Source organism: Streptomyces sp. NPDC002889 (assembly GCF_042888425.1).
GTDB lineage: Bacteria > Actinomycetota > Actinomycetes > Streptomycetales > Streptomycetaceae > Streptomyces.
On record NZ_JBIAPT010000024.1, the window covers coordinates 1 to 57,671 of the forward strand.

Below are 57,671 nucleotides of genomic sequence, written 5' to 3' on the forward strand. Positions count from 1 at the left end.
CAGCGAGCTCATAGACGGCTGCCTCGCCGAGACCGGCCTGACCATCAGGCCCACCTGAGCAACCCACCGACATCACGAGTTCAACCTCAGTAACACATCTCTCAATCGGAGGCCTGCCCTGAGGCCAATTTTTCGAAATACACCTGGGGAGAGAATCCCGTTTTACATGTTTCGCCTTCCGTCAATCCACGTTGGACTATTTTTAAAGGCGAACCCGACCCTGGCAAGACTTCACTCAAGCGCTCTTTGAGATGATTGAAGAATAAGTACTCATCCAGGCACAGCACCGACTTCTTCCGCGGGATACGATCGTCACGATCGGCCCTGCCTGCGAGAAGCCCTCCTCCGCACAGGATTTCGTGTGCGCAGCCCTTGCATTCTTTCGGCATATGTTTGTGGAGATTCAGGAGGAAGTCGAAACCTGGGTCATCGGCAAGGCCCGTTAGATCGTTCCTGTGCACATTAAATTTAGTCCTGGTTCCGCCGTCGGAGTAGGACCTGAGGTAGTCGTGGTATTCAATACCTCCATCAGTATTCACCACGACAATTGGGATTCGATCATTCACAATACTTTCTATGTGTCGCCCCGACCCCATCAGGGAGTAGAGGCACTCATAAAAGTACCGGATGTGCAAATCTGGATCGTCATAGTTCCACCAGAGATCGAATAGCTCAGAAAACCATGCCCCATACCGAGGTCTCTCTGAATAGGCAGTAAGGCCTTCCATTTTCCACGGGTAGTTTCCGTAATGAAATTCAAGTGGCCACAAGACGTCAAGACGGCGGAGCGGTAGGCCGTTTGCCCACTCAAAGTATTCGATCGGCGGTAATTTAGGTTGAGCAACGCTTAGAAATCCGTGCAGCAGGTGGGAATGCTCAGAATCAAGAATGGTTTCGACGGTTCGCATCACACGCTGGTACGACCCTCGACCGTTCTTCGTCGTTCGCGCGGCGTCGTTGAGACTCTGCGGGCCGTCCAGGCTCACCCCGAGCGTTGTTCGCGACGCCGAAAGAAGACGAAGAAGCTTAGGCGACATTTTGAGACCATTGGTCTGCATGCTGACGGAGATCTTGTAGCCCTTGCTTCTGATGTGGTCCACTTTCTTGAAGAAGCCGACGAAATTTTCATAAGGCCAAAGACTCGGTTCTCCGCCGTGCAGCGTTATGTGGAAAACTTTCTTCTCGTGCTCTTGACAGTGGCGCTCTATGCGGTCCAGGGATGCGAGGGCCGTGTCGAGTGACATGTTGTTAATGACCTTCTCGAAGGTCTTGTCCATCTGATTGAACATGTAACAGTATGTGCAATCAAGATTGCAGAACGACGTTACCTTGAGAATTGCAAGATTAAACATGTCGACCCGGCCCCCCTTTCGATTCCCAGGAATCTGCCCCCTCTGCCTAGCCGCGCCTACTGACTACCTCATCCACTTCGTCTGCATGAATATGCAGCGTGAAGTCCATGTCCCAGGAAATGGATGCGAGGTCACCTTCTGACGTAGTCGCTTGGATGTGATTCATCGCCGCTTCGAGGATTCGTGAGCGCGCGACCTCTGCCTGCAAGTCGCGAAAAGTTCCTGTGGAACGTCGCTGCGGTACGTCCGGCATCTGACCCTCCTCTCGAAACCGTCAAGTGGCCAAGAGGGTAGTGCCGGGTCCACACCTCGGTCAATACTCACATCCGTGGATCAGTAAGCGGAATTTAGACTTCTGAGATCTTCTCTAGGGCCGCAGCTTGATCAGTATATTGAAGGCAGTGACAGTCGCATTCTCGTGTGACTCTGGCGTTCAAGTGAGCAATATGTGTTGGCCAGCGGTTGACCATCCGTGACTATGTGGGGGAATCATTATTCAGTCGTCGTCGGTGAAACTGCGAGAGTCGTTGGGCCACGCGGCCGCGATCCTTGAAGCAGGTGAGGTGGACAGCCGGCGGCAGCGGTGGGTGTTGCCCGGACCAGCAGTTCCAGCAACAGGTCACCAGTGGGCTGGGACGCGGTCTCATGCGTTTACGGATCCGAGAATGTGCACGGTAATGGTGGACTGGCTCTCCTTCGATCGCACGACCAATAGGGGCGCAGCGAGGCTGCCCGCGTCACTCGATTGCGCACGCAGGCTGCCAACCACCGGCAGCTCGGCGATCCTGGCGACATGAGGAGTCGGTCTCAGGTCGTAGTCCGCGCCCCGGACAGCCGTGGTCTGCGAGCAGTCAGCCTCGAAGGCGAAACCATCGGTAAAGCATGGTCGCTCAAGGAGTTGCGCAGGATTTTGCGGCAGGCCGGATTGGCGGACATCGACCTCGACAATCCAGGCCAGGTCCGTTGGACAGGGGGCAGGACATGGCCGGATCGCCCATGGAGAAGGCGCGCCACGGCCGTCTTGATGGCGCTCGGAATCATTATGTAGGCTTCGGTGCTTTTCTGGGTGGGATTGGCGCATGCTTTCCGAGCACTGACGTTCGGCGGGCGGATCATGGGGGTCGCATTCCTAGGTGCTGCGCTGACAGAAGTGATCGCGGCAATAGCCGTCGTCGATTACTGGGGAAGAGGACGGTCCGGTATTCGGGAGAGGGGGCTCTGCTTGGCGCCATCACCATGACCGCCACAAGCCTGGTGTTTCTGGTTCTTCAATGGGTGGGCGGCGACCACGGACTGCGCCTTTGGCGCTGGATCGGCCTTGTGGCGTGGTCTGCCTGGGTCCTCTGGGAACTGAGCCGACGGAAGGTCTGGCGGGGGATCCCGCACCCCAAGAGCTTCGCACTCGGCGTTGCCCTCTCTGCGATCATCGGGGCGGCGAGCCTGGCGTACTCCGCGATGTACACCCCGTACGCCGCACCCGTCAAGGTTCCTTTCAACGTCTCCTTCGGAAAACCAACAGTAAACTCTGAGCGCACCATTCTCAACGTGCCGACTCACATCACATTTCGCAATTCAGGATCTGTGAGCATCTATGTCGTCGGCACCCTGTGGAAGGTCAAAGTATGGCCAAGCAAATTCACGGAGCAGGGAAGCGGAATGCACAAGTGGAAGGGTGAACTGCCGGGAGGCTACTGGATCTACGGCAACGAGACCTTCACCGAACCTTCCCGCATGCTGGCGACCGACTCGACCCGGGGGACGACTTTTCCCGCAGACCGGTTGTTCAGGTACCGTTGACCGCCACCCCGGGCAGGGTCGAGCTCTACGCGATAGTTTCCTACATCAGAGCCGACAGATGCAAACTCGCAAATAGCTACCGCGATTCTGTCGAATATTCTTGGAACGTGAATTCCGAAGCGCGGGAGCACCTTAAGGGTGCCCCAGGCTGGCTCTCGGATCCGGGCGATGAGTACTTTCGCTACGATTCAAGGATCTACCGCAGCAGCAAGATTATGGACATGACTTCAGCACGCGACTATGCATCTATGTGGTGGGTACTGCCAAAATGGCGAAAGGGCAGAAACTTCGAAAAGGGGTATACAGATCCAGTCATGGAAGTCCACATTTCCCGTGATCCGAACGGCGAGGAAAGTCTCAATGATTCGGAACAAGAGCCTTACGGCATGAAGACGATGGAAGCGTCGACTGATCAGCCGATCGCCCAACTCCTCCAAGTGGCCGATAACTGACGCCTCCGCACCTACAGCTCGCAGGCTGCAAAGGCCGTCTGTAAGTCCCGTCCTGACGGGCGACACCGAATCCAGCGCCGCCCCGGGCCTGGCTTCCGCGGCTCACCTCGTGGAGCTCGTCATGGGTCACATGGCAGTGCACCCTCGTAGGGCCAGGTCCGTGCTGCCCCTTCGAGCATCGTCCCCATGCCCGGCGTGGTGATCGTGCCCGCCTGCGACGGGTGGCGCGCGCGAGGTGTTCACATGACAGGTTCTCCGACGCCGAGCATGTTCCCCTCACTGTCACGGAACCAGGCGGCGCGCTCACCCCGTGCGCCCTTGCTCGGGTAGTTGCCGTCGATCTCGGCGATCCCGTCCCTGGTACGCAGTCCGGGCAGGTCAACCTCCTCGAACACCACACCACGCCCCTTGAGTTCCGACACGACCGCCTCGATGTCGTCGACCTCCCAACCCATCTGCGTGAAGGTGCCGGGCGATGCTCCTGCGGACCGGAACAGGGCGAAGTCCACGCCCGCGCAGCGGTACAGCAGCCCCCCGGGCCGTTCATCGACCGGCTCGAGACCGAGCTGTTCACGGTAGAACCGCCGTGCCCGTTCCAGGTCCTGGGCGGGGAGCCTGGTGGCCGGGCGTGCGTCGGCCAGGATGTTCCTGTCGTGTGCGTTCATGCCTCCACTGTGCGGCTGATCGCTTTGTCCGGCACGTGCGACACCCGGACCGACGGGAGGGTCCCCGATTCGCCTCAAGGTCAGGCCCGGCGGTCAGGCCACCGGGCAGCCCATGTTGCGGGCCTCAGCGGCACGGCCCCGATGGAGGCGAGCTCGCAACCTTGCGGGCGCGTGCTCCTTCCCGCTGCGTCGGATCGCCCAACTCCGTTGTACATCCAAGGTTTTCATTGGCACGGCCTGCCGGACCGATGGGACTTGCTATGGTGCTACTCGTCGGTAGCAAACCGGACGGGGGGACGAGGAGTCGGCGGACGCATCGCCGCAGCTCCTCTGGCGGGCGGCCGAGACGCACGGCCTGGCAAGGGGGCCAGGTCGGCCACGGCTTCTGCGCGTACGTACGACGCGACCCTCGAACTCCGGTTTCCTCGCCCATTTATCCGGACAGGTGAAACTCGTCATATGACTCGTTCCCTCGTCGACTTGCTGACCACGCACGCCTCGCAACAGCCCGATAGGACCGCCTACCGCTATCTCGTCACGGGGGACTGCGGCGGAGAGATCCAGGACATCTCGTACGGGCGTCTGGCCGTCCGGTCCCGAGCCATCGCGGCCTGGCTGCAGGAACGCGGCCTGGCAGGTTCCCGCGCCATGCTGCTGTACCCGCCCGGCCTCGAGTTCATCTGCGGCTACCTGGGCTGTCTCTCGGCCGAGGTCGTCGCCGTGCCGGGCGTGCCCCCGCAGGGGCGGTCGCAGAACCACCGCGCCCTGACCCGGATGATGCGCCTGATCGCCGACGCGGACGCCAAGGTGATCCTCGGCAGCCGTGAGGTGATCGCCGCCCTGGGCACCATGGCGGAACACCTGCCCGAACTGGCCGAGATCACCTGCGTCGCCACCGAGGACATTCCCGACGACGCGGCCGACTCCTGGCGCGAACCCGACCTCGCCGCCGACTCGGTCGCCTTCCTCCAGTACACATCCGGCTCCACCTCCGCCCCTCGCGGTGTGGTGGTGACCCACGCGAACCTTCTGGACAACCAGCGGGTCATCACGGAGCGGATGGGCCACACCCCGGGCACCATCGCGGAGTACGACCACGAACTGTTCGTCAGCTGGCTGCCCGTTTACCACGACATGGGCCTCATCGGCCCGGTCCTGAACACGGCCTACCTCGGCGTGACCGCCACGCTCTTCTCCCCGCTGCACTTCCTCCAGCAGCCCGGGCGCTGGCTGACCGCCCTCAGCCACTACCGCCCGCACACCAGCGGCGGCCCCAACTTCGCGTACGAGTTGGCCTTGAAGCACGCCACGTCCGACCTTCTCGACGGACTCGACCTGAGCCGGTGGAAGGTCGCCTTCAACGGCGCCGAACCGGTGCGGGCGGCAACTCTGCGTCGGTTCACCGAGACCTTCGGCGCGGCCGGTTTCCGCCGCGAGGCTCTTTACCCGTGCTACGGCTTGGCCGAGGCCACGCTGATGGTCACCGGCAGCTCGGTTCAGGCCCCGCCCACCCTGATCGAGGTCGCCGAGACCGGACCGCACGTCGGCGCGGCGGACGCGGCGGCGGTCGGCTCCGGCCGGCCCGGCCCCGGGACGACCGTGGTGATCGCCGACCCCGAGCGGCAGGAGGAGCTGCCCGACGGCGAGGTCGGCGAGATCTGGGTCGGCGGCGCGAGCGTCGCCAAGGGCTACTGGCGCAATGCCCTGGCCACCCGCGAGACCTTCCGGGCCACTCTGAAGGACCGTGAGGGCCGTTTCCTGCGGACCGGCGACCTCGGATTCCGGTGGGAGGGTGAACTGTTCGTCACCGGCCGCCTCAAGGACCTGATGGTCATCGACGGGCGCAACCACTACCCGCAGGACCTGGAGCTGTCCGCCGAGATGTCCCACTGGGCGCTGCGGCCCGGCTGTACGGCCGCGTTCTCCGTGGACGACGCAGCGGAGGGCGAGCGGCCCGTCATCGTGGCCGAGACGGATCCGGACGCGGCGGGCGAGTTCGAGAAGATCATCGACGTTGTCCGTGGCGTGATCGGCGAGACCCACGGCTTGTCGGTGCGCGACGTCGTGCTGGTCCACCCCGGCACCATCCCCAAGACGTCCAGCGGGAAAATCCAGCGCCACGCCTCCCGGACGGCGTACCTCGAGGGCACCCTCTCCGTAGTCGGACCGCCCGTCATGGGTTGACGTCCGCCCGCCGCCGACGCGCCCGTCCGCGCCGGCGGCGGCACATCGGTCGTCACTGGTCGCATGCCTGGCGCCGTCGGTCGTGCGTCGCCCGAATCCGCCGTACGCCGGCCGCATCAGCCGTATACCGGGCGTGTCAGCCGTATCGGCCGTACGGAACCGCCTGAGCCCGAGTTCACGAGGACACCTGTCTAGATGCCTGCGAACGAGTCCCCGAAGCCGTCCCTCGAGACGTCCGTCACGACCTTGGAGGGCGTGCGGGCCTGGCTGGCCTCGGCCGTCGCCGAGGCGGCCGGGCTCGACCCACTGGCCGTCGACCCGGAGCGGCCGATCGCCGAATTCGGTCTGGGGTCACTTCAGTTGGTGCGGCTGGCCGCCGAGCTCTCCGAGCAGATCGGTCGGCCCCTGGAGCCGTCCCTCGTCTTCAACCACCCGACGATCACGGCAATCGCGGAGGTGGTCTTCGACGCAAGGCCCGCCGGCGCGGTGGCGGCGGGCCCGCCGCCGACGGTAGCGCCCGTACGGGCGGAGGACGACATCGCGATCATCTCCATGGCCTGCCGCTTCCCCGGCGGCGCCGACGACCCTGAGGCGCTGTGGCGGCTGCTGGTCGCGGGCGAGGACGCCATCGCCGAGGTACCCGCGGGCCGTTGGGACACTCAGGGGCTCCACGACCCCGACCCGGAGGCCACCGGCAAGACATACACCCTGCGCGGCGGCTTCCTCTCCGGTATCGACCGTTTCGACGCGTCCTTCTTCGGGATCTCGCCGCGCGAGGCCGCGGCCATGGACCCGCAGCAGCGGCTGCTGCTGCAGACGGCCTGGGAGGCGACCGAGCGCGCCGGGATCGTCCCCCGGACCCTGAACGGCAGTTCCACGGGCGTCTACATCGGTCTGTACGACAGCGGATACCTGGCCTCGGCCGGACTGGGGCAGCTCGACGGGCACGTCGGCACGGGCTCGGCGTCCAGTGTGGCCTCCGGGCGTATCGCCTACACCCTCGGTCTCCAGGGCCCGGCGGTGACCGTCGACACCGCCTGCTCCTCCTCCCTCGTGGCTCTGCACCTGGCGGCGCGGGCGCTGGCGAGCGGCGAGTGCGACCTCGCGCTCGCGGGCGGCGCGACGCTGCTCGTGACCCCGCGCGGGCACGTCGAGTTCAGCAGGCTGCGCGGCCTGTCGCCGTCCGGGCAGTGCAGCCCGTTCTCGAACGACGCGGACGGCGTGGTGTGGGCCGAGGGCTGCGGTCTGGTGCTGCTCAAGCGCCTCGCGGACGCCCGCCGGGACGGCGACCGGGTCCTCGCGGTCGTCAAGGGGTCGGCGATCAACCAGGACGGTCGTAGCCAGGGCCTGAGTGCCCCGAACGGTCCGGCTCAGGAGCGGGTGCTGCGCGCTGCCCTGGACGCCGCCGGGTTCCGGCCGGACGACCTGGACTACGTGGAGGCGCACGGCACGGGCACGCGGCTCGGCGACCCCATCGAGGGGCGGGCGCTGGCCGCCGTCTTCGGGCCGGGCCGCCCGGCCGGCCGGCCGCTCGGCGTCGGCTCCCTGAAGTCCAACGTCGGTCACACACAGGCTGCGGCGGGCATCGGCGGCGTCATCAAGACGGTGCTGGCCCTCGGCCACGAACTGCTCCCGGCGTCGCTGCACGCCGAGACTCCGACCGAGCACGTCGACTGGACGGGCGGCGGCCTGCGTGTGCAGGGCAGCGCCCAGGCGTGGCCGCGGAGCGGCGGACGGGTGCGTCGTGCCGGGGTGAGCGCGTTCGGGATCAGCGGCACGAACGCGCATGTGGTGCTGGAGGAGGCGCCGGAGCACCTGACGCGCCCGGCCGGCGCTCCGACGCCCGCCCGGCAGCCGACCTCTGAGCAGTCGGCTGCCGAGCCGAACCCGGCCCAGCAGCCGCCCGCCGAAGAGCCCACCGCGGAACTGTCCGGGAAGGCCCTCTTCCCACTCTCCGCCCGCACACTCCCCGCCCTCCGCGGACAGGCCGCCCGCCTGCTCGAAACGCTTTCGGCGGAGCCGCAGTTGCCTCTGCATGTCGTGGCCGGAACGCTTGCCCATCACCGGACGCACTTCGAGCACCGAGCCGTGGTCCAGGCGAGCAGCCGCGACGAACTGCTGACCGCCTTGCGCGGGCTTGCCGAGGGACAGCCGGACGCCGGCCTGGTCGTCGGCCCCCAACAGACCCTCGCTGCGGGCAAGGTGGCCTACGTTTTCCCCGGCCAGGGCTCCCAGTGGACCGGCATGGCCCGCGATCTGCTGGACCACTCCCCGGTGTTCGCGGACGAACTCGACCGCTGCGACGCCGCCCTGCGCCCGTTCACCACGTGGTCCGTGGCGGCCGTCCTGCGCGGCGACGCGGGCGCCCCCTCCCTGGACCGCGTGGACGTCGTCCAGCCGGTCCTCTTCGCCGTGATGGTGTCCCTGGCCGCCGTATGGCGTGCCCGTGGCGTTCGGCCGGACGCCGTGATCGGGCACAGCCAGGGAGAGGTCGCCGCGGCCTGCGTCGCCGGGGCGCTCAGCCTCAACGACGCGGCGGCGGTGGTCGCGCTGCGCAGCCAGGCCCTGACCGATCTGTCCGGCACCGGCACCATGGCCGTCGTCGCCCTGCCGCACACCGAGGTCGAGGCCCGCCTCGCCGACCTCGGCGACCGGGTGTGCGTCGCCGCTGTGAACAGCGGCCGCTCGACAGTGATCGCCGGTGACGTGGAGCCCTTGGAAGCCCTGCTCGCCGACCTCGACCGGCAGCAGGTGTTCGTCCGCCGACTCGATGTCGACTACGCCTCCCACAGCGCCCAGGTCGAGCCGTTGCGCGCGACGATCCTCGACGAACTCGACGGCGTCACCACCTGCCCGACGTCCGTGGCCTGGTACTCCACGGTCCTGGGCGAGCCGGTCATCGAGGAACTGGAAGCCGACTACTGGTACACCAACCTGCGCGAACCCGTCCGCTTCGCGCCCACCGTGGAGCGCATGGCGGCCGACGGCTACCGGTACTTCGTCGAACTCAGCCCTCATCCGTCCCTGCTCACCGCCCTGCGCACCGTCGCAGAGGGTGCCGGGGCCGCCGAAGACACAGCCCCCGACCTGGTCGCCGTCGGATCGCTGCGCCGCGACGAGGACGGGCCCGCCTGCCTGGACCAGGCTGCCGCCGAACTCCACGTCCACGGACGGCCGGTCGACTGGCGCCGCCTGGTCACAGACGCCGAAACCGTCGACCTTCCTACGTATGCCTGGGATCCGCAGCGCTACTGGATCGAGCCCGAGTCCGCCGCCGGCGCCCCCGCTCTGTTCGACCGCGCCGCGCACCCGCTGCTCGGCATCCAGTTGCAGTCGGCGGACGAAACACGCTGGACGTTCCGCAACGAGTGGTCCCCGGCCACCGCCGACTGGCTTCCCGACCACGCCGTGTTCGGGCGGACCGTGGTGTCGGGCACGACCCTCATCGAGCTGTGCCGCGCCGCCCTCGCCGTGGCCCGCCCGGACGATCCGGGTGATGTCGCCGATCTGCTCCTCCTTGCGCCCCTCACGCTGCCCGGGTCCGGCACGGTCGAGGTGTCCGTCGAGGTGGTCACCGCCGGTTCCGTACCGGAGATCTCCGTGCACAGCCGTCCGCGCGGCCAGGAGGCCACGGGCTGGACGCTGCACGCCGCCGCGTCGGCAGCCGAGGCCGCCCCAGTGACGGCGGGGCAGCCGCCGGTGTGGCCGGAGGAGGCCGAGCCGGCCTGGAGTCCGCAGACGTACGAGCGGCTGACCGGGCTCGGCCTCGGTTACGGCCCGGCCTTCCAGGGCGTACGGTCGGCGGTCGCGGCCTCCGACGGCGAGCTGCTGGCCCGGCTGTCGCTGCCTTCCGTGGCCCGTGATGTGGCCGACCCGTACCCCGTCCATCCGGCGCTGCTGGACGCCGCGTTGCACGTGGCGGCTGTGTTCGACGACGCGTCCGACGGCCGGGTGCTGCTGCCGGTCGCGGTGGGCCGCTGCGTCCTGCCGCCCGGCGGCGCGAGCGACCTCACGGCGCTCGTACGGCGGACGGGTGGCTCCGGTACGGACCTCACGCTGGACGTGACGCTGTGGGACGCCGACGGTCTTCCGGCGGGTCGCCTGGAGGGTGTACGGCTGCGGGCCGCGGACTCGTCGGATCTGAACGGCGGCTCGGAGAACGGCCGGTGCCTGTACGAGGTCGCGTGGACGGCCGCGCCCGAAGAGCCGGTCGGGTCGCCGGTCACCGAGTGGGCCGTCCTCGGTGACCGGTCGGACCCCGAGGTTGCTGCGGCCCTGCGAGACCTTGAGGCGGCGGGGATCCAGGTGGGTGAGACCGGCGCCGACGTCCTCGTACGGTTCTGGCCGCGTGCGGCGGCTGACAAGGAACCGGCCGCTGCAGCACAGGAGTTGGCTGCCACGGCGTTGGCCGAACTGCGGGCGCTGATTGCCCTCCCGCAGGACGAGGCGCCCTCCCGGACCGTCTGGGTGACGCGCGGCGCCGTCGCGGCCGGCGACGGGGACACGGTGCCCGCCTTGGCCCAGTCGGTGCTGTGGGGCCTGGCCCGCAGCGCCCGCACCGAACATCCGGATCTCGGGCTGACACTGCTCGACCTCGAGGGCTCCGATCCCGCCGGTGCTCTGCCGGCCGCCGTGACCTACGCCGACGAGCCCGAACTCGCTCTTCGAGCAGGCAGGTTGCTCGTCCCGCGGCTGGTGCGCGCCCGTGCCGGAGACGAGTTGCGGATCCCGGCCGAGGACCGCTACGAGCTGACCGGCCTTCCGGCCGACCCGGCGCTGCGCGCGGTGGCGCCCCGGGCCCTGGCCGCCGGCCAGGTGAGGATCCAGGTGCACGCGGCCGGTCTGCATCCAACGGAGGCCCTGGTCCCCGGTGACGACGCGCTGCGCGCCGAGTGCGCCGGTGTGCTCACCGAGGTCGGAGCCGACGTCGACGGACTCGCCCCCGGTCTGCGGGTCGTCGCCCTCGCCGATACCGCGCCCGGTTCCGAAGCGGTCGCCGACGCGCGGCTGGTCGCGGTTCTCCCCGACGACCTGCCGTTCACCACCGCAGCCTCCCTGCCCCTCGCACACGCTGTCGCAGCCGCCTCCGGCCCCGCCGCGCCCGGCCGCGAACAGCTCGGTGCGGCCCTGCGCGCGGCCGTCGCGGCGGCCTCCGCCGGACAGGTCCGTCCCGCTCGCCCCCGTGTCCTGCCCGTCACCGCCGTGCGCGAGGGGATACGGCAGCGGATCGCGTCCGGCAACCCCGTTGTCCTGGACCTGGTCGGCCGCCCCACTCCGGTGCCCACCGATGGCACGGTACTGATCACCGGCGGTCTGGGTGCGGTCGGCCGGCACATTGCCCGGCTCCTGGCAGAACACGGCGTCCCGCGACTGCTGCTGACGTCGCGTCGGGGTACCGACGACCCGCGCACCGCCGAGGTGACCGCGGAACTGACCGCGCTCGGCGCCGAGATCGAGGTGGCGGCGTGCGACATCGCGGACGCGGCGGCCGTGGCCGACGTACTCGGCCGTATCGGCGACGCGTTGCCGCTGCGTGGCGTCGTGCACTGCGCCGGCATCCTGGCCGACGGGCTGGTCACCGAGCTGACGCCCGAACGCCTCGCGCAGGTGCTGCGCCCCAAGGTCGACGGCGCCGCCCACCTGCACCGGCTCACCGCCGACACGCCACTCGACCTCTTCCTGCTGGTCTCCTCGGCCGCCGGCGTCGTCGGCAACGCGGGCCAGAGCAACTACGCGGCGGCCAACGTCTTCCTCGACCAACTGGCCCACCACCGGCAGGCCCTGGGCCTGCCCGGCGTCTCGGTCTCCTTCGGCGCCTGGGCGGGCGAGGGCTTGGCCGCCGAACACGCCGACCTGGAGCGGATGGCTCGCCTCGGCCACCGCGCCCTGACCCCCGACCAGGGCCGCGAACTCGTCGAACTCTCCCTGCGGCGGGGTGCCCCGCACCTGGTCGCCTGGGCGCTGGACCTGCCCCGCCTGCGCGACAACGCGGCGTCCGCAGGCAGCGAGACGGCGGCGCTGTGGCGCTCGCTGCTGCCCGCGCCCCGCACCGGCCGGGACGGCGACGACGGCCTGACGGACCGCCTGGCCCGCCTGCCGGAGACCGAACGCGCCGAACGCGTACTGGCCCTCGTCCGCGACGAGGCCTGCCGCGCCCTCGGCCTGCGCTCGGCGGAGTCCGTCCGCCCCGACCAGCCGCTGCGCGAACTCGGCATGGACTCGATGACGGCGGTCCAACTGCGCAACCGCATCGGCACCCGTATCGGCGCCAAGCTCCCCGCCACCATGCTGTTCGACCACCCCACTCCCGCCCGGCTCGCCGAGTACCTGCTGAGCACCGCACTCGCGACGGGCGACCGTACGACCCGTGGGACCGCGCTCGGCCCGCAGCGAACCCGCACGGCGATGTCGGCGTCCGACGAGCCGGTGGCCGTGGTGGCCATGGCCTGCCGCCTGCCGGGCGGAGTGAGCGATCCGGACGGCCTGTGGCGCCTGGTCGCCGAAGGCCGTGACGCGGTGGGTGCGTTCCCGGGGGGACGCTGGGATGTGGAGTCGTTGTACGACCCCGACCCGGAGGCCATGGGCAAGTCGTATGCCCGGGAAGGCGGCTTCCTGGACGACATCGAGTCCTTCGACGCGGACTTCTTCGGGATCACTCCGAAGGAGGCGGCAGCCATGGATCCGCAGCAGCGGTTGCTGCTGGAGACGGCGTGGGAGGCGCTGGAGCGCGCCGGGATCGTGCCCGCCGGGCTGGCGGGGAGCACCACCGGTGTGTACGTCGGCATGTTCGGCAGCGACTACCTGGCAGGCTCGCGTCTCGACCAGCTGGACGGGTACGTCGGTACGGGATCGGCGCTGAGTGTGGCGTCGGGCCGGCTCGCGTACGCGCTGGGGCTGCACGGCCCGGCGTTGACGGTGGACACGGCGTGCTCGTCGTCCCTGGTCGCGACGCACTTGGCGGCGCAGGCGCTGCGGTCGGGCGAGTGCGACCTGGCGCTCGCCGGTGGCGTGACGCTGATGGTGACGCCGGGGACCTTCGTGGAGTTCAGCCGCCTGCGGGGCCTGTCCCCGACCGGCCGCTGCCGCTCCTTCTCCGACGACGCCGACGGCGCCATCTGGGCCGAGGGCGTGGGCCTGGTCGTACTGAAGCGGCTGAGTGATGCGCGGCGTGACGGTGACGAGGTGCTGGCCGTGCTGCGCGGTACGGCCGTCAATCAGGACGGCCGCAGCCAGGGGTTGTCCGCCCCGAACGGTCCGGCTCAGGAGCAGGTGATCCGGCGGGCGCTGGAGCTGTCCGGACTCGAGCCGGGCGACATCGACTATGTGGAGGCGCACGGGACGGGGACGACGCTGGGCGACCCGATCGAGGCGAACGCCCTGTCGGAGGTCTTCGGCGACTCGCGTCCGCAGGACCGCCCGCTGCACCTGGGCTCGCTCAAGTCCAACATCGGTCATGCGCAGGCGGCTTCGGGCGTGGCCGGACTGATCAAGGTGGTGCAGTCGCTGCGCCATCGGACCCTGCCGCGCACCCTGCACGCCGGCACGCCCAGTCGGCATGTCGACTGGGACGACAGCGGACTGCGGCTGCTGCACGAGGCGGTGTCCTGGCCGTCCAACGGGGAGCGGATCAGGCGCGCCGGCGTGAGCGCCTTCGGGATCAGCGGAACCAACGCGCATGTGATCGTGGAGGAGGCCCCGCCGGTCGAGGTGGAGCCGAAGGGTGACATCACGCAGGGGAAGCGGCTGTTCGTGGTGTCCGGGCGCAGTGAGGCCGCCGTGCGCGGGCAGGCTGCGCGACTGGCCCGGTACGTGACCGAGGACACGGCACTGGCGGACGTCGCCCACACTCTGGCGCAGCACCGCAGCCACTTCGAACGGCGTGCGGCGATCGTGGCGGGTGACCGGGACGAACTGCTGTCCCAACTGGCTGCGTTGGCGTCCGGACGGGCGCCCCTGGCGCCTCCCCGCGAGGAGCAGGCAGGCAAGGTGGCCTTCGTCTTCGCCGGGCACGGCGGCCAATGGCCGGGCATGGGCGTGGAGTTGATGACACACTCGGAGGCGTTCCGCGAGGAGCTGGCCCGCATCGACGAGGCGGTTCGCCGTCACGTCGGCTGGTCGGTGCTCAACGTGCTGCGGGCGCCGGAGGAAATCGCCCCTCTGGGCAGGACCGAGTTCCTGCAGCCGGTGCTGTTCGCCGTCAACGCGGCGTTGGCCGCCGCCTGGCGTGCGCTCGGTATCGCCCCGGACGCCGTGGTCGGGCACAGCCTGGGCGAGATCGCCGCCGCGTACAGCGCGGGCGCCCTCACCCTGGACGACGCCGTGTCCGTGGTGACCGGGCGTGCCCGGGCGGTCGTGCCGCTGGTCGGACAAGGCGGAATGCTGGCCGTGGAGCTGCCGCGCACGGAGGTCGAGAAGCTGCTCGCCCCTTACGCGGACCGGCTGTTCGTCGCGGCGGTCAACAGCGCGCACTCCACGGCCGTGTCCGGCGACGCCGACGCGCTCGCCGAGCTGCGCCGACACCTCGACAAGAAGGAGATCCCCGCCCGGCCGCTGTCGACGCCGTTCGCCTCGCACACTCCCTTGATGGACCCGCTCCGCGAGGAACTGCTGGGCCGGTTCTCCGCCATCCGGAGCACCCGGACGCCGACCTCGCTGTACTCGGCGGTGCTGGCGGAACCCGTGCCCGGTGACCGGCTCGATGCCGAGTACTGGTACGCCAACCTCCGGCAACCCGTCCGTTTCGCCGAAACGATCCGCCGGATGCTGGACGACGGCTACCGCTACTTCGTGGAGCTGAGCCCGCACCCGTCGCTCACCGCGTCGATCGAGGCGGTGGCGGCCGAGGCCGGGATCGACGCGGTCACCGTCGGCTCGCTGCGCCGGCACCAGGACGGGCGCGACGTTCTCCTTCGCAGACTGGGGGAGTTGTACGCGGCCGGGCACACGCCCGACTGGCCGGTGCTGTTCCCGGAGGGCCGCCGGGTCGAGCTGCCCACGTACGCCTTCGCCCGCGAACGCCACTGGCTCACACCCGCACCCGCCGCCGCAACAAACAGTTCGCCGCTCCTCGGTACACACCTCGAAGCCAGTGACGAACCCGACCGGCACATCTTCCAGAGCGACATCGCCCTGAACGACAGCCGATTCGCCTATCTGACCGACCACCGGGTCACCGGGGAGGTCTGGCTGCCCGGCGCCGCCTTCCTCGACATGGCCCTGGGGGCCGCAGCCGCGGTGCAGGACGGCGGCGATGTGCGGCTGGCCGACGTCAGGTTCGTCCAGCCACTGCGCCTGGACGCCGAGAAGCCCGTACGGCTGCAACTGGTCCTGCGGCCCGCCGAGTACGGCTTCCGGGACTTCACCATCGCCTCGGCGGCCGCCGGTGAGCGGCTTGCGCGCTGGGAGCAGCACGTCAGCGGACGCGTCGTCCTCACTCCGGCCGAACCCGGCGCCGGTGCGGGCGAGCCGCCCGCCGCGCTGCGCGAGCGGTGCGCGGAGGAGGTGGACCTGCCGGCTGTCTACGCCGGACTCAACGCCCTGGGCATCGACTACGGTCCCGCCTTCCGGGGCCTGGAGGCGGGCCACCGCACGGATTCCGCGGCGCTCGGCCGGCTGGCCGACAGGCCCGCCGCCGGTCATCTGCTGCACCCCGCGGTCATCGACGCCGCCTTCCACACCGCCGCCCTGCCGGGTGACGCGCCCGAAGGCCGGGCGTTCGTGCCCGCCGGGTTCGGACGGCTGCGGTTCACCGGGCTGCGCACCACGCCGGTGTGGGTGACCTGCGAGCTGCGTTCCGTGGCCGGCGACACCGCGATCCTGGACCTGCGGCTCTGGGACAAGGATGAGCAACTCATCCTGGAAGCCCAGGAGTTCGAGCTGGCCGCCCTCTCCCCGCTGGACGGCGCGCTCTTCGAGACCCGCTGGCAGCCGCGCCCGGTCGCGCAGGAGCCGCCCTCCCCGGGCAGTTGGCTGATCCTGGCGGACGAGACGGGTGTGGCCGCCGAACTCGCCGAGCGGCTGGGCTCCTCTGTGCCGCATGTGATCGCCCGCAGGGGTGACGCGTTCGGCGTCGAGGGTCCCGGTCGGTACGTCCTCGATCCGGCCGATCCGCGGCATCTGGCCCGTCTGCTCGACGAGGCCTTCGCGGACGGGTTGCCGGAGCGGGTGGTCCAGCTGTCCGCTCTCGATGCTCCGGAGATCGGGGATGCCCGTACGGCCGAGGCTGCGGCGCGGCTGTGCTGTCTGAGCACCCTGCACCTGGTGCGGACGATCGCCGACCGCCCGCAGGGCGGCCGGGCTCCCCGCCTGTTCGTGGTCGTACGCGGCACCCAGGCCGCCGGTGGCAGCACGCAGGTGACGCACCCTCAGCAGGCGCTCGCCTGGGGCTTCTCCCTCACGGTTGCGCAGGAGCACCCGGAGCTGTCGACCACGTTGATCGACCTGCCCTCCACCGATGGCGTCGACGCCCTGTGGACGCAGCTGCGGCACGCGGACGACGAACGGCTTGTCGCGCTGAGGGAGTCGGGCCGTCTGGTGCCCCGCCTGGCCCGCACCCGCCCGGACGACGGCGGTCACGGCGAGATCCTCCCCGACGGTGTGTACCTGATCACCGGTGGTCTGGGCGGCCTCGGCCGCGTCGTCGCCGAGCGACTGGTCGGCCGCGGCGCCCGCCGACTGGCCTTGATGAGCCGAGGCGAGCCCGACACGGACGCGGCGAGCTGGATCAAGGCTCTCGAGGAGCGGGGCGTCACCGTGCACCTCGCCCGCGCCGACGTCGCCGACCGCGACGGCCTGACGGCCGCTCTGGACGTCGTACGACGTGAAGCCGGCCCGATCGCCGGGGCCGTCCACGCGGCCGGTGTGCTCGACGACGCCACGGTGGCGAACCTGACGGACGAACGTGTCCTGCGCGTCCTCGCCCCCAAGGTGCTGGGCACCACCCTGCTCACCGAACTGATCCCGGAAGCCGGGAACCTGGTCCTGTTCGCCTCGGCGGCCGGTCTCCTCGGCTCGGCAGGGCAGAGTCCGTACGCGGCGGCGAACGCCTTCCTCGACGCCTGGGCGCACCACCTCTCCCGTGCCGACCGGCAGGCGCTGAGCCTCGACTGGGGCGCCTGGACCGGTGTCGGCATGGTCGCCGAGTCCAGTACCCGGGCCGCCGAGACCGGCCGGTCGGGTCTGCTCGCCTTCTCCCCGCAGGAGGGCGGCGAGCTGTTCGAGCGGGTGCTGGCCACGGCTCGCCGCCAGCTCGCGCCCATGGCCCTGGACTGGGAGATGCTGGCGCTCGACCCGGATGCGGCGCGGACCCGCCCGATCCTGGGCGACCTGGCCACCGTCCCGACGGGCACGACGGCCACGGACGACCTCGTCAAGAAGGTGTTCGCGGCCACGACCGACCACGACCGCGCCGCATGGCTCGAAACGTACGTACGGGCCAGGGTCGGCGAGGTCTCCGGAGGTGCCGTGGACGCGTCCGCGACCACGGCCCTGAAGGAGCTGGGTCTGGACTCCCTCATGCTGGTACGGCTGCGCAATGCCTTCGCCCGCGAGCTGGGAGTCGAACTCCCGGCTGCCGATGTGTTCTCGGCGTCCGACATCCGCGGCCTCGCAAAGGCACTGGACGCGGCTCTGCCCGAGCGGGACACCGTGGCGCAGGGTGAGGCGCAGCCGGCCGACGTCACCTCCGAGGTGCCCGAGACCGAAGTGCGGCCCGCGACCCGCGACGTCGTACGGCTGCTGCGCAGCGCCCAGCCGGGCATGCCGGACGCGGCACACGCCGTCGGACTGGCCGTACAGCTCAACAAGCCCACCACCCGCGAGACGCTCACCGACATCCTCACCCGCCTCGCAGGACGGCACGCCGCCCTGCGCACGGCGATCGTCACCAGCACCGAAGGCGGGCGGCAGCTGCGCGTGGACCGGGAGCCGGCGCAGCCGGTGCTGCGCTGGACGGCCGTGGCCGCGGATGCCGCACTCGAGCCCGCCGACCGGCTGCGGGAGCTGCTGGAGCCGCCGTTCGACCTGGCGAGCGCACCGCTGTGGCGGTTCGAGCTGCTGGACGGCAGTGCGCGGGGCCAGATCCTGGTGTTCGGAGCGCACCACGCGGTGAGTGATCTGCAGTCACTGCTGCTGCTGGTGGGGGAGATCGACGCCGAGCTGTCCGGCACCCGGCTCGGCGACGCCGTCACCAACCGCGACGTCGACCTGCTGATCGAGGCCCAGCAGACGGACCACGCCCCCGGCGCGGGCGCGGCCGAGTGGCGCGAGGCCTTCCGCGGCAGCGCCCGTCTCGACCTGACGCTCGCCCGGCCGCGCCCAGCGACGCGGTCGTACAGGGCCGGCAGTGTGACCGTGGAGATTCCCGACGGGCTCATGGAGCGGGTGTCGGCAGCCGCGAGCAGGCTCGCCATCACGCCCGCCGCCTTCTGTCTCGGCACCCTGACCGTGCTGCTGGCTCGGACGCGGGAGCGCGAGCGCTTCGTGCTCGCCGTGCCCGTGGACACGCGCATCCACGTCGACGCGTACGACGCGCTGGGCTTCTTCGGGGTGCCGGTGCCGTTCCCGGCCGAGGCCGGGGCGGGCGAGCGGATCGTTGAGGTGCTGCACCGCACCGACGGCCGCCTCGACCGGGTCCTCGCGAAGGGCGCCATGTTCTCGGACGTCCTGTCGACGCTGGCCCAGCAGGGGCTGTACCGGGCGAACGCCCCGCTCGTCGAGGTGTACTTCAACTACGTGCGCTCCTCGGCGGGCCGCCTCGCCAACCTGGAGGTGCTGCCGGCCGGGACGGGTTACTCCGACCTCGACCTGATGATCACCATGACCCCGGACGCGGGACGGGTCCGGCTCGACCACAACCTCGACATCCTGGACGCGGCGACCTCCACCGAGCTGGGGGAGGAGTTCCTGCGGCTGCTCGCGGAGGTGGTCGAGGATCCGACGGCGCCGGTTCGTACCACGCGCACGACCATCGATGCCGCCCCGTCCACGACCGAAGTGCTGTCCACGACCGAGGCCCCGTCTACGACCGAAGCCTCGTCCACGACCGAAGTCCCGGCCTCCGACGAGCCCAGTGCCGCCCCGCGCCGCTCGCTCGCCCTCGCCGCCACCTTCGCCCTCGGCAACCTGCCGCTGATGTGCCAGGCGGCGGTCGACGAGGGGGCGCCGGACGGCGGCGTGACGGTCGCGGAAGCCCCGTACCACCAGGTGCTCGCGAGCCTGCGGGACCCCTCCGGTGTCTTCGCCGACCCCTCCGCTGCGGCGGGTGTGGTGCTGCTGCGGGCGGCGGACCTGGAACGGTTCGGCCCCGTGGACGACGCGCTGCTCGCCCAGCTGCGCACCGAGTACCCGGCCGCGCTGCGGGCCCTGTCGGAGCGGACCCGCACGCCGCTGATCGTCGGCTTCCTGCCGTCCTCGCGCGACGACGACCGCTTCGAGCGGTGGGAGCGCGAGATCGCCGCCGACCTGGCCGAGCTGCCGGGCGTCGCGGTGCTCCGCCCCGGCGACTGGGCCCGGCATCACGCCGTCGAGGAACGCTTCGACGAGCGGACCGACCAGCTGGCCCACCTCCCCTTCACCCCGCACTTCCAGGCGGCGGTGGCCCTGCGACTGGCCGAGGTCGTACGGGCGGTGCGGCGCCCCGCACCCAAGGTGATCGCGGTGGACGGTGACGAAACCCTGTGGGGCGGAGTGGCCGGGGAGATCGGCCCGGAGTCGGTGGACCTGACCGGACCGCGTGCCCTGCTGGCGCGCAGGCTGTTGCAGTGGCGTTCCGCGGGCGCGCTGCTGGCGCTGGTCAGCAACAACGACGAGGACACGGTGCGGGCCGTCCTGGATCGCCCGGACAGCCTGCTGAAGGCGGAGCACTTCAGCGTGCTCTCCGCCACCTGGGGCCCGAAGTCGGGCCGTCTGGTGCAGGCGGCGGGCACGCTCAACCTCGGTCTCGACAGCTTCCTGTTCCTGGACGACAATCCGGTCGAGATCGCCGGCGTGCGGTCGGCGTTGCCGCAGGTGCTGTCGGTGACCTGTCCACCCACGACTGAACTGGAGGGGTTCCTGGGCCGGTTGTGGCCGCTGGTCCCGGCCGCGGCGACGGCCGAGGACTCCATGCGGGCGCGGTTCTACGAGCGGGAGCGGGAACGCGACGCCATCCGCGAACAGACCGGATTCGAGGAGTTCCTCGACCAGTTGGAACTGGAGGTCGACATCCGGGCCTTGTCCGAGGCCGACGTCCAGCGCGCCGAGCAACTCGTCCGCCGTACGAACCAGTTCACCCTCCGTACCCGGTCGGCCGACGGCGGCGATCTTGCGCGGTGGCGGGAGCACGGCGAGGTGTGGACGGCCGCGGCCCGGGACCGTTTCGGCGACTACGGACAGATCGGCCTGCTCGCCATCCGGCCGGACGGCGACCAACTCGAGGTACTGGCCTGGATGATGAGCTGCCGAGCGCTCGGCCGAGGTGCCGAGGAGCGCCTGTTGCAGTGGCTGGCCGGCCGCGCCGAGGAGCTGGGCTGCGGGAAGGTCCGGTTGACGGCGGAGCGCACCCCGCGCAACGCACCGGTCCGTCGACTCCTCGCCGCGCTCGGCGGTGGCGACCAGGACGACGAGCGCCTGGAGGCCGTGGTCAAGCCGGAACACCTTCGGGCATTCCGCTCCTGGCAGCAGCAGTGACCGGGCCGGCTCCGGCCTGCGGCAGGCAGCAGTGATGGAAGGGACAGCGCACACCGTGAAGGGCTCTCATGCATGACGTGAACGAGGACGCGCCGGTGTTTGCCGGACAGCGGCCGACCGCCGAGTCGATCGAGCGGGGCGGGGTCGGGCTCAGCGTGACCGATCTGCTGGCCAAGGTCATGACGACCGCCGCGCCCCAGCCCACCGGCACCGGTACGGATTCCGGTGCCGGCACCACCCCGACCCAGGATGTGGATGGACTGGCCGCTGCCATCGCGGCAGCAGCGGGCCGCCATCTGCCCGAGGGGCATCTGTCGCCCGACACCGACTTCTTCGACGCCGGGGGCACCTCCGTGCGCGCCGTGGAACTCGTCGCGGCGCTGGAGCGCGAGCTGGGCATGGAGATCGGCCTCGATGACGTGTTCGCCGACGCCCGGCCGCGCAGCCTCGCCCAGCGCTGGCTCCAGGCCACCGGGGCCACGGCCGTCCCGTTGGCCACGGCCACTTCCGGGACCCAGGCGGTCCCGGTGACCCCGGCCCCGGCGGCCACCGCGACCGGCACTTCGACGCCCCCGAGCGCCCTCCCGCTCTCTGCCGCAGGCGCACCCCCGGCCCCGGTGCCGGGCACCCTCCCCGCCCCGACCCCCCGCACCCCACCGGCGGTGGTGACCCCCTCCCTGCGCGACAGCAGCGACGCCCCCCATTCCGTGGCCCGCCGCGAGGACCTCGACCAGATCCTGGCCGACCTCTCCCTCGCCGACCGCCTGCCCTGGACCGGCTCGCCCGAGCCGCTGCCGCCCCGCCGGATCCTGCTGACCGGCGCCACCGGCTTCCTCGGCAGCCACATGCTGCTCGACCTGCTGCGGCACAGCGACGCCCACGTCCACTGCCTCGTTCGCGCGGCCGACGAGGAGGCGGCCGTCGCCCGGCTGGGCCAGGCGCTGCAGAGCTACGAGCTGCCCTGGTCGTCGGAGATCCGCCGCCGGGTGACCGTGCTCCCCGGCGACATCCGGCGCCCTCACCTCGGTCTGTCCGACGACCTGTGGAACACGCTCGCCCACGAGCTCGACAGCGTCGTCGGCGTGGCGGCGGCGGTGGACTTCCTGCGCGGGTACCAGTCGCTGCGGCAGAGCAACGTCATCGGAACGCTGACCCTGGCCGAACTGGCGACGACCGGCCGGCCCAAGCCGCTGCACCACATCTCCTCGATCGCCGTCTTCAACGAGGTCGGTATCACCTCCATGGGTGAGGACGACCCGCTCGCCCACGTCGACCGCCTCGTCGCGGGCTACGACCAGACGAAGTGGGCCGCCGAAGTCGCGCTGCGGCGGGCCCGTGACCACGGCCTGGTGGTCACGGCGATGCGCCCCGGCGGCATCGGCGGCCACACCAAGACCGGCGCCTACAACCCGCAGGACCTCAGCAGCGGCCTCATCTCGGCCTTCGGCCGCTTCCGCACCGTACCCGCCTTCCGCTGCCTGAACGCGGCCCCGGTGGACTGGGTGAGCCGGGTCGCGGTCGGCGTCATCTGCGAACCCGACGCCTGGGGCTACGACTACAACCTGACCGGCGTGCCCAACACCCTCGACGACGTCGTACGGGACATGGCGCTCGGCGGCATGCACGTGCGCGTACAGGACTGGGACGAGTGGCGCACCGACGCCCTGGCCCGCCTGGAGACCGACCCGGTGCCCGAACTGGCCTTCTTGACCAGGGTGTTGCAGAGCCCCACCGCCCTCAAACTGTGCGAAGCGACGCTGAAGGGCCCGGCGGCCACCGACGAGCGCACCGCCGCACTCGTCGAGGCGCTCGGACTGCCGCCCGCGGCCCGCTACGACACCCAGGCGCAGCTCAAGACCTTCGAGCGGCTCGCCCACGACGGCCTCGCCCGGCTTCCGCACAAGGACGACCAGCCCTACCTATGGTTCTCCGAGACGACCGAGGGCAGCGTGGGCCCGGTCGGCGCCCCCGCCGACACCCCCTGCTCGATGGCGCTCACCCTCTCCATCGCCAGCATGTACCAGTTGGTGAAGGAACGCCGGGTGGACGTCAGCGGCGAGCTGGTGTGCGCGGCGGTCCACCCCGAGCCGCTGGTCGTGGAACGCGGCGACGTGTGGATCCGCCCCGAGGAGGGCATTCCTGAGCAGCACGGTCTGCGGCACCAGCTGCTGTGCTACCGCCTGCGGTTGCGCGATGCCGACGGCGGGCGCTGGTGGCTGGAGGGCCGCAAGTACGCCCGGGCCCGCCGCGACGTGTGGCGGCAGACCCGCGCGTTGACCGTCGAGCTCGGCCGCGAGGGCGAACCGGCCGCCCTGGCGGGCGAAGTCGTCGTGCCCGCGGACAGCTACGTACGCGACCAGATCGACGGCATCAAGGTCGACCCGCGTCTGACCAGCCGGGAGAAACGGGCCGCCAAACTGACCTGGCTCGCCTGGTTCGGCCTGGAGATGGGCCGCGGCCTGCTCGGCCCCTTCGCCCGGGCCGCCGCGGATCTCCTCGACCTGCGCCGCACCCAGACCCCCTCGGAGCGCAACCGGTGATCCTCAGAACGACCAACTCCAGGACCAGGCCGATGATCCGCAAGGTGAGGACCACCACGGCCCTGCGCCCGCTCCACCACCGTCTTGACCCGGCGGCGGTCGAGGAGATCCCCTTCCGGGCGGGGGACGGCGTCCGGCTCGGCCTGACCCGGATCGACAGCGGCGAAGCGGACCGGCCCGCCGTGCTGCTCCTGCACGGACACACCGCGTCCGCCGACATGTTCCTGCTGCCCGAGACCCGCAACCTGGTCGACGTCCTGCTCGACGGCGGCTACGAGCCGTGGCTGCTCGACTGGAGGGGAAGCTGCCGGCTGCCGTACAACGAGACCGGCCAGAAGTACACGTACGACGACGTCGCCCTGTACGACATCCCCGAGGCCGTCTCCCACATCCGGCAGCGCATCGGCAACCGGCCGCTGTTCGTGGTCGCGCACTGCATCGGCTCGCTCACTCTGTCGCTGAGCATGTCGGCGGGGCTGGTGCCGGGGCTCGCGGGCGTGGTGTCGCAGGGCGTGTTCCTGACACCGAAGCTCGCGGGCCGTACCTCGCTGCGGATGTCGGTGGCCGGCGAGCTGCTGAAGTCCCGGATCGATCATGTGCCGGTCGACTTCCGCAAGGTGGGCTTCTGGTCGAAGTACACGCCGCTGTTCGCGCTGGCCTCCCGGAAGGCGAGCTGCCCGGATCCGACCTGTCAGATCCTGCACAACTCGGCGTGGGGCACGGGCGCTTCGCTGTTCGTGCACGAGCACCTGTCCGAGGCCACCCACAACCGGCTCGCGGACCTGCTCGGCCCCGCGCCGCTGTGGATCCTGCCGCATCTGCGCCGGATCGAGCTGGCCCGGAGCGTGGTGCGCTGGCACGACGGCGACCACCGCTACCGGGTGCTTCCGCAGAACGCGCTGGATGCGGCAGGCCGCATCGACACTCCCGTCCTGCTGCTGGCGGGCAGCGAGAACGGGTTGTGGCTGGATTCCCAGAAGCTCTGCCACGAGGTGCTCACCCATCGGCAGCCGCAACTGGACGTGGCGTACACCGAGATTCCCGGCTACGGTCACCTCGACACGTTCCTCGGCCGGGGCGCCGCCCTCGACGTGTTCGGGCACATCCTCGACTTCCTCGGCAAGCGGCGGTGACGGCTTCCGAGGTTGCTCGGCAGCAGTACCCGGCCGTACCCGAACCGCACTCCAGGAGGCAACGACCCATGCCGCAGCTCGCTGTCGACGGCGCAGGACTGACGTACGACGACGAGGGCCCCCGTGACGGTGACGGCGTGCCCCTGGTGTTCATTCACGGCTGGACCGCCAACCGGCACCGCTGGGACCACCAGATGGCGCACTTCGCCCCGAAGCGGCGGGTGATCCGGCTCGACCTGCGCGGGCACGGCGAGAGCGACGGGTCGGGGCGGACGATCGATGAGCTGGCCGGCGACGTCCTCGCCCTCCTCGACCACCTGGAGGTCGACCGGTTCACAGCCATCGGCCACTCCATGGGCGGGATGATCGCGCAGACCCTCGCCCTCGGCCATCCCGAGCGGATCGAGCGCCTGGTACTGGTGAACTCGATCAGCCGGATGACCTACAGCCGGGGGCGGGGCCTGTTGATGGCGGCCTCCACGTTGGTGCCGTTCAAGCTGTTCGTGGCCACCAACATCCAGCGGGCCTTTGCCCCTGGCTACCCGCGCGAGGAAGTCCGCGCGTACATCCGGGCCTCCTCGGCCACGCCGCGGGAGGTGGTCATGACGTGCTACGCCGCCATGCGGTCCTTCGACATCCTCGACCGGGTCGGCGAGATCCGCACGCCCACCCTGTTGGTGCACGGCTATCACGACATCCAGCTGCCCGTCGCGCAGATGTTGCGGATGGCGAAGGCCTACCCGGACGCGGTGGTCCGGATCGTGGACGCGGGCCACGAACTGCCGTTGGAGAAGCCGGCGGAACTGACTGCGGCGCTCGACCGGTTCGTGACCGACCGAGCATGAGCGGCAGGCGGCCGAGTGGATCCCCTGCGGGTCTTCGTCAGCCTCGCGCTTTCTGAGGGCCGCGGTCCGATGCGTGATCAAAAGCGAGGGAAGTGCTCCTGACCTGCAACGACTGTGTCTGTCGAGGGTCCTGTCGTTTGCGAGGAAAGAAGCACGTCTTCGGCAACCCCACGCGGATGCCCCGGCACGCACCCACCCCGTCCTGGGGTGATCACGCGAGGCATGTGGTGGACGGTGCCACCGTCGGTGCGGTCATGGGCTGAGGGCAGGACCGGGCGTTCGCGCGGCGCGAGGCGGTGTCCCCGCTGTGAGTTTGCCGGACACAGCGGGCCACGCGGCCGGTTCGGCGCTTCCTCCGGTCCGTCAGGAAGTCGTATCCGCGGGGCAGGGCGGATCCCTGGTGGGACCGTGCGGGTGATGTCTGCCATGCCGTGACACGGCGCTCCGAAAGGCTGCTGGGCTCGACCGGTCGAATGGGTTCACATGACATCACCCTGGTCTTTTGCACCGGACATCTTGTGGCGCGGCGAGGCGACCGGTCGGGGCTGAGCCACGCAAGTCTCGGTCGCGCACCAGCACCAGCGGCAGAACATCGGTAGCCCAGTAGAGGTGGTGTCCGGCAGTGGACCAGCGGGTGACGGTGCTCAGCGAGAGCCGGGATGATCCGTTCGCTCTGCACCTGGCCGCCTCGGCGGTGCTCGACGACCGGGGAACGGTTGTCGGATGGAGCCGGCGGGCCCAGGAGCTGCTCGGCCACCCGAAGACAGCAGTGATCGGCCGTCCGGCGTTCGAAGTCCTGATCGATCCCCGCGACCTGTCGGCCGCCAAGGATGCCGCGGTGGCGTGCAGGAGAGCAGGAGGCTGGTTCGGCGTACTGGCGGTGCGGCATCGCAGCGGGCGGCTCGTGGAGATGGGGCTCAGGGCACGTGCGCTCCTGCGGGACGGAGATGTCCGCGAGTGGTTTCTTGTCGGGGCGCCGGCGGCGGAGATCCTCGAGTGGCAAAGGGACCGCGCTGTTCTCGACGGGCTGTTCCGCCGGTGCCCGATCGGCCTTGTCGTCCACAGTCCCGATATGACGATTGCCCGGGTCAACCGGGCGGTCGAACGGTTCACCGGCATTCCGGCCGCCTCATTCCGGGGAATGCCTACCGGCGCGTTGCTGGTGGCCGAGGACGCGCACAAGGCCGTGGACCGGGTGCGCCAGGTGCTGCAGACCGGCAGATCACTGATCTCCACCGAGCAGTACACCCGCCTGGAGCGGGATCCGGCACGAGAGCGGGCCGCGTCCGTCTCGGCCTTCCGGTTGGAGGATCCCTCGGGCCGGGTCCTGGGAGTGGCCGAGACCGTCGAGGACGTCACCGAACGCCATCGGGCCCGGCTTCGGCTGGCGCTCTTTGCCCAGGCCGGTGCCCGCATCGGAACCACGCTCGATGTGGGAGAGACGGCCTGGGAGCTCGCTGATGTGATGGTCCCTCACCTGGCCGACCACGTTTCAGTGGACGTGTCGCAGCCGGTGACGCTCGGTGAGGAACCGGCGCAGGGCTCGACGGAGCCCGTCGTTCGGGTGGCGGTGAGCAGCGTCCTGGCCCAGCAGCCCGAACTGCTGGAGCCGGGAGGGGAACCCGTCGAGTTCGCGCCGGACACCCCACAGGCCAGATGCCTGGCCGACGGGCGGGCCGTCCTCGAATCAGTTCTTCCGCCTGACTGGTTCTCCGTGGAACCGCGCCAAGGCGAGCACGTTCCCGATCTGGGTGTCCATTCCCTGATCGTGGTGCCCCTGGCCGCGCGGGGCCTGGTGCTGGGCGTGATGAGCCTGTGGCGCTCGCGGCGGCCCGACCCGTTCGAAGCGGACGACCTCACACTGGCCCAGGAAATCGCCTCGCGCGCCGCCGTGTGCATCGACAATGCCCGGCGCTACACCCAGCAGCAACAGACCGCGCTCACCCTGCAACGCACACTGTTGCCGAGGGCGGTTCCGCACCAGTCGGCGGTCGAGGTGGCCCCTCGCTACGTCCCTGCCAGAGCGGCCTCGGGGCCCGGCGGCGACTGGTTCGACGTCATCCCCCTGTCCGGAGCCAGGGTCGCGCTCGTTGTCGGCGACGTGGTCGGCCACGGCCTCCACGCCGCAGCCACCATGGGCCGGCTACGTACCGCCGTGCACACCCTGGCCAGCCTGGACCTGGAACCGGACGAGGTTCTCTCCCGCCTGGACGACCTGGTCAACCTGCTGACCGCCGAACAAGAAGCAGCCGGTGAACGGCCCGTGGGCGAGCAAGTCATCGGCGCCACCTGCCTGTACGCCGTCTACGACCCGGTCTCCCGCCAGTGCTCCGCCGCCCGCGCCGGCCACCCACCACCAGCGGTGACCACCCCGGACGGACAGGTGAGCCTGCTCGAACTGCCCGCCGGCCCACCGCTCGGCCTGGGCGGCCTGCCGTTCGAGGCACGGGACATCGAACTGGCCGAGGGAAGCCTGCTCACCCTCTATACCAACGGACTCATCAGTGAACGCCACATCGACCTCGAGACGGCACTGGCACGGCTGTGCGCGGCGCTCGCCCGCCCCGCCGACCCTCTGGAGCGGACCTGTCAGACGGTGGTCGACTCACTCGTACCCCCTCACCCCGCCGACGACATCGCCCTCCTCGTCGCCCGCACCCGCGTGCTCCCTCCACAGAACGTCGCCACCTGGCGACTCCCGCTGGACCCGACCTCCGCCGCCCGGGCCAGGACGCTGGCGACCGCCCAGTTGACCGAATGGGGCCTGGAGCATCTGACTTTCACCACTGAGCTGATCGCCAGCGAGCTGGTCACCAATGCCTACCGGTACGCCAGTGGCCCTGTGACCCTGCGACTCATCCGTGAGCGATCTCTGATCTGTGAGGTCACCGACACCAGCCACACCTCACCGCACCTGCGCCGGGCGCGCACCACCGACGAGGGCGGGCGTGGCCTGTTCCTGGTGGCCCAGCTGACCGAGCGCTGGGGCACGCGCTACACCCGCGAGGGGAAGACCGTCTGGACCGAGCAGCAACTGATCGAGCTGTAGATCGTCCGACACGATGCTGACGCACCGACGACCGCGACAACGTGACCGGGTGTCATGCCACCACCAGGCATCAGGCGCCTGCGCCCGAAACCCCCTCGCCAGGTCTCTTGGTATGATCGCGTGGTGCATGCGAGTGGAGTCCAGGCCCGACTGAAGTCCATCGTCCTGGAGGGTGAGCACGTTCGTCTCGAACCGCTCTCGCCGCAACACCACGAGGGTCTGTGCGCCGCGGTCCGAGACGGCCGACTCTGGGATCTCCAGGTGACGTTGGTCCCGCATCCGCGTGACATCGGCCGGTTCATCGATGAGGCACTGGACGCCTACGAGGCCGGGGATCAGCTGGCCTTCGCAACCATAGACATCGCCTCGGGACAGGTCGTCGGATCCACCCGCTTCCTGGCCGTGAACCTGCCCTACCGGCGGGTCGAGATCGGGTTCACATTCCTGGGCAGGTCCTGGCAGCGCACCGCGATCAACACCGAAGCCAAACTCCTGATGCTCACCCACGCCTTCGAGGAACACGCCATGAACCGCGTCGAGTTCCTCACCGACGTCCGCAACACCACCTCACAAGCCGCGATCACCCGGCTGGGAGCCACCCAGGAAGGCGTACTGCGCAGCCACATGGTGATGCGCGACGGCTGGATCCGGGACTCCGTCCTCTTCAGCATCACCCGCCCCGAATGGCCCGACATCCGAGACAGACTCAGCACCCGACTGGCTGCCTCTCACCACCAGACCTGATCACAACGTCATCCGTGACAGCCCTCAACGCTCGTCCATCGGACATCATGTGACGTTGCCGAGGTCCTGGGTTGCGGGGTCCGCGATTCGGTGAGCACAGTTTGCCGCGGAATCATCGAGATCCGGCTCATGAGCACGGGGCATGGCTGATACAGGGCACGTTGGCTGATCACGAGCAATCTGTGCCATCGCGGCATCGTCGGTGGTCACGGCCAGTGAAAGCAGTGGGAACCGTGTCAGAGCCGACCGCTTTCCGGGCTCGTGGGCGTGCGGGTGATCGGGGGCGGTGGCGCGCTTTGTCCCGGCTCCGCCTGGTGTACGGCGGATCGGGTCAGTTCGGTGATGAGGTGTTCCAGGGCAGCAGCGGCGGTAGTGCCGGTGGCGGCGACTTCGGGCACGATGTCGCAGGCGGAGCGGCGCAGTTCGAGCCATCCAAGGAAGGCGGCGTACGCCGCTACCGCCTGATGCCGGGCCGCGGCGGTGTCCAGGCCCAGGTCGGTGTAGAGATCGGTGAGATAGGCGATCCGCCGCTCGGTGACCCGGCGTAGGACCGGGGCGACGGCGGGGTGATCGGCGTGGGCGACGATCACGGGCTCCAGGCCGTTGATGTCCTCCTGCCCCAGCGCGATGGTGAACAGGGCGGTCAGCCGCTGCCGGGGGTCGGCGACATCGCCCAACTCTGCGATCAGCGCCGTGGTGTCGTCCCGCTCCCACACCTCCAGCGCGGCCGTCAGCAGCGCATCGCGATCCTTGAAGTGCCAGTAGAAGCTGCCCCGTGTTGCCTCCAGTTCGCCCGCGAGCGCGTTGACCGACACTGCGGCGACTCCGCCGCGTGCCATCGCGCGCAGCGCCGCGGTCGACCAGTCCTGGGGGGTGAGGTGTCTTCTAGCCATATCCGTACAGTACTGTATGGTCAGTCCATGCAGGGGTGTACGGAATGGCTGGGGGAGCAGTATGACGCTGACGAAGCTCGCTGGTGGGACGGCCGCAGTCGGCCTCGGCGCGGTCGGGGCACTGCACGGGATCTGGACCTTCTCTCCCTGGCCACTGGCCAGCCGTGCCGAATTCGCCCGTACGGTCGTTGGGGTCGCTGAAGCCGACCTGCCCACACCGGAGTTGACGGCCGCAGTCGCGGCGGCGCTCGGGGCGGCGTCCTATGTGATCGCGGCCCGGGCCGACTTGGTCCCCCAGGTACGACCACGTCGTTTGGTGCGCCAGGGGGTATGGGGCGTCGCGGGCGTGCTGCTGCTGCGAGGTTCGATCGGTCTGGTTTCCTCCGCTCTGACCAGCCGGCCGACCGATTTCACCCGCTGGGACCTGGCGCTGTACTCCCCGCTGTGTCTGGCACTTGGGGGGCTCACGGCATACGTCGCTGCCTCCACTCGCGCCCCTCGTCGCCGAGACCGGCGCCATGTCATCAGGAGACTCAAGGACCGTACGAATCGAAGAAGCTGACGATGACCCGGTTGATTCCCCGACTGGTGATCGGGCTGACCGCAGTTCACTTCGCGGTCGCCCTGATCTCCTCCAGCACTTCGGCGATGTGGCCCGCGACGGATTCTGGAACGCCGTCCCCGGACAGCCGCAGCGCGAGTACGAGATGTGGTTCTTCCTCGCCGGGTTCGGCCTCCTCGCCCTGGGTACACTCAGCCAACGCATCGCCCGTGACACCGGCAGGCTCCCCGCACAACGGGGCTGGTATCTGCTCGCCATCGGTGTGCCGCTACCGGGGCTAATCGCATCTGCTCGGCCTGCGGCGTCAAGGACGGCCCCAAGCCCCTGCACATCCGACAGTGAACGTGCGGTGCGTGCGGGGCCGTCCTCGACCGGGACATCAACGCGGCGGTCAACGTCGCCAAGGCCGCCGGGCTGGCGGTGTCGGCCTGTGGACGCAGGTAAGACCGGTACTCGTACCGGCGCAGCGCGGTGAAGCAGGAACCCACCGAGACGGTCAGCCGACCGTGGTAGGAATCCCCGCCCCTTAGGGCGCGGAGCGGAAGTCAAAGATTCTCTATCCCGTATCCGGCGCACCCGGACTGATCGTGCTCGGGGTGCTGGCCCTGATCGCGGCCCGGCGGGACAGCGCGGCAAAGAGCCCTCGGACACCCGCACGAGGCTCAACGGCCGACATGGGCGAACCCTCTAGCGGTGGGTGACGCGGAGTTTCGACTGGCCGTGCGGCAGGCGTTCCCAGTCGTCCATGAAGCGGGCGGCGAGACCGTGCTTCTCGGCCAGCCGGACAAGCGTCTCCGTGCGGTAGTAGAAGTCCTCACGCAGCACCTGGTGCTCGGCTCCCTCGGTGCGATCGTAGGTGAAGTCGAAGAATCCGCCGGGAGCCAGCACCCGTCCGAGGTTGGAGAGGCATTCGTCGATCACCTCCAGGGGCGAGTGCGAGAACACACTGTGCGCGTGCACGACCGTGAACCAGGCGTCGGGAAGGAAGTCGAGCGTCAGGTCCTCGACGGGGGTCAGATACGGCATCTTCTCCTGGAGGCCGTATCTGACCAGGGTCTTCTTGGCCTCGATGAGGATGTCGGGTGAGATGTCGATTCCGTAGTAGTGGCCGGGCTCGAGGTGCTGGATGAACCGCCACCCGGCGCGCAGATTGCCGCAGCCGATCTCCAGCATCCGGTCCCGCGGCTGCAGCCCGTGCTCGACGAGGTAGTCGAACTGCATCTGTCCGAGGGCCAGCCAGCGGGTGTACGAGGGCGTGCCGACTGCGGCGTCCGGACTCCTCGCGGTGTCCGACGCCATCACCGCGCGGTAGTAGCCCACATGGTTTCCACGGTGTCTGGCCCTCAGCAGCGCGTCCCGGCCGGCACGTCGGAGATACGGCAGCACTCGCCCAGGGTGGCGCAGCGCGTAGCGCGCCTTGTGCACGAGCTTCGAACGGTTCGTCGACAGACGCGAGGCGGGTGTCTGCGGCATGACGGCCTCCCTGCCATCCGCGGGCCGATCTTTGGACTGACCTTCGCGGATGCTAACCATGCGGGGAATGGCACAGCCGGGGAACTGCCGCCGTCACTCACTCGGGCAAGCCGTTCGGCCGAGTGCTCCTCACGCCCAGTGCTGTGACCGGGAATGCTCGCTGGGTTGGTGCGGGCGCCGCGCGATCTGTTCTATGGACTCGGCCGCCATGGAAGCGCCGAGGTCGTTCATCCCTGGCCTTCACGATTGAGTGGCGGGGACTTCCTCTCGGCTGCCCACGCCTGTCCTTGCTGGTTGGCGTGGATATGGAGGAAGCAGTGACGGCCGCTGGGAGAGGTCCGCGTAATCGGTGGATGCGGGCACCGGTTGCCCGGGGCTCTCGGCTGCTGCGTGCATCGAGACGAGCCGGCCCGGCGGTGGGCCTGGAGGGGTCTGGCAGCTCGGAACCGGCAGCAGCAGTTCGGAGGCCCCTTGGCGATGCCGGACGCAGGTCCAGCCCAGGGGAGTGGGGGACACCTCAGGGCAGGGAGGCGAGCCAGTGTGTCAGGAGCCGGTTGACCTCGGCGTGGCGCTCTTGCTGGATCCAGTGGCCGCAGCCGTCGAGAATGTGCGAGGCGGCCAGACCGGGAAGGGTGGTGGGGTATGCCTTGATCGCGTCGGCCAGCCAGGTGGTGGAGGCGTCCAGGCCGCCGCCGATGAACAGGGAGGGCTGGGTAATGGGGGCACCGTCGAAGTCGGTGAGGTCCTCCCAGTCCCGGTCCATGTTGCGGTAGCGGCCCAGCGCCCCGCTCATGCCGGTCCGCTCGAACTCGGCGGCGTAGACGTCGAGGTCGTCCTCGCTGAGCCAGGCGGGCAGCCGGCCGACGGGGAACCGGTCACGCAGCGTCCCGCCTCGGCTGACGAAGTGGGGATCGCGTGCGCCTGGTGGGGGCATGGTGTCGGCGGACATGGCGGCGTAGAAGCCTGCGAGCCAGCCGCGCACGTCGGGCTCAATCTCGGCCTCGGCCCGGCCCGGCTCCTGGAAGTAGGAGACGTAGAACTCGTCTTCCCCGCGCATCTGCGAGAAGAATTCGCTGGGCCTCGGTCCCCCACGGGGAGCGTAGGGAACACTGAGCAGCCCCACCGCGCGGAAGATCTCAGGCCTGACCAGGGCGGAGGTTGCGGCGATGGTCGAGCCCCAGTCGTGGCCGACGATCACAGCGGACTGTTCGCCCAGGGCGTGCACTACCGCAGCGTTGTCCTCCACCAGTTCGAGCATCCGGTAAGCGTCCGTGTCACCGGGCTTGGCGGAACGGCCGTAGCCGCGGACATCGATGGCGACGGTGCGGTACCCGGCTGCGGCCAGCACCGGCAGCTGATGGCGCCAGGAGTACCAGGTCTCCGGGAAGCCGTGCACCAGCAGCACCAGTGGCCCGGTGCCCTGCTCCACCAGGTGGATCCGGCCGGCGGGGGAGGGGACCACATGATGGGTGGCGGTCGTGGCCTCTTGCGGCATGAATCCTCCAGGGCGTTCGATCGGCCATGCCGGGGACGGTGCCGGACCGGCCCAGATTTCGGTGTTCGGACAGCGATCATGCGGCCGGCGACGAGGACGCAGCGAATCCTGTTGCCACTTCAGCAAACCGGATCCGTCCGTGAGATCACGCCTCGCGGTCTGCCCGGACTCCTCTGCGCGGCTGAGGGCGCAATGTGCAGGGTGACTCGCCTTTCTGCCTGGAGGGAGCCCGCTTTCGTCGGGCTGGTGAGCGGTGTCCACAAGCCTTGTGGCCGTGCAGGCTGCCCACGGCCGTCAGCAGCGGCACCATGGTTTTGGGCCACCGCGAGAGAACCGTGGGAGATCGCGCTCCATGCCGGTACCGTCTTGAATGGGGTTTCGGGTGCCGCTGGAACAGAGAGCGATGTGGACACGCCGCCAATGAGCGTCCATCCCCGGCGGCAGGTTCGGCTGTTTCCATGGAGGGCCGAGCCTCGGTCAGGGTCATCGATGCATCTCGCCGGCATCCTCGAACGGGTGCTCACGATCCGAAAGCCGGGCCCCGAGGCGTGGGCCCGAGATCCGTATTCGAGGAGGGATCATGACCCCACCGGACGAGAATGCGAGAGAAGTGCCGGTCGTCCGCCGCCGGCCCGATCCGGCCGACAGTGTGACCTGGGAACCCAGCGAGCGCTGGGTACGCGGGACGAAAGGCGATGTCACGGTCGTCGACAGCCGACGGCCGGTCCTGGTGTGGGAGCCCGGCCGCCCGGTACCGCTGTACGCGTTCCCGAAGGAGGACGTCCGGATGGACCTGCTGCGCAGGACCGAGAAGCCGGCGACCGTGCGTCATGGCGGAGCGACCGTCTTCTACGACCTGGAGGTCCACGGCGAAACCGTCGCGAGGGCGGCATGGACGTATCCCGCCGAAGAACTGACAGGTCACGTTTGCTTCGAGTGGTTCGGACGGGACGTACTCGACCACTGGTACGAAGAGGAGGAGGAGATCTTCGTGCACCCGCGCGACCCGTACAAGCGGGTCGACGCCCTGGCCAGCACCCGGCATGTCCAGGTCGAGATCCAGGGCACGGTCGTTGCCGACACACGCGCCCCGGTGCTCCTGTTCGAAACCCATCTGCCGATCCGGTACTACTTCCCGCGCGAGGATGTCCGGCTCGACCTCTTCACCCCGACCGAGCACAGGACCCGCTGTCCGTACAAGGGCGTGGCGACCGACTACTGGTCGTGGGCGGGCCACGGGGACGTGCCGCGCGATATCGCCTGGAGTTATCCCGACCCCTTGCCGGCCGTGGGCGCTATTACGGGGCGGGTGGCGTTCTACAACGAGGCGGTCGACATCGTCGTCGACGGCGAGCGGCTGGAACGGCCGGTCACCCCCTTCAGCGGCATACTGGGGCACTAGTGACTCGGAACGTTGGACGGTCATACGTAGCCTGAGGAACGAGTGAGGCCGGAGACTGCTCAGTCCGGGAGCTTCGCTGCGTAAATCCAGTCGAAGCCGTCGCATCCGGTCCCGTCGAGGTGTTCCGCCCGGGTCTGGCCGGCACGTACGGCCACGCGCTGGGAGGCGGCGTTGGCCGGCCGGACTCCGGCGATCAGGCAGCCGACCCTCCCGGGACCCGCCGCGAGGGGCGGCAGCATTGGTGGCGACGACGTACGAACTGGTCGAGGGCAGTAGGCCGGGCGGGGCGGTCACGGTCGTCGCAACCGGCCCGGGCGGGAAGGTTCAGGACCCGGACGGCACGCTTCTCGGGCGGATCAGGCTACGCCGCGGCCTGTGCTTCCGCCTGGGCCGGACCCGGTGGACGGTCGAGCAGGGGCCCAGCGGTACGGGAACGGGCCGAGTGTCAGCGCGGGGCGTGGCCGGCCGACTGGGCTCGTGGGCGCTGTGGTGGACCGTGTGCCGGCCCTACAACATCGTGATGCTCCTCGCCCTGTTCGCCGGCATGGGGGAGGACCCTGTGGCCACGCCGCGCAGGGCCCTTGGTCGGACTCCGGCGCGACCGAGCCCTCGGTGGAGTCCGGACGAGCGACGGCGGTGCCGCCCTTCGTCGCCTCGATTTGACCGAACCGCCCATGGAAGGACTCGAGTTGTCGTCATTGTTTGCAGATCACAGTCTGCCGCGCCCACGGTGGAGGGGCGGGAGGGCGGTCGCCGACCGGCTCCGCGCCTCCTTAGGCTGTGCGTTGATCCTGACGGAAGGGGTGACGCATGGCGACATGGGGTCTGATCGTCGAGATGACCGTGGGCATGGGGGAGCGCAAGCACTCCGAGGCATACGTGATGGCGCATGTAGAAGGTGCGCGTGAAGAGGCCCTGGCGGAGCTGGAGAGGCGTGCCCGGCGCTTCACGCCGGAGCATCCCAGGAGTCCGAAGCGTCTCCGGCTCTTCCGGGACGGCGACGGCTTCCTGCTGGTCATCGATGGCGCCTGGCAGTCCTATGGTGTCCGGTTCACGGTCGCGGAGCTCCTGGAGGACACCGCCGCACCGGTGCCGTCGGCCCCGAGCGGGGCCGAGCCGGAGCCTGTGGACGCGGTGCCGTCGCCATCGGAAGAGCTGTATGAGGACGGGGTGCCGGTGAAGCCGGCGTGGCTGGGCCGCACCGATCTGTCGTGACGGACGGCATGCCGCCTCGGGCCGCGGCTTGCAGGGCCGGGCAGCCTGGGTAACTCGCGGGCCGCGGACTGCTGGACGGCCGGCCGGGAAGAACGGCGGCAACCCCTGCAAGGGCATCCGTTCCCGCACCGTCCGGCGCCCGCCGGGGCGACGACACGGTGCTCGTCCCCGCCCGGGTCCGCCGCACTCCGTAGCCCGTGGTTCGCCGAAGAGCGACGTCCGAAGCCCAGTTCCCTTGCCGCGCGGCGGCCAAGTGGCCGTCACTTGTCGGGACGCACGACTCCGAGGATATGCATCGAGCCGGCATCAGCGACGGTGACGTTCCGCCCGGGCCGGGGTGCGTGCACGATCGAGCCGTCGCCGATGTACATGCCCACGTGGCTGGCGTCCCTGTGGTAGATGATCAGGTCGCCGGGGCGCATGTCCTTGATGCCGATGCGTGCAAGTTGGCGCCACTGTTCCTGCGACGTACGGGGGATGGGGAGCTTTGCGGCTGCCCAGGCTTCTGACGTGAGTCCGGAACAGTCGAACGAATTCGGTCCCTCGGCGCCCCACTCGTAGGGTTTGCCGATCTGCAGGCTCGCGTAGGCGATGGCCTTCTCGCCCTGCGCGCTGGCCTCTCCCTTGATGTCCTTGATGATGCCGGAGCTCAACCACGTCGATTGAGCTTCGGCCCCGGTTTTCCGTTCCATCGCGAGGAGCCGCTCCAACTCCTCCTTCTTCAGCTTCGATTCGAGTTTCTCCGCAGCGGAGATACGTTCTTCGATCTTCGTCTGAGCATTCGCCTCGGCCTTGCGACTTGCCTCCAGCTTCCGCAACTGGTCCGAGGCGTCCCTGGCTTTCTCTCGGAGGTCCTTCTGTATCGTCGTCAGCGCGACCAGCACCCCCATGGTGCCCTGCTGGACCTGACGTGCCAGGCTGACGTCGTTCAGCACCTGCTGGGGATCGTCGCTCAGGAACAGATGGGCCTCGGGTGGCAGGCCGCCGCTGCGGTACTGGGCGCGAGCCGCCGCGCCTGCACGCGACTTCAGGTCCTCCAGGCTCTTCTCGCCCTTGGCTACCTCCTCGGCGAGCGCGGTCACGCGAGTGGACTGTTCCTCCGCTTTCTCCGCCGCGGCGTTGTACGCATCCGTGGCGACCTCCGCGTCGTGGTAGAGGTGGTCCAACTCCTTGCGTATCTCGCCGAGAGACGTGGGCCGGTCCGGCTGCGGCTCCGGGGTGGGAACCGCGAACGCGGCGCCCTGTGCGGTCACGGTGATTGCACAGACCAGGGCCATGACTGCTGTCGTCCGGCATCGGTGGCCGGTCACGCTCCGCCTCATCGTGGATGATGCTCCGTCATGCATTGAGGGCCATGTCTGTTGTGCCGCCCACGGAACAACAGACAGAGGCAGGGAGCTCATATGTCCCGCCCGCCCCTACAACGGGCTCATTGCTACGGGTGGTTCAAGAGAAGCGGGCACAATCACGGACGCCGACGGTCAAGAGTCAGGCTGAGCGGGCCGGCACCGCGAGAAGTCTGCTCCGGAGCTCGCCGGCCTCCTCGGTCATGCCCACTCGCACACAGATGTCGTACGCCTGTTCCCAGCAGGCACGCGCCCAGGACTGCTGTCCCATCCGGATCAGCGCGTCGCCGAGAACCCGCGCGCCCACTGCCTCGAGCCGGTCGAAACCCAGCTCTCGGCTCAGCACGATCCCTCGCTCGGCAAAACGAGCGGCGGACTCGGGCCGGCCCAGGTCCAAGTAGGCTTCGGCGCCCCTGATCAAGTTCCCGGCCTGCATGAAGCGCTGACCGTCGGCGCCGAGGATCTCAAGACTTTCCTGGTGTCTGCGCAGGGCCTCTGCCGGCCGCCCGAGCCTGCGCAGTACCTGCCCGACCCGGTACAGAGCCTGTACGCTGCCGTGCTGATCGTCGAGACTCTCGTACAGGCTCAACTGCCGATGGGCCGCGACGAGCAGCGACGGGTCGGATTGTCCGAGCCCCAGCCGTGTCTGGATGATGTTGCCCAGGGCGAGCGCCTCGACCGATCGGTCTCCTATGGCGCGGGCGATGGCCACGGCGCGACCGCCCAGCTCCGCGGCTTCGCGGTCGCGGCCGGCATAGGACTGCAGGATCGCGTGGACGTTCAGCGCCATGGCGTGAACCGTGTCGTCGCTGGTGCCGACCGACAGGTCGACGGCGCGGCTTGTCAGCTCGCGTGCGCCTTCGTGGTCGTTCACCTGCATCAGCGCGCCCCCGAGCATGTAGCAGACGCGTCTCTCGGCGCGACGGTCACCGGTACGGTGTGCCTCGGCCGCCACTTTTCGCGCGACGGGGATGACATCGCGCCAACGGTGCTCGGCCATCAGCAGTGGATCGAGGGCCAGCAGCAGATCGGCGGCACCCGCGGTGGCCGTGTGGACGACCTGCTCCACGAGTTCCAGCGCCGCAGTCAGTTCCCGGGCACCCCACGCGCACGCCTCTTCCGCATCGGCGAAGGTCACCCCCCGGTGCTCGGTGGGGATGAGCGACGCGGGAGTGGTGTGTCCCGGGCGGATCAGGCGGTACGCGTTGCGGGCGGTTGCCACCAGCAGGTCCAGCAGACGTGTGAGCGCCGCGGCGCGGGTGGTCGTCGACTCCTCCTCCTGGACGCGTTGTCGGGCAAACAGCCGGAGCAGGTCGTGGTACCGGTAGCGTCTGCGGGCCGGTGATTCCAGCATTCCGACATCGACCAGCGATTCCAGCAGGGGCTCGGCCTGCTGCGGGGGCAGATCGAGAACGGCCGCCGCGTCGACCAGACCCAAGGTGTTCGATGCCGGCAGGGCCAGCAGGCGGAACGCCCGCGCCTGCTGCTGGTCGAGCTGACCGTAGCCGAGACGGAAGCAGGACTCGACAGCCAGGTCCTCGACCTGCAGCTCGCCCAGGCGCTGCCGCTCGTCCTTGAGCTGGTCGACCGTGTCCGTGATGCTCCAGTCCGGCCTGACCGCGAGTCGAGAGGCGACGATGCGTACGGCCAGCGGAAGCCCGCCGCACAGGTCGACGACGCGCAGGATCGCAAGGCGCTCGGCCGCGGTCCTGGGTCCGCCGACGATACGGGCGAACAGTTCGGCTGCCACCTGCGGCTGGAAGACCTCCACGGCTACCCGTCCGGTGGCCGGAAGGGCGGCGAGCCTGGACCGGCTCGTCACAACGACGGCGCAGCTGCCCGATCCGGGAAGGAGCGGGCGGACCTGCTCCGTGTCGTGGGCGTTGTCCAGTACCACCAGGACCCGCCGCCGTGCCAGGATCGATCGGTACATCGCGGCCCGTTCCACAAGGCTGTCGGGCATGCCCTGGTCCTTCTCTCCCAGGGCCCGCAGGAATCCCGCCAGCACGGCTGCCGGGTCGGCAGGTGTGCCGTCCACGCCACGCAGGTCCGCGTGCAGTTGCCCGTCGGGGAAGTCGCCGCTCAGCTTGTGGGCCACGTGCACGGCCAGTGTGGTCTTGCCCGCTCCGCCCATGCCCGTGAGTACGGCGACCGGCACGGCCGTCCCGGAATCATCCGACAGGACCGCACTCAGCCCGTCGGTCTCCGTTTCGCGGCCGGTGAAGTCGGCGAGGTCGCAGGGTAGTTGGGCCGGTCTCACTGTCGATGCCCGGGGCACGGTCTCGGCCGGTGGCGCCACGAGAGACGGGTCTGCAGCCAGCAGCTGCCCGTGTAACTCCCGTAGTGCGGGACCCGGTTCGATACCGAGTTCCTCGATCAGCGTGTGTCTCGTGTCGTGGTAGACCGCCAGTGCTTCCGCCTGCCTGTCGCAGCGGTACAGCGCAAGCATCAGCAGCAGACGCAACCGCTCTTTGAGCGGATGGGCAGCGGTGAGTGTGATCAGCTCGGGTACGACGTCCCGGTGACCCCCGAGTTCCAGGTCCAGGGCCACTCGGGTCTCCGTCGCGCTCAAGCGCATTTCGGCGAGCCGGGATCGTTCCATGTCGGCGAAGGGCCCGGGGACCCCCGCCAGCGGGACGCCTTTCCAGCGGTCCAGCGCCGTGCGCAACAAGTCCCTGGCCGCACGGGTGGCACCTTGGGCGTTGAGCTCTCGGGCTTCGTGGAGCTGGTGCTCGAAGAGGGTGAGATCCACTGCTCCGTCGTGCACGTGGACTGCGTATCCGTTGGCGACCGAGACCAGAACAACGGGAGCCTGGTTCCTTTCCCGGTCCGGTTCGAGTGCGCCGCGCAGCCGGGAGATGTATGTCCGCAGCACCGGGACGGCTCCGGTCGGCGGGTCCTCGCCCCAGACGGCGTCGACGAGTTCCTCGACAGCGGCCGGCCCTCCCTTGAGCAGCAGCGCCGTCAGTACGGCCCGCTGCTGCGGTGAACCCAGCGGCACTTCGTTGTCGCCGCGCCATGCCTGTAGAGGCCCCAGAACCCTGAATCGCAGGTCAGCAACGCCGGTTGTTCTCATGGGTGTTCGCGCCCTCACAGAAGCGTTCTCTGTGATCGACCGTATCCGTCTGCGAACAGCGTGTGGGGTGGCGCGTTCAGAGCGTGAGACTGTCCCGCCGGTACGAAGCACCCTTTCGGCCGCATCTATCGCTATATTTTCAGGCGGTCATGAGGGGGACATGAGGTGATCCTCACAGGGGACATGGCGCCTCCACGCCGGGGGACCGGCCTGTACTCGTCCGCCCTGCCGAACAGGAGGGCTCTCAGAGGTGGGCCTGTTCGTTCTGCCATTGATGCATGGAACGCGGGGGAACAGGGTCCGCCTCCTGTGCCGGTGCGGTGCCCAACGTCACGAGGCGTCGCCGTACCTGCCGCATTGCTTCGGCGCGCGGGGGCGTCATCAGACCCTTGCCCTCGAGATGTGCCCACAGGTTCAGGAGTTCGCGGCCGTGTGCCGCGGTGGCCCGGTCGTCGTGCAGCCACTGCCACGCGGCCGTGGCCCGCATCACATCGTCCCCGGCGCGTGTGTCGCCCAGTCCGCAGCGGATTCGTGCGACTCCCAGCGACAGCACGGTGGCCAGCCGGTGGTCGCCGTCGACGTGCGCGACGTAGGCCTCCATGGCCCGGGCCTCCAGGGAGTGGGGATGATCGGCACCGTGATCGCTGGTGAGGCGCTCGTGCAGCGCGGCGGCGAGGACGGAGGCGTGTTCCGTGTCTCCCTGCGAGACGGCTTCCCTGATGCGATGCACTCGGTCGACGAGCGAGGCGGGGACCGGGGTTTCCTCGGTGTTCTCACCTACAGCACGTGAGGCGACGATGGTACGGCGCCGACCCGTTGGGCTGTCGGCGTCGGTGGGCGCGGCGGTCTCCTCCTCGGCCGGATCGGGGATACGGCTGGAGCCGTCGGGCGCCACCTCGATACGGAAGGTGCGGGCATCCGGTCGGTCGAAGACCGTTGCCTGCACCGGCTCCTGGCGGGCGTGCGCATGACGCTGGAGCAGATCGAGGATCGCTTCGTGGATGGATTGCCCCACGGCAGCGGCGACTCGTTCGCCGTTGAGGACGGCCGAGTTCTCATCGGAGACGTAGACGTCGAAGAGCGTGGGTGCGAGGGCGGGTTCGGAAAGTTTCATGGCTGTTGTTCTCCGTTGTCGGGCGGATCAGGGTTCGCGGCTTGTGACCTCGGGCACGCGCGCAGATCGGTTCGCCAGGCGTGAACGGGGGGTGTGTTCATGCCTCTCGACGGATTCGGGGAGGGCGCCGGTTCAACGCGGCAGGTCTCGTCGCGGGAGCAGGTACGAGGCACGGGTGAGGTAGAGGTACGAAGTGGCTTCCTGCGTGTGCCGGGTGCTGCTTCGTGTCGGCGACATGAACGCCGTTCGCTGTCGGCGCCGGGAAGGCGATGCGCGCGGGGTGGGATTGGTCACCCTCCCGTGTGTGCGACCGGTCGCCTTCCGGCCGTTGTCGGTCGTTCGGCGGCCGTCCCCGTCCTCGCGGCTTCCGGCAATCCGTTCGGCCCGTCCCCGGCCGCTGCGCTGATCGCTGCGCCGGGAATCGCGCAACCGCCGGGCCTGGGACCATGTTTCGGCCAGGTCAAAGGGCGCGCCGGACCGCGAGACGAGAGCCTGTGGTTCCGGACGACCCGCTAGGGTCCGGCAAGTGGATGCAAGTGGTGCAGACAATGTGAAGTTTTCTGTTCTGGGACCCGTGCGGGCGTGGCACGGCAGGACGGAGGTGGGCCTCGGCTCGCCCCAGCAGAAGGCGGTGCTTGTCGCACTGTTGCTGCGACGGGGGCACCCCGCCGCGGCCGGAGAACTGGTCGACGCGCTGTGGGGTGAGCACTCGCCGCCGGGCGCAGTGTCGGTCCTGCGTACGTATGTCTCACGCCTACGCAAGATTCTGGAACCGAACCGGGCGGCGGGCCAGAGGGCGGGGCTGGTGGTCTCGGTCGCTGACGGCTACGCGCTGCGCATTGCCCAAACCGCCCTGGACCTGGGCGTCTTCGAACAGCGCATGACGCGGGCCAAGCAGCTGAGGGCCGCGGGCGATCTGCCGGAGGCCGGGGAACTGCTGCACATCGCTCTCGACGCCTGGTCGGGCACACCGCTGGCCGGGATACCAGGGCCGCTCGCCGAGGCCGAGCGGTCCCGCCTGGCCGAGCGGCGGTTGAACGCGCTGGAGACCCGGATCGAGGTGGATCTCCAGATGGGCCAGCACGCCGAGCTGGTACCCGAACTGACGGTGCTCTGCGGCAATCATCCGCTGCGGGAGCGGCTGTGCGAGCTGCTGATGCTGGCGCTGTACCGCTGCGGACGGCAGGCGGAGGCACTGGAGGCGTACTGGGCCACCCGCCGGAAACTGGTGGCGGAGCTCGGCATCGAACCGGGTCCCGCGCTGCGCGAGACACAGAGGAGGCTGTTGGCCGTGGACCCGGCGCTGGCCGCGCCCGGCCCGGCCACCGATCTGGTCACGGCGGTCGGGCCGGCTCCCGTCGCAGGCGGGGGCGCCGCTTTTCCCGTGAGGCCCCGGGCTGCGGACCAGGCGCCCGCCGATGCCGATCCTGATTCCGGTGCTGATTCGGGTGCCGGTCCGGGCACGGCGGCCGGGGCGGACCGAGGGCGGACGGGAAGTCTTGAAGGGGCCCGATCCGGGTCCCCGGTCCCGGGTGCCGCTGTGGCCGAACCCTACGGAGCCGACGGGGACCTTGCGAGAGCCGGACCGGGCGGGTTGGCAGCGGTTGCCGATGAGTCCGCCGCGGCGGTGGTGGCTGATCCGGCAGGGAACCCGGCACCGGCTGGTGACAACTGGGGGACTGGCGAGAAGGAGCACCGAGGCGGGGCGGGACACGTGGAACGGGCCGCGTCCGCTGCGGCGCCGGCCGCTGCGCTGCCCGCCGCCTTCGAGCCCTTGCCCTCCCAACTGCCGGCCGATCTGCCGGCGTTCGCCGGACGCCTGGCCGAACTGACCAGGACCCGTGCCTTGCTCCCGGAGGGCGCAACCCCATCCACTGTGGTCATCAGCGCCATTGGCGGGATGGCGGGCGTCGGCAAGACGACACTGGCCGTGCACTGGGCCCACGAGATCGCGCCCCGTTTCCCCGACGGCCAGCTCTACATCAACCTCCGCGGCTTCGATCCCAGCGGCGCGGCCATGGACCCCGCCGAAGCCATTCGTGCCTTCCTCGGGGCCCTTGGCGTTCCTCCGCAGCGATTTCCGGCGGGACTGGACGCGCAAGCAGCGCTCTACCGCAGTCTGCTGGCCCGCCGTCGTGTGCTGATCGTGCTCGACAACGCCCGCGACACCGAGCAGGTTCGGCCGCTGCTGCCCGGCACGGCCGGCTGTCTGGTCATCGTCACCAGCCGCAATCAGCTTCCCGGCCTGGTCGCCACCGAAGGCGCACACCCCCTGACCCTCGATCTGCTCGCGCCTGCCGAGGCCAGGGAGCTCCTGACCCGCCGGATCGGGCGGGCCAGGCTGGAGGCCGAGCCGGAGGCGGTGGACGAGATCGTCGCGCTCTGCTCGGGGCTGCCGCTGACGCTGGCCATCGTGGCTGCCAGGGCGCTCACCTACCCCGAATTTCCGCTGTACGCCATCGCCGAGGAACTGCGCGAGAGCCACGGCAGTCTGGACGCGTTCGCCGGTACCGACGCGTTCACCGACGCCCGCGCCATCTTCTCCTGGTCCTACCATGCACTGCCGTCCGCGGTGGCCCGGCTGTTCCGGCTGCTCGCGCTGCACCCCGGACCGGACATCACTGTCGCCGCGTCCGCCGCTCTCGCCGGACTGCCCCTGCGCGAGACCCGCTCGCTCCTCGCCGACCTGACCCGCGCCCACCTCCTCACCCAGCACCTCCCCGGTCGCTACACCTTCCATGACCTGCTGCGCGCCTACGCCGCCGAAATCGCCGACACCCTCGACACCGAGGCCGAACGGCACGCGGCGCTGCACCGGATGCTCGACCACTACCTCCACACCGCGCACAGCGTCTCCACGCTGCTCACTCCCTACCGTGAGACGATCTCCCTGCCCGAGGCCCGGCCCGGTTCCGCTGTCCAGACGTTCCGCGATCAGAAGCGGGCGAAGGCCTGGCTGGTCACCGAGCGGCGGGTGCTGCTCGCCGCCGTCGAGAGGGCCGCCGAGGCCGGTTTCGCCGCGCACGCCTGGCGGCTCGCCTTCACCCTGGACCTGTTCTTCGACCGGCTGGGTCACTGGCACGACCAGTTCGTGATCCAGCGTGCCGCGCTGGATGCCGCCCGGAGCGTGCAGGACAGGCTCGGACAGGCGCATGCCGAGCGTGCCCTCGGCTTCGCCTGCTTCCGGCTGGACCGCGTCCAGGACGCCGTCCGCCATCTGCGCAACGCGCTGGACCTCTTTGCCGCGCTCGGCGACGCTTCGGGGGAGGCCCGGACCCACCGCTCCCTCGCCTTCCTGGCCAACGGCGCCGAGCGTTACCACGACGCGTTCGACCACTACCGGCAGGCCGGCGCGCTGTACCACGCAGCCGGCCACCGCAGTGGGGAGGCCAACGTCTGCAACGAGGTCGGCTGGACATACATCCTGCTCGGGGACCACATGAAGGCGCTCACCCAGTGCGCGCAGGCCATCGTGCTGCACCAGGAACTCGGCGACCTCAACGGTGAGGCCGCCGCTCAGGACAGCCTCGGCTACGCCCTGCACCATCTCGGGGAGTACGACGAGGCCATCGACTGCTTCCTGCGTGCGGTCGAGCTCTACCGGGAGCTCGGCGACCACTATCTGGAGGCCGACACGCTGAGCCACATCGCCGGTACCCGGCGTGCGGCGGGGGACCGGGATGCGGCCCGCACGGCATGGCAGCAGGCCGTTGCCATTCTGGAGGAGTTCGACCACCCCGACGCCGAACAGGTCCGCGAGTCCCTCCGCCGACTCGAGGAGGAGGTCAAGGCGGTCGGCCGGGTCCCTGAGCCGGAGCCCTCGGTGACAGTGCCGGATTCCGGGCGATCCGACACCGCAACGGAGCCTCCGCAGCTCGCCGTTGGGCCGTAGCGCCAAGGAAACGGTGGTGTCCCCGACCCGCGGCGGCCCGACCTGCCCATGGGCCGGCGGGGCGGGGGTGGAGCCGAGGCCGGCCGGTGGGGTCACGCCCGCGCCGCCCGTACCGGCCGCGACCCGACCATGGCGACCCCGCGCTCCTCCAGCGCCAGTCGCAGGGCCCGAAGGGCGTAGTAGACACGGGACTTCACGGTGCCCTGCGGGACGCCGAGAGCGACGGCGGCCTCCTGGGTCGTCCTGCCGACGAAGTACGTCTCGTACAGCACCTCGCGGTGTGCGAAGGACAGTGCCTGCAAGGCGTCGCCGACCACCACGGAGGAGAGCAGTTCCGCGATCTCGTCCGCCTCGGTGGTCAGTTCGCCCAGCCAACTGCTGCCGTCTATCTCGCGCGGACGTGCCAGTCGCCTCCGGTGCCCGTCGATCACCAGATTGCGGGCCACCCGGAACAGCCAGGGTCTGAGCAGCTGTCCGCCGACGCTCAGGTCCTGCCTGTTCCAGCACCGCAGCAGGGTCTCCTGGACGATGTCCTCGGCCCGGTGACTGTCCCCGCCGAGCAGGCGCACCACATAGGCGTAGAGCGGGTCCGCCTGCTCCTCGTACAGTGCGCGCAGCGCTCGTTCCCGTGCGTCCAGCGCGCCGGCCGATCCCATGACGGACCAATTCACGGCGTACTCCCTCGATCGTCCCACCCCCGTGGGCCGGGAGTGGTGAGGGCCGCAGACTCGGCTGCCCTCGCTTGCCCGGAGTCTTTCGGGACCGGATCCACGTGGCGTTGACGGCCGATTGACGTCTCGTACATCACTCGCGTCGAGGTGCCTCGTGACGAGAGGGAGCAGCTCGATGTCCGCCGCTGTCGTCCCGCCTGCGCGCCGAGCCGCTTCCACAGGGCGAGCAGCCGGAGGCCCTGCCCGAGCATCACGGCGCCCTGGCGGGAGATGAACACCTCGCAATGGGACGTCGGGGTCCGGGACATGGCTACTGCTCTCCGTCATCGGGTGCCTCGGGGGTCTCTTGCGGTGTTCCGCTCGGGGTGGGGGTGGGGCTGAAGGACGGCGGCGGGGCGCCGAGCCCCTGGTATTTCGCGAACAGCGCCCTGATGCCCACGACATAGCCCTGGGACTGATTGGTGGTCGGGATGCCGCCTGCTTCGCTTACCGCCTCCACGCCCGCGTCGTAAGCCACGAGCGTCAGGTCGAGCACGCTCCCGACGGCCTGGCCGCTGTCGAGGAGCCCTTGGACCTCCTTGGCCAGGGAGCACAGGTAACGGCCCTGGGCCATGATCGAGTCGGGTGCGTCGAACGCCGACACCTTGTCGTTGTCGTCCTCGTCCTTGCCGAACTCGTCGAACACGGCGGGGGGCAGCTGCGAGATCCCCTCGGAGTCGTCCGGGCCGACCAGCGTCGCGTTGAAGTTTGACTCCCGCTCGATCTGGGCGGCGATCACGATCGGACCGATCACGTCGCAGATCGCGCCCGCGTTCCGAATGGGTTCCACCAGATCCGACGGCACCTGGTCGGGGTCCAGTTCACCCTTCCCGTCCCCTTCGAACACCTCAAGGACCTCGTTGGCGTCGTCGGCCGGGTCCGAGCCCCCTCCGCCGCCCCCGAACAGCAGGATGAGAGCGATGAGCGGGGCGAGGAGCACCCCGAAACCGCCGATGATGATGATCACCACGACCCCGCCGAGCAGCACGGCGGGCGACATCAGACAGCCGAGCCCGCCTGTCGCGCCCAGGGCGATCTTGGTCGCGTTGGCGTTCCCCGACGAGCCGTCGGAGCGACCGCCCGCACCTGTACCGCTGCTCATGAGCGCATCAGCTCTCCCTCTTCTTCTCACTTGTCGTCGCTTGTTCGAAATGAGTCGCCGAAGTCTTGAACCGGTACGGGTGGGCGCCCGTTGTGGCTGTCTGACGGATCCCGACGGACTCGAAGAACGCAACGGGCCTGGAAGTGAACCGGTTCAAAGAGGGATGTTTCGATAGTGAAGAGAGGGGGTGGGACGCGCATGAGCGTTCCCCCAGCGGCGCCCACCGGGCCGCAGACGTGGGTGCGGGGACCGACCGCCCAGCAGCCCGCCGGGGAGCAGACCGCTCCCGCGCCGACAGGCCCACCGCATCAAGTCCCGGAACGGGATCCCTACGCGGCGCAGCCGGAAGTCCTGGACCGGCCCACGGTGATGATGCGGCCCGTTTCCACCGAGGAGCCGCGGGACGCCGGCCGGGGCGGCCACCCCGACCCCCGGCAGCAGCCGAGACAGCCGCGGCGCCCGGGCCGGACCCGGCAACGGGCGCTGGCCGGCCAAGGGATCGGCTGGGTCGGGGCGCACGGCGGCGCCGGCGCCAGCGCCCTCGCGAAGGTGCTCGGCGGCACCGACATCGGGTGCCGGTGGCCCGACGCGTCCCTGGGCGAGCCGGCCCGGGTGATGCTGGTGGCGCGGACGCACGCCGACGGGATGCGGGCGGCGTCCAGGGCACTGGACGCCCTTCGTGAGGGGCGGCACCCCGCCGGCATGGAGCTGGTGGCCCTGGTGCTTGTCGCCGACGCGCCCGGCCGCCTCCCTTTCGCGCTCGCGCGCCGCGTCCGGGTACTGCGCTCCGTGGCACCGGTGCGACGCGTCCCGTGGATTCCGTCCTGGCGGATGGGCAAGCAGACGAAAAACCTGCCCAAGGAGGTATTCCGTCTGGGCGTCCTGGCCGGGACCCGGCCCGCCGAGGCCGGTGAGCCACGGTGACGAACCCGGTCCCCACGGCCGGAACGCTCGCCGCGACCTTCCAGCCCGGCGCGGAAGCGGATCAGCTGCTCGGCATCCTCGCCTGGTGCTCCTCGGCGGCGGGAGTCGGCGGAGTGATCACGGTGGGCATGATGATGGCGCTCCAACTCCGCCGCGGTGACCCGGGCGAGGGCGGAGAACACTTCCGGGGGCTCTTCTTCGTCATGGTCGCATGCGTCCTGGCCAGCACCGCGGGCCCGATCGTGAGCTTCCTCGGCCCCCTCACGCTCTGAGGGCACTGCCGGGCCCACCGGAACTTCCAGGGCCAGCCTCCCGGGACCCATCCGGTTCCGTACCGCCCGCACCGTTCTTCCGGCCTCTTGGACCTTCCGGACCGCGCGGGGCTCCCCGACGTTCCGGGCACCTTTTCTTCCTCTCCCTTTCCTCGGCCACGCGTCAGTGGCGCACGACTTCGCAGGAGATTCCCATGAAGATGCTCACGCCTCACCTGTTCCAGGCCGCCGCAGTGCCCCCCGGGCCCGCCCCGGTCCCCAATCCCGGGCGAGGGGCGCCGGGCGAGCTCACGCAGAAGGTGGACACGGTGCTCGGCATAGCCGCCTGGGCAGGCACCGCCGCAGGTGTCGCGGGCGTCCTGATCACTGGCGCCATGATGGCCATCTCCCTGAAGCGCGGCGAGAGTTCCGAGCACATGGGCCGCCTCGGGATGGTGCTGGCCGGCTGTGTGCTGGTCGCCACCGCGGGCCCGCTGGTCTCCTTCGTCTTCGCCTGACCAGAGAGGTCGGACATCGTGTTCGGACGTAATCGGAGGAATGCCGGGGCGGAGTCACCGTTCTGGAAGCAGCAGGGATGGGTCCTGTCCGCGGCCTTTCTCGCCGTCGCCCTCGTCATGGCGGCAGTCACCTGGCTGACGACGGGCGACGACGGGCCGGCGGGCCCGGACGCGGCCGCCGGAAAGAAGGGTCCGCTGTCCCCCGCTGCCGAGAAGGGCGGTGAGGGGCAGCGCGGCGACGGCCGGCCGGACGGCTGCCGGACCGACGACAGCAACAAAGCGAAGCCGACGGCGTCACCCGGCGACGTCGAGTGGCGGCCGCTCAACATCGCGAGGGTTCCCGTGTCGGCCTCGGCGGGCCCGCTCCGGTTCAGCGGGCCGGTCATGTGGTGCTTCGCCCACACACCCATGGGCGCGGTGATGGCCGCACACATCATTCCCACACACATGAGCGGCAGCGACTGGCGCACCGTCACCGAGCAGCAGCTGGTGGCCAGTCCCGGGCGGGACATTTTCGTGGCACAGCGGTCCACCGTCCCGGAGTCGGCTCGCAACGGGAGTGCCGTCGGCTCCTACGCGGGTTTCGCGGTGACCTCGTACTCCCAGGACGCCGCCACGGTGCAACTCCTCATCAAGAACGGTTCGGGCGGCTACGGATCGACCTTCGTCGCCGTGAAGTGGGACGGCGGTGACTGGAAGGTGCAGGCCAGGTCGAGCGGCGCCCTCTACACGTCGATGACGACCGTGTCGGGGAACGCCGGATTCACCATGTGGAAGGTGTGACATGGCCTGTCCTACCGGGAACCCGCTCGTCGACGCCTTCAAAGGCTTCTTCGCCTTCCTCGGCAACCCGATCGGCACCATCGTCGAGGGCATCGCCAACGCGGTGCTCGCGGGTGCGATCGCGGTCTTCGGCGAGCTGACCACCGAGATCCCCACGCTCTCGACGACCACCTCGCAAGAGGTCGACAACCAGACACAGTGGGTCGTCGTCTACACGGCGGTCGGCTCGCTGATCTTCGCCGCGATCCGGATGGCTCTCGAACGGCGCGGGGAGGCGGGGGCGACCGCGCTCAAGGGCCTGCTCCGGGTGATCCTGGTCGCAGGCGCCGCGACCACGGTGGTGACTCTTCTCGCGAGCCTCTCCGACCGGTACGCCGACTACCTCTTCAAGAAGGGTGCCTACGAGCAGCTGACCAGCAGCGTCGAATGCCAGGACGGCAGCGGCATCGAGGCGTTCCTGCTGCTCGTCCTCGCCTTCCTGCTGCTCATCGCCGCGATCCTGCACACCATCCTGCTCTACATCCGCCTCGGAGTGATGATCGTTCTCCTGGGGACGCTGCCGATGGCCGCAGCGGCGTCCATGACGGACTGGGGCAACGGCTGGTGGCGCAAGCACATCGGCTGGATGATCGCCTGGCTGCTCTACAAACCCGCGGCCGGCCTGGTCATGTACGCCGGCTCGGCGATGATCTCGGACGGTCCCGACAACAACATCCACGAACGGATCGCCGGTATCGGCGTGATGCTTCTGTCGGCCGTCGCCCTGCCCGCGCTGCTCAAGCTGGTCGTGCCCGCGACCGCGGCGCTCGGCGGCGGCGGCGCCGTGGGCAAGGGAATGGCGACCATGGGCGGCGCCGTGGCCTCTGGGGCCAAATCGCTCGGCACCGGCTCTTCCCCAGCCGGCCAGGGCGGATCCGCGGGAAGCCCCGGGCCTTCGGGTGCTTCAGGTGCTTCGGGCGGTTCGGGATCCTCCGGGTCCTCCGGCGGTTCGGGCGCCGCGGGCGGTACCGGCGCGGCCGGTCAACAAGGCGGTGCGACAGGAGGTGCTGCCGGCGCCGGTGCGACAGGGGGCGGCGCCGGTGGTGCGGGAGCGGCGGCGGCCGCCGCGGGTCCCGCCGGTGCGGCGCTGGGCGCGGCGATCGGCGTCGCCCAGGGAGTGGGGCAGGTGGCGTCGGGCGCCTTGGACGGAGCCGACGGGAACGCGGGCCACAACAGGTAGCGGCGGCTGCGCCGGCGCGCACTGCCACCGGGCGGGAGGGCGGGGCGCCTCCAGGGTCCTGCCCCCGGCCCGGCCCCCTCCGTCTGCCTGGCACCTTGCCGCAGACCCGCCGTCGGACGATCCGGCAGCTACTCCGCGAACGAAACAGACAACGCAGCAGACAAGGAAGGAAGCAGAACCATGGCTACGGAAGCCGTCACGCATCCCACCTACGGGAACTGGCGCCGGCCCAGGAGGCCAGGGCTCGGCCCGCTCGGTCTGATCGGCACCTTCGGAGTGTTCGGCGGGCTGGTCCTGGTGCTGCTCGCGTCGCTGGTCTCGCTGGTCGCCGCCCTCGTGGTCCTCGTCCCGCTCGTCGTCGTACTCACCCCACTGACTCTGCGGACCCAGGACGGGCGCAACCTCTACCAGTTGATCGCCCTGCGCATCGGCTGGATGCGCCGTAAGTCCAAAGGCGCGCACGTCTATGTCTCCGGTCCGCTGTCACAGCGCCCCGGCGGCCGGTTCCGGCCCCCCGGTCTGCTGAACCGGGTGACCGTCAGTGAAGGCCGGGACGCGTACGACCGTCCCTTCGGCGTGCTGCACCACCGCAACCGCAACCTCTACACGGTCGTTCTCGGCTGCGAACCGGACGGTGGCTCCCTGGTGGATCCCGACCAGGTGGACGTATGGGTGGCGATGTGGGGCGAGTGGCTGGCCCGGCTGTCCCACGAGCCGGGGCTGCGCGGCGCGGCCGTCATCGTCGAGACCGCCCCCGACCCGGGTACCCGGCTGGCCACCGAAGTGCTGCCCCGGATCTCGCCGGACGCCCCGCCCGCCGCGCGCGCGGTGATGGAGGAAGTCGTCCAGCGATACCCGTCCGCCTCCTCCGAGATGCACACCTACATCACCCTCACCTACGGCATCCCGCCCGGCCAGAAGCGCAAGCACGAGGACGTGGTCACCGACCTGGCGATCCGTATTCCGGGGCTTCTCAGCGGACTGGTCGGGGCCGGCGGAGGCTCGGCGTACCCGTTGTCCGCGGAACGGATCGCCGAGGTCGTACGAGTGGCCTACGACCCGGCCGTCGCGGCGGACGTCCTCACCGCGCGGGCCCAGCACGGCGGCACCGGACTGGAGTGGGAGGACGCGGGACCGGCCGCCTGCGTCGAGACGGTCGACGCGTACCAGCACGACTCCGGGGTATCCCGCAGCTGGATGCTCACTCTCGCCCCGCGCGGCACGGTGCGCTCCAACGTGATGCGCGGCATGCTCGAGGCCGCCCCGGGGACCCGCCGCAAGCGGGTCGCTCTGCTCTACCGGCCCATCGACCCCGCGACCTCGGCGCGCATTGTCGAGGCGGATCGCCGCAGCGCCCAGTTCATGGCCACCTCCGGGCGCGGGATGGTGCAGGCCCGTGCGGCATCCGAGGTGCGGGCGGCCGAGCAGACAGCCGCGGAGGAGGCGTCGGGCGCAGGTCTCGTCGAGTTCTCGCTGATGCTCACTGTCACCGTCGACTCCGCCGACCAGCTCGGCGACGCGAGCGTGACCGTACGCAACCTCCTGGCCACCTCGCGCATTTCGATGCGCCCGGCAGACCGGATGCAGGCCGCGGCGTTCAGCTGCACCCTGCCCACCGGAATTCTTCCCTGGGAGCAGACGCTGGTCCCGCACGAGCTCCAGGAGGCGCTGTGAGCGGGAACCTTTCCCAGGAGCGCGTCCTTGACCTCGGCGCGGGCTGGGCGCCGGGGGCGTCCGGAGCCACCACCGCTCTGAGCGGCATCACCGTCACGGATGCGAACACGCAGGACGACACCAGGAAGAGGAGCCGGAAGAAGACCGGGAAGCAAGCCAGGAAGGAGGCGGGAAGGGCGAGGAGGAAGGACGGCAGGGGCGGGGACAAGGACGGCTCCGCCCGACCGGCCCGTGAACCCTCCGTGCCCCCGCGCGGCTGGGCCGGCCCCGGCGGCGGCCGGGTCGGCTACATGGATCCGCCGACCATGTGGCGCGCCACCACCGTGCAGGCGTGTGGCCTGTGGCCGTTCGCGGCCGGTTCCGGGGCGCCCATGACCGGCGTGCCGCTCGGGCAGCACCTGTTCACCGGGGCGACCGTGTGCGGCGACCCGCTGTCGTGGTTCACCCGGGCCCGGTACATCTCCAACCCGTCCCTTTTCATGCTGGGCATGCCAGGCCTGGGGAAGTCGACCCTGGTCAACCGGATGCTCATCGGGCTGTCCGCCACGGGTGTGGTGCCGCTGGTGCTGGGCGACCTCAAGCCGGACTACGCGGACACCGTAAGGGCCCTGGGCGGCCAGGTGATCTCCATCGGGCGCGGCATGGGCGGCATCAACGTCCTCGACCCGGGCGCGATGGGAGCCGCCGCCGCACGGATCGGCGGCGAGGCCGGCCAGATGCTGATCGCCGAGACCCACGGACGCGTGCTCAACATGGTGGCCGCGCTGATCACGATCGTGCGCGGGCGGCCGATGGACGACCACGAGCAGTCGGTCCTCTCCGCGTGTCTGCACCATCTGCGCGAACGCACTCCGCAGGGCCGCACCCTGCTCCTGCCCGACCTCCTCAGGGTCCTCGATGAGGGGCCCGACCGGGTGCGCGCGGTCACCCTGGACCGCGGTGACGACACCCGGTACCGCGACGCGGTCGATCCGCTGCACCGCTCGCTGTTGGGCATCCTGGACGGGCCACTGGGCGGCACCTTCGCCTCGGAGACCTCGACCCGCATCAATCCCGATGCCCCTGCCGTGTGCATCGACATTTCCCGCATCGGCGAGGCAGACACCCAGCTGACGGCAGCCGCGATGCTCGCCGCCTGGTCGGACGGTCTCGGTACGGTGGCGGCCTCGCACGCCCTGGCGGACGCCGGACTCGCGCCCCGGCGCTGGTTCTTCACCGTCCTCGACGAGCTGTGGCGTCCGCTGCGCGCCGCCTCCGGCATCGTCGACCGTATCGACGCCCTGACCCGACTCAACCGCTCCCTCGGCCTGGGCGATGCGAAGATCACCCACACCCTGAAGGACGCCGAGGCACTGGGCACCGATGCGGACCGGGCCAAGGCCCGGGGATTCGTCGAGCGGGCGGGCATGGTGGTGTGCGCGGGCCTGCCGCGGGCCGAGATGGAGGACCTCGGCAAAATCGTGGGCCTGTCCCGGCGGGAGATCGAGCTGGTCTCGTCCTGGTCCTCGCCGCCCGGCTGGGCGAGCACCGGGGCGAACGAGGAGCCGCCGGGGCGGGGCCGGTTCCTGATCAAGGTCGGCGGGCGGCCCGGTATCCCGATCAAGGTCGCCATCACCGACACGGAACGGGGACTGCACGACACCAACACCCGCTGGACCTCCAACGGATACGCCGAGGAGCGGGCGGCCGAGCGGGCCGCGGCCGAGGCAGCCGCGGTCGCCGCAGGTCCCGGTCCTGGCCCCGCTCTCGAAGACCTCGGCCCAGCCATGGACCTGTCCCGTCCCGCCGTGGACCTGTCCGATCCGTCGAGCAGGTGGACCGCGTGAACGGGAAGCCCGGCGGTCTGCAGGGCAGCGATCTCGCCCCATGGGCGATCGTGGCCGTCGCCGCCGTGAATCTGGTGCTCTTCGGCGTGACCTGGCTGGGCGGCACCCTGGGCGCGGCCGCGACGGGTGCGGGCTGGAATCCGCCGCCCTTCGCCCTGTCGACCTTCGCCTCCCTGGTGACGGACGGCCCGGACCGAGTGTGGCCGCGCGCCTCCCCGTACGGGGTGTACGGGGGAGTGGTGGCTCTGTTCGCCGTGATCGCCGTGCTGTTCGCCCTGGCCGTGATGAGGGTAGGAGCGGCTCGCTCCCGTCCCAAAGGCCTGGCCGGCAAGCGGGAACTGGCGGCCATGGCACCCAAGGGTATCGCCGCCCGAGCCCGTGAACTGCGCCCTTCGCTCAAGGGCATCGAAGAACTGCACCCGGACGAGACGGGCAATCTCCTCGGCGATCTTGAGCCGTCCGGGCCCGAACTGCGTTCCTCCTACGAGGATGTGGAGCTGGACCTCATGGCGCCACGCGCCGGAAAGTCCACCGGTATCGCCGTCCCCCGGGTGCTGCGGGCCCGCGGGGCGGTGCTTCTGACCTCCAACAAGTCCGATGTGTACGCCGTCACCCGCGCCGAACGGGCCAAGGTCGGCACGGTGTGGACGTTCGACCCCCAGGGCATAGCCCACACCCCGCGCGGAATGTGGTGGGACATGCTCGCCGAGTGCGTCACCATCGAAGGCGCCCGCAGACTGGCCGGGCACTTCGTGGCCTCCGTCAACGACGACGCGTCGCAGAAGGACTTCTGGATCTCGGCCGCGCAGAACACGCTCACCGCGCTCTTCCTCGCCGCGGCACGCGGCAGGGCCTCGGTGACCGACCTGCTGGGATGGCTCGCCGACCCGGCCGACCGGTCGCCGGTCGACCTGCTGCGCGAGGCCGGGATGACGGCGATGGCCGAGCAGTTGCAGGGCACCGTGCGCGGTGCGGTGGAGACCCGTGACGGCATCTACGAGACTGCCCGGCAGTGCGTGGCCTGCCTGCTGGACCCGGAGATCCTTGCCTGGGTGACCCGCGACCCCGACCTTCCGCAGTTCCGGCCGGAACAGCATGTGCTCGGCCGCGACACGCTGTACCTGCTGTCCAAGGACGGGGGCGGCTCGGCGGCCGGGGTGATCGCGGGCATCGCCGACGCCGCGATGCGGGCGGGAGTGGTCGCCGCCGAGCGAATGGGTGGCCGACTGGACCCCCCGATGACGGCGGTACTCGACGAGGCCGCGAACGTCTGCCGTATCTCCGATCTGCCCGACCTCTACAGCCACTTCGGCTCTCGGGGCATCAACGTTGTCACCCTGCTCCAGAGTTACCGGCAGGGAGCGCGCGTCTGGGGCGATGCCGGCATGGACGCGCTGTGGAGCGCGGCCACCGTCAAACTGCTGGGCGCGGGGCTGGACGACGCCGACTTCGTGGAGAAGATCTCCAAACTGGTCGGCCAGCACGATGTGAGTACCGTCAGCGTCTCCAAGAGCAAGGACGGCTCCTCCCGCTCCGTCTCCTACCGCCAGGAGCAGGTGCTGCCGCCCGACCGGATACGGGCGCTTCCGAAGGGCACGGCGCTCCTGCTCGCCACCGGTGTACGGCCCGCGCTGATACGACTGCGCCCCTGGTACAAGGAGCCGAACGCGGGCCCCATTTCGGCGGCTGCGAAGGCGGAGGTGGAGGCGATCACCGAACGGGCCGCGCAGGCGTGGTCGAAGGTGACCCTGACGAAGGAGGCGGGCCTCCCGGTGGAGTCGGCCTGAGCGGGGGCGCGGGGGCGGGTGACGACGCGCTTGACCCCTGCATCGTCGACGTACTCAAGGCCGCTGATCAAGGACGCGGAGAAGGAGTCCAGGTCAGCATCGGCCCGGTCGCCGTCGGCGCGTCCGGCTCCCTGCCTGCCGTGTATGTCTCGGGGCTTCTTCAGCGAAGCGGTTCATATGCGAGGCGGCCTCGCTGACCAGTACGGAGTCCATGGTTCCGAAGGGCGATTTCCGGTCGAGCATATCCGGAATGAATTCGGCGGTCCGCCTCTCCCCTTCGCAGGCCAGTCACGGATAACTCGCAGCATATGCAGCAGAATTGCGCATGATGCAACGAGACAAGGGCCAGGATCGGTCCAGGACGGCCGGGATACGATCCAAAGCCAACTCTTGCTCCACGTACCTCACTTGTGCCATTAATCACCGCGTCCCGCAGGGGGCCTTAGCCAGGATGCACCAGAGCAGAGTTACGCACCAACCGGCGGCCACAGGCCCCGTGGCTGACGCTTCACTGGTGTGTCCTCAACGTCACCAGCTGAAGGAGTACACACGAATGACGAGGACGAAGTTAGTCGCTGCCACGCTGCTCACCGTGGCACTCGCGGTGCCCACGGCCACGGCCGTTGCCGCTGATGCCTACGGTGGCGGCGCCCATGCCTGGTCTCCGGCTGACGGCGGCGACAGCGGGAAGATAGCCGTCCAGGACAACAGCAGTGACGGGGACCCGGTGAAGGCCGAGTACTACCGGGTGGACAGCTCGGAGACGAAGCGGACCCTGTGGAACCACAGCGGCCCGCGAACCAAGGCCTACTCCGGCGACGGGTCCAGAATCTACAAGTTCAAGGCGTGCGACGAAAACTACGGTTCGCCGGACGACTGCTCGGGCTGGGTCATCCCGTAAGCCGGCTCTCCGCGGCTGCTTTTGCCGCACCAGCCCGTCGCGGGCTGGTGCGGCGTTCCCTTTTCTGAGACAAGAGGCCA

The 57,671-nt window shown here is 69.8% G+C and carries 32 protein-coding genes and 2 pseudogenes; 24 read left to right on the forward strand and 10 right to left on the reverse strand.

Annotated elements, in window-relative coordinates:
- Positions 1-101 precede the first annotated feature (101 nt).
- Complete coding sequence (locus ACFYWI_RS29730) at positions 102-1,352, reverse strand: radical SAM protein (protein WP_389238405.1); 1,251 nt, start codon at positions 1,350-1,352, stop codon at positions 102-104.
- A 1,236-nt stretch (positions 1,353-2,588) separates the two neighbouring features.
- On the opposite strand from ACFYWI_RS29730, the gene ACFYWI_RS29735 reads away from it, so the two are divergent.
- Together ACFYWI_RS29735 and ACFYWI_RS29740 are read left to right on the forward strand one after the other, a co-directional pair.
- The gene (locus ACFYWI_RS29735; protein ID WP_389238407.1) at positions 2,589-3,149 is read left to right on the forward strand and encodes a hypothetical protein; all 561 of its coding nucleotides are present in this window, start codon (positions 2,589-2,591) and stop codon (positions 3,147-3,149) included.
- A 107-nt stretch (positions 3,150-3,256) separates the two neighbouring features.
- On the forward strand, positions 3,257-3,601 hold the full coding sequence (locus ACFYWI_RS29740) for a hypothetical protein (RefSeq protein ID WP_389238409.1): 345 nt from the start codon (positions 3,257-3,259) through the stop codon (positions 3,599-3,601).
- 239 nt (positions 3,602-3,840) lie between these two features.
- On the opposite strand, the gene ACFYWI_RS29745 is transcribed toward ACFYWI_RS29740, so the two are convergent.
- Positions 3,841-4,266: a VOC family protein gene (locus tag ACFYWI_RS29745; RefSeq protein WP_389238411.1), complete on the reverse strand. Its 426-nt coding sequence runs from the start codon at positions 4,264-4,266 to the stop codon at positions 3,841-3,843.
- A gap of 459 nt (positions 4,267-4,725) precedes the next feature.
- Here ACFYWI_RS29745 and ACFYWI_RS29750 point away from each other — a divergent pair, with 459 nt between their 5' ends.
- The 7 genes from ACFYWI_RS29750 (at position 4,726) to ACFYWI_RS29780 (ending at position 29,428) form a co-directional block, all read left to right on the forward strand.
- A complete protein-coding gene (locus tag ACFYWI_RS29750; protein WP_389238413.1) occupies positions 4,726-6,450 on the forward strand; it encodes a fatty acyl-AMP ligase in 1,725 nt (574 codons plus the stop codon).
- A gap of 195 nt (positions 6,451-6,645) precedes the next feature.
- Positions 6,646-21,117, forward strand: coding sequence for an SDR family NAD(P)-dependent oxidoreductase (locus ACFYWI_RS29755; protein WP_389238415.1), 14,472 nt, complete (start codon positions 6,646-6,648; stop codon positions 21,115-21,117).
- Between the two features lie 68 nt (positions 21,118-21,185).
- Positions 21,186-23,657: a thioester reductase domain-containing protein gene (locus ACFYWI_RS29760; RefSeq protein WP_389238417.1), complete on the forward strand. Its 2,472-nt coding sequence runs from the start codon at positions 21,186-21,188 to the stop codon at positions 23,655-23,657.
- Between the two features lie 32 nt (positions 23,658-23,689).
- Positions 23,690-24,790 carry an alpha/beta hydrolase gene (locus ACFYWI_RS29765; protein WP_389238420.1) on the forward strand — a complete coding sequence of 367 codons (1,101 nt, stop codon included), beginning with the start codon at positions 23,690-23,692 and terminating at the stop codon, positions 24,788-24,790.
- Between the two features lie 68 nt (positions 24,791-24,858).
- Positions 24,859-25,635: an alpha/beta fold hydrolase gene (locus ACFYWI_RS29770; RefSeq protein ID WP_389238422.1), complete on the forward strand. Its 777-nt coding sequence runs from the start codon at positions 24,859-24,861 to the stop codon at positions 25,633-25,635.
- Between the two features lie 622 nt (positions 25,636-26,257).
- Entirely contained in the window at positions 26,258-28,684 is a 2,427-nt protein-coding gene (locus ACFYWI_RS29775; RefSeq protein ID WP_389238424.1) for a SpoIIE family protein phosphatase, read from the forward strand.
- Between the two features lie 123 nt (positions 28,685-28,807).
- Positions 28,808-29,428, forward strand: coding sequence for a GNAT family N-acetyltransferase (locus ACFYWI_RS29780; RefSeq protein WP_389238426.1), 621 nt, complete (start codon positions 28,808-28,810; stop codon positions 29,426-29,428).
- A 236-nt stretch (positions 29,429-29,664) separates the two neighbouring features.
- On the opposite strand, the gene ACFYWI_RS29785 is transcribed toward ACFYWI_RS29780, so the two are convergent.
- On the reverse strand, positions 29,665-30,321 hold the full coding sequence (locus tag ACFYWI_RS29785) for a TetR/AcrR family transcriptional regulator (protein WP_389238428.1): 657 nt from the start codon (positions 30,319-30,321) through the stop codon (positions 29,665-29,667).
- 61 nt (positions 30,322-30,382) lie between these two features.
- On the opposite strand from ACFYWI_RS29785, the gene ACFYWI_RS29790 reads away from it, so the two are divergent.
- From ACFYWI_RS29790 to ACFYWI_RS29800, 3 genes and pseudogenes are all read left to right on the forward strand, one after another.
- Positions 30,383-30,883, forward strand: coding sequence for a DUF3995 domain-containing protein (locus ACFYWI_RS29790; RefSeq protein WP_389238430.1), 501 nt, complete (start codon positions 30,383-30,385; stop codon positions 30,881-30,883).
- Positions 30,840-31,088: pseudogene (locus ACFYWI_RS29795) on the forward strand (DUF6463 family protein); the annotation flags it as partial. The gene ACFYWI_RS29790 and the pseudogene ACFYWI_RS29795, both read left to right, overlap by 44 nt.
- Before the next feature lie 74 nt (positions 31,089-31,162).
- Positions 31,163-31,413, forward strand: a pseudogene (locus ACFYWI_RS29800) (zinc ribbon domain-containing protein); the annotation flags it as partial.
- A gap of 157 nt (positions 31,414-31,570) precedes the next feature.
- Here the strand turns inward: ACFYWI_RS29800 and ACFYWI_RS29805 are convergent.
- A complete protein-coding gene (locus ACFYWI_RS29805) occupies positions 31,571-32,356 on the reverse strand; it encodes a class I SAM-dependent methyltransferase (RefSeq protein ID WP_389238432.1) in 786 nt (261 codons plus the stop codon).
- A 517-nt stretch (positions 32,357-32,873) separates the two neighbouring features.
- A complete protein-coding gene (locus ACFYWI_RS29810; RefSeq protein ID WP_389238434.1) occupies positions 32,874-33,851 on the reverse strand; it encodes an alpha/beta fold hydrolase in 978 nt (325 codons plus the stop codon).
- Between the two features lie 580 nt (positions 33,852-34,431).
- Between ACFYWI_RS29810 and ACFYWI_RS29815 the strand changes: the two genes are divergently transcribed.
- On the forward strand, positions 34,432-35,253 hold the full coding sequence (locus ACFYWI_RS29815) for a DUF427 domain-containing protein (RefSeq protein ID WP_389238436.1): 822 nt from the start codon (positions 34,432-34,434) through the stop codon (positions 35,251-35,253).
- Between the two features lie 810 nt (positions 35,254-36,063).
- Positions 36,064-36,468, forward strand: coding sequence for a hypothetical protein (locus ACFYWI_RS29820; RefSeq protein WP_389238438.1), 405 nt, complete (start codon positions 36,064-36,066; stop codon positions 36,466-36,468).
- 260 nt (positions 36,469-36,728) lie between these two features.
- Here the strand turns inward: ACFYWI_RS29820 and ACFYWI_RS29825 are convergent, their stop codons facing one another.
- From ACFYWI_RS29825 to ACFYWI_RS29835, 3 genes are all read right to left on the reverse strand, one after another.
- Positions 36,729-37,790 (reverse strand): NlpC/P60 family protein, encoded by a 1,062-nt coding sequence (locus ACFYWI_RS29825; protein ID WP_389238557.1) that lies wholly within the window; start codon positions 37,788-37,790, stop codon positions 36,729-36,731.
- Positions 37,791-37,956: 166 nt separating this feature from the next.
- Positions 37,957-40,890, reverse strand: coding sequence for a BTAD domain-containing putative transcriptional regulator (locus ACFYWI_RS29830; RefSeq protein WP_389238440.1), 2,934 nt, complete (start codon positions 40,888-40,890; stop codon positions 37,957-37,959).
- Between the two features lie 244 nt (positions 40,891-41,134).
- Positions 41,135-42,004 carry a hypothetical protein gene (locus ACFYWI_RS29835; RefSeq protein ID WP_389238442.1) on the reverse strand — a complete coding sequence of 290 codons (870 nt, stop codon included), beginning with the start codon at positions 42,002-42,004 and terminating at the stop codon, positions 41,135-41,137.
- Positions 42,005-42,554: 550 nt separating this feature from the next.
- Here ACFYWI_RS29835 and ACFYWI_RS29840 point away from each other — a divergent pair.
- Positions 42,555-45,896, forward strand: coding sequence for a BTAD domain-containing putative transcriptional regulator (locus tag ACFYWI_RS29840; protein ID WP_389238445.1), 3,342 nt, complete (start codon positions 42,555-42,557; stop codon positions 45,894-45,896).
- Positions 45,897-45,988: 92 nt separating this feature from the next.
- Here the strand turns inward: ACFYWI_RS29840 and ACFYWI_RS29845 are convergent, their stop codons facing one another.
- A complete protein-coding gene (locus tag ACFYWI_RS29845) occupies positions 45,989-46,567 on the reverse strand; it encodes a sigma-70 family RNA polymerase sigma factor (RefSeq protein WP_389238447.1) in 579 nt (192 codons plus the stop codon).
- 310 nt (positions 46,568-46,877) lie between these two features.
- The gene (locus ACFYWI_RS29850) at positions 46,878-47,708 is read right to left on the reverse strand and encodes a lytic transglycosylase domain-containing protein (RefSeq protein ID WP_389238449.1); all 831 of its coding nucleotides are present in this window, start codon (positions 47,706-47,708) and stop codon (positions 46,878-46,880) included.
- Between the two features lie 198 nt (positions 47,709-47,906).
- On the opposite strand from ACFYWI_RS29850, the gene ACFYWI_RS29855 reads away from it, so the two are divergent.
- From ACFYWI_RS29855 to ACFYWI_RS29895, 9 genes are all read left to right on the forward strand, one after another.
- On the forward strand, positions 47,907-48,632 hold the full coding sequence (locus tag ACFYWI_RS29855) for a DUF6668 family protein (protein ID WP_389238451.1): 726 nt from the start codon (positions 47,907-47,909) through the stop codon (positions 48,630-48,632).
- Positions 48,629-48,904 carry a hypothetical protein gene (locus ACFYWI_RS29860; RefSeq protein WP_389238453.1) on the forward strand — a complete coding sequence of 92 codons (276 nt, stop codon included), beginning with the start codon at positions 48,629-48,631 and terminating at the stop codon, positions 48,902-48,904. Before ACFYWI_RS29855 ends, ACFYWI_RS29860 begins: the two co-directional genes overlap by 4 nt.
- Before the next feature lie 200 nt (positions 48,905-49,104).
- Complete coding sequence (locus tag ACFYWI_RS29865; RefSeq protein WP_389238559.1) at positions 49,105-49,401, forward strand: hypothetical protein; 297 nt, start codon at positions 49,105-49,107, stop codon at positions 49,399-49,401.
- 18 nt (positions 49,402-49,419) lie between these two features.
- Complete coding sequence (locus ACFYWI_RS29870; RefSeq protein ID WP_389238455.1) at positions 49,420-50,184, forward strand: hypothetical protein; 765 nt, start codon at positions 49,420-49,422, stop codon at positions 50,182-50,184.
- A 1-nt stretch (position 50,185) separates the two neighbouring features.
- Positions 50,186-51,403: a hypothetical protein gene (locus ACFYWI_RS29875; protein WP_389238457.1), complete on the forward strand. Its 1,218-nt coding sequence runs from the start codon at positions 50,186-50,188 to the stop codon at positions 51,401-51,403.
- A 180-nt stretch (positions 51,404-51,583) separates the two neighbouring features.
- Positions 51,584-53,077 carry an SCO6880 family protein gene (locus tag ACFYWI_RS29880; protein ID WP_389238459.1) on the forward strand — a complete coding sequence of 498 codons (1,494 nt, stop codon included), beginning with the start codon at positions 51,584-51,586 and terminating at the stop codon, positions 53,075-53,077.
- A 290-nt stretch (positions 53,078-53,367) separates the two neighbouring features.
- Positions 53,368-54,903 carry an ATP/GTP-binding protein gene (locus tag ACFYWI_RS29885; RefSeq protein ID WP_389238562.1) on the forward strand — a complete coding sequence of 512 codons (1,536 nt, stop codon included), beginning with the start codon at positions 53,368-53,370 and terminating at the stop codon, positions 54,901-54,903.
- A complete protein-coding gene (locus ACFYWI_RS29890) occupies positions 54,891-56,690 on the forward strand; it encodes a type IV secretory system conjugative DNA transfer family protein (RefSeq protein ID WP_389238461.1) in 1,800 nt (599 codons plus the stop codon). Before ACFYWI_RS29885 ends, ACFYWI_RS29890 begins: the two co-directional genes overlap by 13 nt.
- Before the next feature lie 553 nt (positions 56,691-57,243).
- A complete protein-coding gene (locus ACFYWI_RS29895) occupies positions 57,244-57,591 on the forward strand; it encodes a hypothetical protein (RefSeq protein ID WP_389238463.1) in 348 nt (115 codons plus the stop codon).
- Positions 57,592-57,671 lie beyond the last annotated feature (80 nt).

Excerpts from the sequence above, each read along its gene's own strand:
- ACFYWI_RS29730 (WP_389238405.1), bottom strand. The coding sequence starts at position 1,352 with ATGTTTAATCTTGCAATTCTCAAGGTAACGTCGTTCTGCAATCTTGAT.
- ACFYWI_RS29735 (WP_389238407.1), top strand. The coding sequence starts at position 2,589 with ATGACCGCCACAAGCCTGGTGTTTCTGGTTCTTCAATGGGTGGGCGGC.
- ACFYWI_RS29745 (WP_389238411.1), bottom strand. The coding sequence starts at position 4,266 with ATGAACGCACACGACAGGAACATCCTGGCCGACGCACGCCCGGCCACC.
- ACFYWI_RS29750 (WP_389238413.1), top strand. The coding sequence starts at position 4,726 with ATGACTCGTTCCCTCGTCGACTTGCTGACCACGCACGCCTCGCAACAG.
- ACFYWI_RS29755 (WP_389238415.1), top strand. The coding sequence starts at position 6,646 with ATGCCTGCGAACGAGTCCCCGAAGCCGTCCCTCGAGACGTCCGTCACG.
- ACFYWI_RS29760 (WP_389238417.1), top strand. The coding sequence starts at position 21,186 with ATGCATGACGTGAACGAGGACGCGCCGGTGTTTGCCGGACAGCGGCCG.
- ACFYWI_RS29765 (WP_389238420.1), top strand. The coding sequence starts at position 23,690 with ATGATCCGCAAGGTGAGGACCACCACGGCCCTGCGCCCGCTCCACCAC.
- ACFYWI_RS29770 (WP_389238422.1), top strand. The coding sequence starts at position 24,859 with ATGCCGCAGCTCGCTGTCGACGGCGCAGGACTGACGTACGACGACGAG.
- ACFYWI_RS29785 (WP_389238428.1), bottom strand. The coding sequence starts at position 30,321 with ATGGCTAGAAGACACCTCACCCCCCAGGACTGGTCGACCGCGGCGCTG.
- ACFYWI_RS29790 (WP_389238430.1), top strand. The coding sequence starts at position 30,383 with ATGACGCTGACGAAGCTCGCTGGTGGGACGGCCGCAGTCGGCCTCGGC.
- ACFYWI_RS29805 (WP_389238432.1), bottom strand. The coding sequence starts at position 32,356 with ATGCCGCAGACACCCGCCTCGCGTCTGTCGACGAACCGTTCGAAGCTC.
- ACFYWI_RS29810 (WP_389238434.1), bottom strand. The coding sequence starts at position 33,851 with ATGCCGCAAGAGGCCACGACCGCCACCCATCATGTGGTCCCCTCCCCC.
- ACFYWI_RS29815 (WP_389238436.1), top strand. The coding sequence starts at position 34,432 with ATGACCCCACCGGACGAGAATGCGAGAGAAGTGCCGGTCGTCCGCCGC.
- ACFYWI_RS29820 (WP_389238438.1), top strand. The coding sequence starts at position 36,064 with ATGGCGACATGGGGTCTGATCGTCGAGATGACCGTGGGCATGGGGGAG.
- ACFYWI_RS29825 (WP_389238557.1), bottom strand. The coding sequence starts at position 37,790 with ATGAGGCGGAGCGTGACCGGCCACCGATGCCGGACGACAGCAGTCATG.
- ACFYWI_RS29830 (WP_389238440.1), bottom strand. The coding sequence starts at position 40,890 with ATGAGAACAACCGGCGTTGCTGACCTGCGATTCAGGGTTCTGGGGCCT.
- ACFYWI_RS29835 (WP_389238442.1), bottom strand. The coding sequence starts at position 42,004 with ATGAAACTTTCCGAACCCGCCCTCGCACCCACGCTCTTCGACGTCTAC.
- ACFYWI_RS29850 (WP_389238449.1), bottom strand. The coding sequence starts at position 47,708 with ATGAGCAGCGGTACAGGTGCGGGCGGTCGCTCCGACGGCTCGTCGGGG.
- ACFYWI_RS29855 (WP_389238451.1), top strand. The coding sequence starts at position 47,907 with ATGAGCGTTCCCCCAGCGGCGCCCACCGGGCCGCAGACGTGGGTGCGG.
- ACFYWI_RS29865 (WP_389238559.1), top strand. The coding sequence starts at position 49,105 with ATGCTCACGCCTCACCTGTTCCAGGCCGCCGCAGTGCCCCCCGGGCCC.
- ACFYWI_RS29875 (WP_389238457.1), top strand. The coding sequence starts at position 50,186 with ATGGCCTGTCCTACCGGGAACCCGCTCGTCGACGCCTTCAAAGGCTTC.
- ACFYWI_RS29880 (WP_389238459.1), top strand. The coding sequence starts at position 51,584 with ATGGCTACGGAAGCCGTCACGCATCCCACCTACGGGAACTGGCGCCGG.
- ACFYWI_RS29885 (WP_389238562.1), top strand. The coding sequence starts at position 53,368 with ATGGATCCGCCGACCATGTGGCGCGCCACCACCGTGCAGGCGTGTGGC.
- ACFYWI_RS29895 (WP_389238463.1), top strand. The coding sequence starts at position 57,244 with ATGACGAGGACGAAGTTAGTCGCTGCCACGCTGCTCACCGTGGCACTC.